General features: G+C 60.5%; 59 protein-coding genes and 2 tRNA genes (2 of these 61 cut by a window edge). 44 read left to right on the top strand and 17 right to left on the bottom strand.

What is annotated here, in order from left to right:
• Positions 1–2,165, bottom strand: partial view of a DNA mismatch repair protein MutS gene (gene mutS / locus PseuLF5_RS07740; RefSeq protein ID WP_267799722.1) — the 5' portion only. Its footprint begins 418 nt before the window's first position; 2,165 of the gene's 2,583 nt are visible here — the first part of the coding sequence; the start codon lies at positions 2,163–2,165; its stop codon lies beyond the left edge, outside the window.
• 208 nt (positions 2,166–2,373) lie between these two features.
• Between mutS and PseuLF5_RS07745 the strand changes: the two genes are divergently transcribed.
• The 37 genes from PseuLF5_RS07745 to recX all read left to right on the top strand — a co-directional run bounded on the left by PseuLF5_RS07745 (position 2,374) and on the right by recX (position 32,707).
• On the top strand, positions 2,374–3,108 hold the full coding sequence (locus tag PseuLF5_RS07745) for a LexA family transcriptional regulator (RefSeq protein ID WP_047291917.1): 735 nt from the start codon (positions 2,374–2,376) through the stop codon (positions 3,106–3,108).
• A 517-nt stretch (positions 3,109–3,625) separates the two neighbouring features.
• Entirely contained in the window at positions 3,626–4,042 is a 417-nt protein-coding gene (locus PseuLF5_RS07750) for a tail fiber assembly protein (RefSeq protein ID WP_340133311.1), read from the top strand.
• 150 nt (positions 4,043–4,192) lie between these two features.
• Positions 4,193–4,633 carry a tail fiber assembly protein gene (locus tag PseuLF5_RS07755; protein ID WP_340133312.1) on the top strand — a complete coding sequence of 147 codons (441 nt, stop codon included), beginning with the start codon at positions 4,193–4,195 and terminating at the stop codon, positions 4,631–4,633.
• Positions 4,634–4,777: 144 nt separating this feature from the next.
• Positions 4,778–5,116 carry a phage holin family protein gene (locus PseuLF5_RS07760; RefSeq protein WP_011332709.1) on the top strand — a complete coding sequence of 113 codons (339 nt, stop codon included), beginning with the start codon at positions 4,778–4,780 and terminating at the stop codon, positions 5,114–5,116.
• 70 nt (positions 5,117–5,186) lie between these two features.
• On the top strand, positions 5,187–5,708 hold the full coding sequence (locus PseuLF5_RS07765; protein WP_340133313.1) for a hypothetical protein: 522 nt from the start codon (positions 5,187–5,189) through the stop codon (positions 5,706–5,708).
• A 1-nt stretch (position 5,709) separates the two neighbouring features.
• Positions 5,710–6,318 (top strand): phage baseplate assembly protein V, encoded by a 609-nt coding sequence (locus tag PseuLF5_RS07770; RefSeq protein ID WP_123465130.1) that lies wholly within the window; start codon positions 5,710–5,712, stop codon positions 6,316–6,318.
• A gap of 15 nt (positions 6,319–6,333) precedes the next feature.
• Positions 6,334–6,666, top strand: coding sequence for a phage baseplate protein (locus PseuLF5_RS07775; RefSeq protein ID WP_123465132.1), 333 nt, complete (start codon positions 6,334–6,336; stop codon positions 6,664–6,666).
• Positions 6,663–7,658 (top strand): baseplate J/gp47 family protein, encoded by a 996-nt coding sequence (locus PseuLF5_RS07780; RefSeq protein ID WP_128614651.1) that lies wholly within the window; start codon positions 6,663–6,665, stop codon positions 7,656–7,658. The genes PseuLF5_RS07775 and PseuLF5_RS07780 overlap by 4 nt, the downstream gene beginning before the upstream one ends.
• On the top strand, positions 7,655–8,290 hold the full coding sequence (locus PseuLF5_RS07785; RefSeq protein ID WP_123465136.1) for a phage tail protein I: 636 nt from the start codon (positions 7,655–7,657) through the stop codon (positions 8,288–8,290). The genes PseuLF5_RS07780 and PseuLF5_RS07785 overlap by 4 nt, the downstream gene beginning before the upstream one ends.
• Positions 8,291–10,969, top strand: coding sequence for a phage tail-collar fiber domain-containing protein (locus PseuLF5_RS07790; protein WP_340133314.1), 2,679 nt, complete (start codon positions 8,291–8,293; stop codon positions 10,967–10,969).
• Positions 10,969–11,523 (top strand): DUF4376 domain-containing protein, encoded by a 555-nt coding sequence (locus PseuLF5_RS07795; protein ID WP_340133315.1) that lies wholly within the window; start codon positions 10,969–10,971, stop codon positions 11,521–11,523. Before PseuLF5_RS07790 ends, PseuLF5_RS07795 begins: the two co-directional genes overlap by 1 nt.
• 93 nt (positions 11,524–11,616) lie before the next feature.
• A complete protein-coding gene (locus PseuLF5_RS07800; RefSeq protein ID WP_007964321.1) occupies positions 11,617–11,802 on the top strand; it encodes a hypothetical protein in 186 nt (61 codons plus the stop codon).
• 2 nt (positions 11,803–11,804) lie between these two features.
• Positions 11,805–12,971, top strand: coding sequence for a phage tail protein (locus tag PseuLF5_RS07805; protein ID WP_128614952.1), 1,167 nt, complete (start codon positions 11,805–11,807; stop codon positions 12,969–12,971).
• A complete protein-coding gene (locus tag PseuLF5_RS07810) occupies positions 12,971–13,477 on the top strand; it encodes a phage major tail tube protein (protein ID WP_222833555.1) in 507 nt (168 codons plus the stop codon). The genes PseuLF5_RS07805 and PseuLF5_RS07810 overlap by 1 nt, the downstream gene beginning before the upstream one ends.
• A 151-nt stretch (positions 13,478–13,628) precedes the next feature.
• Positions 13,629–14,210 carry a phage tail assembly protein gene (locus PseuLF5_RS07820; RefSeq protein WP_128614953.1) on the top strand — a complete coding sequence of 194 codons (582 nt, stop codon included), beginning with the start codon at positions 13,629–13,631 and terminating at the stop codon, positions 14,208–14,210.
• 128 nt (positions 14,211–14,338) lie between these two features.
• Positions 14,339–16,804 (top strand): phage tail tape measure protein, encoded by a 2,466-nt coding sequence (locus tag PseuLF5_RS07825; RefSeq protein WP_340133316.1) that lies wholly within the window; start codon positions 14,339–14,341, stop codon positions 16,802–16,804.
• Positions 16,801–17,184, top strand: coding sequence for a phage tail protein (locus PseuLF5_RS07830; protein WP_186745179.1), 384 nt, complete (start codon positions 16,801–16,803; stop codon positions 17,182–17,184). Before PseuLF5_RS07825 ends, PseuLF5_RS07830 begins: the two co-directional genes overlap by 4 nt.
• Positions 17,177–17,389: a tail protein X gene (locus tag PseuLF5_RS07835; RefSeq protein ID WP_007964330.1), complete on the top strand. Its 213-nt coding sequence runs from the start codon at positions 17,177–17,179 to the stop codon at positions 17,387–17,389. The genes PseuLF5_RS07830 and PseuLF5_RS07835 overlap by 8 nt, the downstream gene beginning before the upstream one ends.
• A 9-nt stretch (positions 17,390–17,398) precedes the next feature.
• Positions 17,399–18,427, top strand: a complete 1,029-nt coding sequence (locus tag PseuLF5_RS07840; RefSeq protein ID WP_123465150.1) for a phage late control D family protein — start codon at positions 17,399–17,401, stop codon at positions 18,425–18,427.
• Positions 18,428–18,581: 154 nt separating this feature from the next.
• Positions 18,582–19,166, top strand: coding sequence for a phage tail terminator protein (locus PseuLF5_RS07845; RefSeq protein WP_340133317.1), 585 nt, complete (start codon positions 18,582–18,584; stop codon positions 19,164–19,166).
• Positions 19,163–19,345, top strand: a complete 183-nt coding sequence (locus PseuLF5_RS07850) for a DUF2635 domain-containing protein (protein WP_123465154.1) — start codon at positions 19,163–19,165, stop codon at positions 19,343–19,345. The genes PseuLF5_RS07845 and PseuLF5_RS07850 overlap by 4 nt, the downstream gene beginning before the upstream one ends.
• Positions 19,345–20,841: a phage tail sheath subtilisin-like domain-containing protein gene (locus PseuLF5_RS07855; protein WP_340133318.1), complete on the top strand. Its 1,497-nt coding sequence runs from the start codon at positions 19,345–19,347 to the stop codon at positions 20,839–20,841. Before PseuLF5_RS07850 ends, PseuLF5_RS07855 begins: the two co-directional genes overlap by 1 nt.
• Before the next feature lie 67 nt (positions 20,842–20,908).
• Complete coding sequence (locus tag PseuLF5_RS07860) at positions 20,909–21,256, top strand: phage tail tube protein (RefSeq protein WP_007964335.1); 348 nt, start codon at positions 20,909–20,911, stop codon at positions 21,254–21,256.
• Positions 21,253–21,549, top strand: a complete 297-nt coding sequence (locus PseuLF5_RS07865) for a phage tail assembly protein (RefSeq protein ID WP_007908778.1) — start codon at positions 21,253–21,255, stop codon at positions 21,547–21,549. The genes PseuLF5_RS07860 and PseuLF5_RS07865 overlap by 4 nt, the downstream gene beginning before the upstream one ends.
• A 130-nt stretch (positions 21,550–21,679) precedes the next feature.
• Complete coding sequence (locus PseuLF5_RS07870; RefSeq protein ID WP_340133319.1) at positions 21,680–23,260, top strand: phage tail protein; 1,581 nt, start codon at positions 21,680–21,682, stop codon at positions 23,258–23,260.
• A complete protein-coding gene (locus PseuLF5_RS07875) occupies positions 23,247–24,485 on the top strand; it encodes a DNA circularization protein (protein WP_123465160.1) in 1,239 nt (412 codons plus the stop codon). Before PseuLF5_RS07870 ends, PseuLF5_RS07875 begins: the two co-directional genes overlap by 14 nt.
• Before the next feature lie 3 nt (positions 24,486–24,488).
• Entirely contained in the window at positions 24,489–25,532 is a 1,044-nt protein-coding gene (locus PseuLF5_RS07880) for a phage baseplate assembly protein (RefSeq protein ID WP_186745193.1), read from the top strand.
• 158 nt (positions 25,533–25,690) lie between these two features.
• On the top strand, positions 25,691–26,200 hold the full coding sequence (locus tag PseuLF5_RS07885) for a phage baseplate assembly protein V (RefSeq protein WP_123465164.1): 510 nt from the start codon (positions 25,691–25,693) through the stop codon (positions 26,198–26,200).
• Positions 26,200–26,598 (top strand): phage GP46 family protein, encoded by a 399-nt coding sequence (locus PseuLF5_RS07890; protein WP_123465166.1) that lies wholly within the window; start codon positions 26,200–26,202, stop codon positions 26,596–26,598. The genes PseuLF5_RS07885 and PseuLF5_RS07890 overlap by 1 nt, the downstream gene beginning before the upstream one ends.
• On the top strand, positions 26,588–27,631 hold the full coding sequence (locus PseuLF5_RS07895) for a baseplate J/gp47 family protein (RefSeq protein ID WP_340133320.1): 1,044 nt from the start codon (positions 26,588–26,590) through the stop codon (positions 27,629–27,631). Before PseuLF5_RS07890 ends, PseuLF5_RS07895 begins: the two co-directional genes overlap by 11 nt.
• On the top strand, positions 27,619–28,218 hold the full coding sequence (locus tag PseuLF5_RS07900) for a YmfQ family protein (RefSeq protein WP_340133321.1): 600 nt from the start codon (positions 27,619–27,621) through the stop codon (positions 28,216–28,218). Before PseuLF5_RS07895 ends, PseuLF5_RS07900 begins: the two co-directional genes overlap by 13 nt.
• Before the next feature lie 10 nt (positions 28,219–28,228).
• Positions 28,229–29,377, top strand: coding sequence for a phage tail protein (locus PseuLF5_RS07905; RefSeq protein WP_128615425.1), 1,149 nt, complete (start codon positions 28,229–28,231; stop codon positions 29,375–29,377).
• A gap of 76 nt (positions 29,378–29,453) precedes the next feature.
• A complete protein-coding gene (locus tag PseuLF5_RS07910; RefSeq protein WP_123465174.1) occupies positions 29,454–30,020 on the top strand; it encodes a glycoside hydrolase family 19 protein in 567 nt (188 codons plus the stop codon).
• Complete coding sequence (locus tag PseuLF5_RS07915; protein WP_340133322.1) at positions 29,999–30,517, top strand: lysis system i-spanin subunit Rz; 519 nt, start codon at positions 29,999–30,001, stop codon at positions 30,515–30,517. The genes PseuLF5_RS07910 and PseuLF5_RS07915 overlap by 22 nt, the downstream gene beginning before the upstream one ends.
• A gap of 68 nt (positions 30,518–30,585) precedes the next feature.
• Positions 30,586–31,086: a CinA family protein gene (locus PseuLF5_RS07920; RefSeq protein WP_123465177.1), complete on the top strand. Its 501-nt coding sequence runs from the start codon at positions 30,586–30,588 to the stop codon at positions 31,084–31,086.
• Between the two features lie 83 nt (positions 31,087–31,169).
• Positions 31,170–32,228 carry a recombinase RecA gene (recA, locus tag PseuLF5_RS07925; RefSeq protein ID WP_003222269.1) on the top strand — a complete coding sequence of 353 codons (1,059 nt, stop codon included), beginning with the start codon at positions 31,170–31,172 and terminating at the stop codon, positions 32,226–32,228.
• A gap of 8 nt (positions 32,229–32,236) precedes the next feature.
• A complete protein-coding gene (gene recX / locus PseuLF5_RS07930; RefSeq protein ID WP_123465179.1) occupies positions 32,237–32,707 on the top strand; it encodes a recombination regulator RecX in 471 nt (156 codons plus the stop codon).
• Between the two features lie 57 nt (positions 32,708–32,764).
• Here the strand turns inward: recX and PseuLF5_RS07935 are convergent, their stop codons facing one another.
• Positions 32,765–33,883 (bottom strand): LOG family protein, encoded by a 1,119-nt coding sequence (locus PseuLF5_RS07935; RefSeq protein ID WP_123465181.1) that lies wholly within the window; start codon positions 33,881–33,883, stop codon positions 32,765–32,767.
• A gap of 352 nt (positions 33,884–34,235) precedes the next feature.
• Between PseuLF5_RS07935 and PseuLF5_RS07940 the strand changes: the two genes are divergently transcribed.
• Complete coding sequence (locus PseuLF5_RS07940) at positions 34,236–34,430, top strand: hypothetical protein (protein WP_123465183.1); 195 nt, start codon at positions 34,236–34,238, stop codon at positions 34,428–34,430.
• Here the strand turns inward: PseuLF5_RS07940 and PseuLF5_RS07945 are convergent, their stop codons facing one another.
• Complete coding sequence (locus PseuLF5_RS07945) at positions 34,431–34,856, bottom strand: PA3611 family quorum-sensing-regulated virulence factor (RefSeq protein ID WP_123465185.1); 426 nt, start codon at positions 34,854–34,856, stop codon at positions 34,431–34,433. It abuts the gene before it with no gap.
• A gap of 189 nt (positions 34,857–35,045) precedes the next feature.
• On the opposite strand from PseuLF5_RS07945, the gene PseuLF5_RS07950 reads away from it, so the two are divergent.
• The 3 genes from PseuLF5_RS07950 (at position 35,046) to PseuLF5_RS07960 (ending at position 37,102) form a co-directional block, all read left to right on the top strand.
• Complete coding sequence (locus PseuLF5_RS07950) at positions 35,046–35,792, top strand: tRNA-uridine aminocarboxypropyltransferase (protein WP_340133323.1); 747 nt, start codon at positions 35,046–35,048, stop codon at positions 35,790–35,792.
• Between the two features lie 223 nt (positions 35,793–36,015).
• Complete coding sequence (gene erdR / locus PseuLF5_RS07955; RefSeq protein WP_123465189.1) at positions 36,016–36,663, top strand: response regulator transcription factor ErdR; 648 nt, start codon at positions 36,016–36,018, stop codon at positions 36,661–36,663.
• A gap of 76 nt (positions 36,664–36,739) precedes the next feature.
• A complete protein-coding gene (locus PseuLF5_RS07960; RefSeq protein ID WP_042607041.1) occupies positions 36,740–37,102 on the top strand; it encodes a diacylglycerol kinase in 363 nt (120 codons plus the stop codon).
• Here PseuLF5_RS07960 and PseuLF5_RS07965 read toward each other — a convergent pair.
• Positions 37,099–38,025 carry a LysR family transcriptional regulator gene (locus PseuLF5_RS07965; protein ID WP_186745204.1) on the bottom strand — a complete coding sequence of 309 codons (927 nt, stop codon included), beginning with the start codon at positions 38,023–38,025 and terminating at the stop codon, positions 37,099–37,101. The genes PseuLF5_RS07960 and PseuLF5_RS07965 overlap by 4 nt on opposite strands.
• A 135-nt stretch (positions 38,026–38,160) precedes the next feature.
• Between PseuLF5_RS07965 and fpr the strand changes: the two genes are divergently transcribed.
• Entirely contained in the window at positions 38,161–38,940 is a 780-nt protein-coding gene (fpr, locus tag PseuLF5_RS07970; RefSeq protein WP_003222277.1) for a ferredoxin-NADP reductase, read from the top strand.
• An 87-nt stretch (positions 38,941–39,027) separates the two neighbouring features.
• Here fpr and tsaA read toward each other — a convergent pair whose 3' ends face one another.
• The 6 genes from tsaA to rimO all read right to left on the bottom strand — a co-directional run bounded on the left by tsaA (position 39,028) and on the right by rimO (position 44,412).
• Positions 39,028–39,726 (bottom strand): tRNA (N6-threonylcarbamoyladenosine(37)-N6)-methyltransferase TrmO, encoded by a 699-nt coding sequence (gene tsaA, locus PseuLF5_RS07975; RefSeq protein WP_322373846.1) that lies wholly within the window; start codon positions 39,724–39,726, stop codon positions 39,028–39,030.
• Positions 39,727–39,894: 168 nt separating this feature from the next.
• Positions 39,895–40,665 (bottom strand): SDR family oxidoreductase, encoded by a 771-nt coding sequence (locus PseuLF5_RS07980; RefSeq protein WP_128613565.1) that lies wholly within the window; start codon positions 40,663–40,665, stop codon positions 39,895–39,897.
• Positions 40,666–40,833: 168 nt separating this feature from the next.
• A complete protein-coding gene (locus PseuLF5_RS07985; protein ID WP_123465197.1) occupies positions 40,834–41,301 on the bottom strand; it encodes a YehS family protein in 468 nt (155 codons plus the stop codon).
• A gap of 72 nt (positions 41,302–41,373) precedes the next feature.
• The gene (locus tag PseuLF5_RS07990) at positions 41,374–42,084 is read right to left on the bottom strand and encodes an rRNA pseudouridine synthase (RefSeq protein WP_128613564.1); all 711 of its coding nucleotides are present in this window, start codon (positions 42,082–42,084) and stop codon (positions 41,374–41,376) included.
• Between the two features lie 189 nt (positions 42,085–42,273).
• Positions 42,274–42,747 (bottom strand): GNAT family N-acetyltransferase, encoded by a 474-nt coding sequence (locus PseuLF5_RS07995; RefSeq protein ID WP_322373850.1) that lies wholly within the window; start codon positions 42,745–42,747, stop codon positions 42,274–42,276.
• 327 nt (positions 42,748–43,074) lie between these two features.
• On the bottom strand, positions 43,075–44,412 hold the full coding sequence (gene rimO / locus PseuLF5_RS08000; protein WP_340133324.1) for a 30S ribosomal protein S12 methylthiotransferase RimO: 1,338 nt from the start codon (positions 44,410–44,412) through the stop codon (positions 43,075–43,077).
• A gap of 350 nt (positions 44,413–44,762) precedes the next feature.
• Here rimO and PseuLF5_RS08005 point away from each other — a divergent pair, with 350 nt between their 5' ends.
• Positions 44,763–46,604, top strand: a complete 1,842-nt coding sequence (locus PseuLF5_RS08005) for a potassium transporter Kup (RefSeq protein ID WP_409202020.1) — start codon at positions 44,763–44,765, stop codon at positions 46,602–46,604.
• Between the two features lie 112 nt (positions 46,605–46,716).
• On the opposite strand, the gene PseuLF5_RS08010 is transcribed toward PseuLF5_RS08005, so the two are convergent.
• The 5 genes from PseuLF5_RS08010 to PseuLF5_RS08030 form a co-directional block, all read right to left on the bottom strand.
• Positions 46,717–47,040 (bottom strand): DUF3077 domain-containing protein, encoded by a 324-nt coding sequence (locus tag PseuLF5_RS08010; protein WP_123465205.1) that lies wholly within the window; start codon positions 47,038–47,040, stop codon positions 46,717–46,719.
• 523 nt (positions 47,041–47,563) lie between these two features.
• Positions 47,564–48,856 (bottom strand): virulence factor family protein, encoded by a 1,293-nt coding sequence (locus PseuLF5_RS08015; protein ID WP_007964390.1) that lies wholly within the window; start codon positions 48,854–48,856, stop codon positions 47,564–47,566.
• Positions 48,856–51,495: a bifunctional lysylphosphatidylglycerol flippase/synthetase MprF gene (gene mprF / locus PseuLF5_RS08020; RefSeq protein WP_123465207.1), complete on the bottom strand. Its 2,640-nt coding sequence runs from the start codon at positions 51,493–51,495 to the stop codon at positions 48,856–48,858. Before mprF ends, PseuLF5_RS08015 begins: the two co-directional genes overlap by 1 nt.
• 279 nt (positions 51,496–51,774) lie before the next feature.
• A tRNA-Met gene (locus PseuLF5_RS08025) sits at positions 51,775–51,851 on the bottom strand.
• Positions 51,852–52,070: 219 nt separating this feature from the next.
• Positions 52,071–52,147: transfer RNA gene (locus PseuLF5_RS08030), tRNA-Met, on the bottom strand.
• A 280-nt stretch (positions 52,148–52,427) separates the two neighbouring features.
• Between PseuLF5_RS08030 and dinB the strand changes: the two genes are divergently transcribed.
• On the top strand, positions 52,428–53,489 hold the full coding sequence (dinB, locus tag PseuLF5_RS08035; RefSeq protein ID WP_340133325.1) for a DNA polymerase IV: 1,062 nt from the start codon (positions 52,428–52,430) through the stop codon (positions 53,487–53,489).
• Positions 53,490–53,616: 127 nt separating this feature from the next.
• Here dinB and PseuLF5_RS08040 read toward each other — a convergent pair whose 3' ends face one another.
• Positions 53,617–54,570, bottom strand: coding sequence for a hypothetical protein (locus tag PseuLF5_RS08040; RefSeq protein ID WP_128615699.1), 954 nt, complete (start codon positions 54,568–54,570; stop codon positions 53,617–53,619).
• A 17-nt stretch (positions 54,571–54,587) separates the two neighbouring features.
• A protein-coding gene (locus tag PseuLF5_RS08045; RefSeq protein WP_123465212.1) for a proline--tRNA ligase crosses the window boundary here: on the bottom strand, positions 54,588–55,033 show its end. 1,270 nt of this gene lie beyond the right edge of the window; 446 of the gene's 1,716 nt are visible here — the last part of the coding sequence; the start codon falls outside the window, past its right edge; the stop codon is at positions 54,588–54,590.

The following is a 55,033-nucleotide window of genomic DNA, read 5'->3' on the forward strand; positions in this document are numbered from 1 at the left end:
CGCAGATGCGCCAGACGCTCGGCGGCGGCCCATGCCAGGGACAGACCATCGAAGGTGCTGGTGCCGCGACCGACTTCGTCCATCAGCACCAGGCTGCGTTCGGTGGCGTTGTGCAGGATATTGGCGGTTTCGCTCATCTCGACCATGAAGGTCGAGCGGCCACCGGCGAGGTCATCGCTGGAGCCGATCCGGGTGAAGATCCGGTCCACCAGCGACAACTCGCAACTGGCCGCCGGTACGAAGCTGCCGATGTGTGCCAGCAGCACGATCAACGCGGTTTGGCGCATGTAGGTGGATTTACCACCCATGTTCGGGCCGGTGATTACCAGCATCCGCGTGTTGTCATCCAGGCTCAGGTCGTTGGCCACGAACGGCGTGGTCAGCACTTGCTCGACCACCGGGTGACGGCCCTGGGTGATGCGCATGCACGGCTCGCTGACGAAGCGCGGGCAGTTCAGGTCAAGGTTCAGCGCACGCTCGGCGAGGTTGCTCAGCACGTCCAGCTCGGCCAGAGCGCCGGCAGTGTCCTGCAGCGGTGGCAACTGGCTGATCAGGTCTTCCAGCAAGGCCTCGTAGAGCATCTTCTCGCGGGCGAGGGCACGGCTCTTGGCGGACAGCGCCTTGTCTTCGAATTCTTTCAGTTCCGGCGTGATGAAGCGCTCGGCGCCCTTGAGGGTCTGGCGACGGATGTAGTCCGCCGGAGCGGATTCTGCCTGCTTGCTCGGGAGCTCGATGAAATAGCCGTGAATACGGTTGTAGCCGACTTTCAGGTTGGCCAGGCCGGTACGGGCCTTTTCCCGGGCTTCCAGGTCGATCAGGAACTGGCCGGCGTTCTCGCTCAGCGATTGCAGCTCGTCGAGTTCACTGTCGTAACCGGTTTTCAGCACGCCGCCGTCGCGGATCACCGCAGGCGGGTTGTCGATGATGGCTTTTTCCAGCAGCGCCGCCAGTTCCGGGTAGGTGCTGGTGGTGGTCGCCAGACGTTGCAGGTGTGGCGCTTCCAGATCGGTCATCGCCACTTGCAGCTGCGGCAACGCGCCGAGCGCATCGCGCAGACGGGCGAGGTCACGGGGACGGGCATTGCGCAGCCCGATCCGTGCGAGAATCCGCTCGATGTCGCCGATTTCCTTGAGCTGTGGTTGCAGCTTTTCGAAACGGTAGCCGTCGAGCAGACAAGTGATCGAGGTCTGTCGCGCCAGCAGCACGCTCAGATCGCGCAGCGGACGGTTCAGCCAACGGGTCAGCAGGCGGCTGCCCATCGCGGTCTGGCAGCGATCGACCACCGATTGCAGGGTGTTGTCGCGGCCACCGGCAAGGTTCGTGTCCAGCTCCAGATTGCGCCGGCTCGCGCCATCGAGCACGACGGTGTCATCAAGACGTTCGTGACGCAGGCTGCGCAAGTGGGGCAGGGCGGTGCGCTGGGTTTCCTTGGCGTAGGCCAGCAGGCAACCGGCGGCGCCGATGGCCAGCGTCAGGGTTTCGCAGCCGAAGCCTTTCAGATCCTGAGTGGAGAATTGCTGGCAGAGACTTTTCAGCGCCGAATCGCGCTCGAAATCCCACGGTGCACGACGCCGTACCCCACGGCGTTTTTCCGCCGGCAGGTCTTTCGGCCAGTCATCCGGGATCAACAGCTCCACTGGATTGACCCGCTCCAGCTCCGCCAGCAGGTTCTCCCAGCCCTTGATCTCCAGCACGGTGAAGTTGCCGCTGGTGATGTCCAGCACCGCCAGACCGAACAGGCGCTCGTCACCCAGCACGGCGGCGATCAGGTTATCGCGACGCTCATCCAGCAGCGCTTCATCGCTGACTGTGCCCGGCGTGATGATTCGCACTACCTGACGTTCCACCGGCCCTTTGCTGGTGGCCGGGTCGCCGACCTGCTCGCAGATCACCACCGACTCGCCGAGCTTGACCAGTTTCGCCAGGTAACCTTCCGCTGCGTGATAAGGAATCCCGCACATCGGAATCGCCTGTCCTGCCGACTGCCCACGGGCGGTCAGCGTGATGTCGAGCAGCTTGGCGGCCTTCTTCGCATCTTCATAGAAGATCTCGTAGAAGTCGCCCATGCGATAGAACATCAGCTGATCCGGGTGCTGGTTCTTCAGGCGCCAGTATTGCTGCATCATCGGGGTGTGGGAGGACAGGTCGGAGACGGCTTTATTCATCGGATTGTCGGGCAACTCGTTAAAAGATGTGGGGTAAAAGCGGGGCAAGGCCCAGGCTTTTCCGCGATGGGCGCAAGGTTACCATGGGCAGTCCGCTCGACGCAGGCATGACGGCTCACTGGCAGTTTTCTCAGGAAATTGAGAATTATGCATGATTTATGCAAATCAGCATTTGTCTTCGCGAAAAACTTCAAGCACTATGCGCGTTATGCAAAAACGCAACGTATCCTCCGTCTTAAGAGCACTGCTCGACCAGCACGGGATCTCCCCTACGGAGCTCCACCGTCGCACCGGCGTGCCTCAATCCACTCTCTCGCGGATTCTCAGCGGGAAGATCGTCGATCCCTCGGATAAACATATCTCGAAGATCGCCGAGTACTTCAATGTGAGCACCGATCAATTGCGCGGCCGCGCCGATGTCGCGACTGCGACCGGTGGTGCGCGTGATGACGTGCATGCGGAACTCAAGGACATAAGCCTGTGGGACGACGATACCCCTGTCGATGACGACGAGGTGTCGGTGCCCTTTCTTCGCGAGGTTGAATTGGCTGCTGGATCAGGAAGATTCGTCATCGAAGAGAGCGAACGCTCCAGCCTGCGCTTCGGCAAGCGCAGCCTGCGCCATAACGGTGTGCAGTTCGACCAGGCCAAATGCGTGACAGTCCGCGGCAACAGCATGTTGCCGGTGCTGCGTGACGGCGCCACCGTCGGTGTGAATGCCGGCAAGTGTGGCATCGGCGACATCATTGATGGCGACCTTTACGCGATCAACCACAACGGTCAGTTGCGCGTGAAGCAGCTCTACCGTCTGCCGACCGGTATCCGTCTGCGCAGCTTCAACCGTGACGAGCATCCGGACGAGGACTACAGCTTCCAGGATATGCAGGACGAGCAGATCGTCATCCTCGGTCACGTCTTCTGGTGGGGCATGTACGCCCGATAAAGCCACCCGCTCAGACAAAACCCGCCCATCGGCGGGTTTTTTTTCGCCTTCGAGAAAACCGTAGAAGCCTTGCCTGACGAGGGTTTCATGCGTCTGTGCATTTCTCGCGCATAAATAAATGCATTTACGCATTGACTGCATATGCATGAGTGCATATCCTTGCCACCAAGCCGCTCGACAAAGCGGCTGAGCAAGACAGCTCTTTAGTTCCACAAGAACAGGCAGCGATGAACCGGCCTCAACGGTTCAGAGGGTTGGCAACTGACCCGGGTGTGCAGCGTAAAGCACCAGAAGCAGTTATCCGGCGGGCAGGGACCGCGGTCGGAAAAACAATCTGAATGGACTCGTACCGCGCCAGTAGCGCCGAAAAGTCAGCTTCCTTCTCGAACACAGGATTTGAAGGAAGGCGAAGGAGCGCATTACTGAAAAGCCCGGCTTTGCTGCCGGGCTTTTTGGAATGCCTACCTGGGCAGAATCTGAAATGCCGCAATGCCGGCAATCAAAAAGGAAGATGAACATGAAGAAGTACGCACGTGTCGTTGCTGGCAAGGTCGACAACATTTTTGAAACCGCTAACCCGATCACCGATGAGTTTCCGGCGGATCAAGTCTGGGTGGATGTCAGCGCACTGCCGAAGATCGATTACTCCTGGAACGCGGTAAACACCGACGGCGTCTGGACATTTACCGACAGCGATATGTGGGGCCAGCCGTCCTTGCTGGCTATTCAATTGCGTAACGCAAGAACCAATCGTCTCGATAAAGCCAACACCACGCTGGCGACGTCGGCCTTGGTGCAAAAGGTTGAGCTGGGGCTGGCCACGCCGGCTGAGAAAGCTGCGCTACTGGAATATAAGCAGTTCTTCATTGATCTGAGCAACGTCAACAAACAGCCTGGTTATCCGCTGACGGTCAATTGGCCTGAAGTTCCATAAACAGCGCTTCTTGCACCGCAACATCACTATTTGAAATCCGCAGTGCGACGCTGAAGAGCCCGGTGCATAACCGGGCGATTCAACAGTGCCTGCGATGTTTACTCAGAGCCTCAAGCCAATCTTCGCAATGAGTGCCAGCAGGAGAAACAAATGAACCGCTATGCTTTTGTTCGCTTCAACTATTCCAAACCCTTCAACAAAGTTTTGGTGATTGTCGACGCTGTCGAGAAGCCTACGGCCATGCCAGTAGAAGCAAAGTTGTCGAATGGTTTTTGGGTGGATATCACAGCAAACCCGGCAGTCCAGGTGGGATGGAAGGGTACGACGACAAATTATGTTGATTGGGAGTTCAGTGAACCCACCTCTCAAGAGATGGAAAAAGATGTAGCGCAGGAAGCTCTGGAGCTTCTTTCTGCGGCAGCGCAGTGGTTGATGTTGAATTCCCTGCACTACAAGGTCGACCTTGGTGTTGCCACACCTGAAGAACAAGCGCTGTTGCTCGCTTACAAACAGTACTGCGTTGGTCTCAGCGACATGAACAAACAATCCGGCTATCCATCCACCGTCAACTGGCCGGTCGCTCCTTTCTGATTCGGTCATGACCGTCACACCCTCTATCGAGAGCGCATTACTGAAAAGCCCAGCCTCAGCGCCGGGCTTTTTGGAATGCCTGCCTCAAGAGAACGCGATTGATCCCAACACACACCACTCACCCAATACTTCCGGAGGCGTGACATGACAAACGAGCAACAAGCGTTGGCGGACATGCCGATCTGGCTGGTCATCCTCCTCGCCGTCGTCGGCGGGGTGTCCGGCGAAATGTGGCGCGCCGACAAGGAGGGCGCCCGTGGCTGGTCACTGCTGCGACGCCTTGCCTTGCGCTCTGGCGCCTGCATGATCTGCGGCGTCTCGGCAATCATGCTGCTGTACGCCGCCGGTCTTTCGATCTGGGCCGCCGGCGCATTCGGTTGCCTGACAGCGATGGCCGGCGCCGATGTCGCCATCGGGTTGTACGAACGCTGGGCCGCCAAGCGCATCGGCGTCTGCGAAGTTCCGCCTCGCGACCAACCTTAACTTTAGTACTTCTCCGTGCCGCCATTTTGGCGGCAGGGCTGCGCGTGGACGATTGAAAAGGAGGTCATGTATGCCCACACCGATCCAGCAGCCGTCGCAACTGTTCACAGCCATCGCGACGACACTGCGCAACACTGCCGGACTCAACCTCAACGTCGGCAATCACGATGATTTCACTGCGCCGGGCGATCAGGCCTGGGTGTTGATCAACTTCGAGCGGAATGGACCGGGAGAGCGCGCCGCGGACGGACGCATTGCTCATGTCATGACGGTGTCCCTGCGCGTCATCCCCGCCCTTGCCGTCAGCGCATTTGCAGCGTGCGATCTGATCGCGGTGCTGAAAAACCTGATCATCGACAACCGCTGGAGCTTGCCCGGCGATCAATGCGATCTGCCAATGAACATTGATGGCCTGCCGTCATTGCTCATCCGCGGCGATCAGCAATACAAAGCCTGGACGCTGTCGTTCAATCAGACCCTCTACCTCGGCCCTACCTTGCTCGACGATCCGCTCGGCACGCCGAAATTCGCCCGTACCTGGGAAGTCAGCAACATCGACGACCCCGACCAATACACCGCGCTGGAGGCCTGAGATGTTCGACGGACTATTGCGCATGCAACTCGGCCCGATCATCGAGCGGCTGGCCGAGATGGAAGCGGAGATCGACGACCTGCACCGACGCGCCGAAAGCTTCTGCCGCATCGGCATTTGCCAGACCGTCGATGCTGCGAGCAATACCTGCCAGGTCAGCCACGGTGGTTTGCTCACGCCGGCCATCAAATTCTTCAATCCGAGTGCCGGCGCCCAGAGCGAATCGCGGATTCCGAGCGTCGGCGAACAGTGTCTGTTGTTTAACTACGGCAGTGGTGAAAGCGGCGCGCAAAGTGTGGCGCTGTTCGGCCTGAACAGTGATCGGTTTCCGCCGACGGCAACGGTACCGACGCTGACGCGACGGGTGCATGTCGACGGCAGCGAAAGCGGTTACGACGACGCCAGTCACACCCTGCACTGGCAGAACGGGCCGGCGGCCTTCACTGGCTCTCGCCAGGCGCTGCAACTGAGCATCGGCCCGGCGCAACTGGCGATGACGCCGCAAGCGATCAGCCTGCAACTGGGCGCCGTCGGCCTGACCATCGACGCCTCGGGTGTGCACTTCAGCGGCCCGTTGGTCGATCACCAGGGCCGCGTCATCAGCCCCTGATTCAAGAGCCTGAACATGATCGGAATTGATAGAGACAACGGGGCCACGGTCGACGACTGGCTGCAGTTTGTGCAGCGCGCGACCCGGGCCCTGACCACGCCGCTGGGCACCCGGCAAAAAAGGCCCCTTTATGGCTCGCTGATCCCCACGCTGCTGGGGCAGAACCTCGGTGACGACGTTCTGCTTCTGGCCCAGAGCCACGCGGCTCAGGCGTTCTACAACACGCAGAACGGGATCAGCGATTTTCAGCCGCAAGTGATCGTCGCCACCCGCCAGGGCGCCGGCTTGCTGCTGCGCTTCGCCGGCACCTGGAAAAACCGTCAACAAACCTTCGAGGTCGTGACATGAGTATGTTGATCCCCGGCCAGAACCAGTTGGCCGAACCCGCGCTGATCACTGTCGAAGCGTTCGAAGAACTGCTCGCCGAGTTCAAGACCTTCGTCGTCGAATACGTCGGTGCGCGTTCGCCCGAGAGTGCCGCAAAGCTCAAGACCAGCCTGGAAAACGAGAGCGAATTGCTGACGATGGCGCTAGAAGCCTTCTGCGTTCGGCTGCAAACCCACGAACGCAAATACAACGCCCGCATCAAGCAGATGCTGGCGTGGTGGGCGACCGGCAGCAACCTCGATGCGCGGTTGGCGGACATGGGCCTGGAGCGACAATTGCTCGATCCGGGCGACCCGACAGCGTTCCCGCCGGTGCCCGCGATTTACGAAAGCGATGACGATGCACGCCTGCGTTATTACCTGGCGCCGCATGCCCCGGCGGCGGGTTCACGGATGCAGTATCGCCGTGAGGTATTCACCCTCGGCGAACGGCCGTCGGTGAAGGTCGAGTCCACCGATGCGGGTGTGGTCAACGTCACTTACACCTTCAACCCCGACGGCCTCGCTGCACAGGTCAAGGATGGTAATGGTCGTCGTACCGCGCCGGGGGAAGTGCAGGTCACCGTGCTGTCGCGAGACGGCGATGGCACGCCTTCCGCGGCGTTGCTGGAAGGCGTGCGTCAACACTTCGCCCGGCCGGATGTACGACCGGAAACCGACCTCGTCACCGTGAAGGCCGCCGACATTCAACGCTACAAGATCCGCGTCGTCGCCAAGATCAATTCGGGACCGGATTCAGGCCTGACCAAAGTCGCCGCGCAGCAGCAGTTGCAGGCCTACGCCGACAGTTGCCATCGCCTCGAAGGGCGGGTCGATCCGAGCTGGATCGACTACACGCTGCACAGCGCCGGCGCCGTGCAACTGCAGATTCTCGAACCGCTGGCGCCGGTCGTGACCACTGCGTTTCAGGCGCCTTACTGCACGGCGGTCGAGGTTGAGGTGCTGACGCTATGAGTGAGCCAACGCATCGCCGGACGCTGCTGCCGGCCAACAGCTCGGCACTCGAACGGGGGCTGGATCTGGGCTTCGGCACACTGCTTGATCGCATCGCGCCGCCGTTCCCTGAACTGATGAATCCAAGCGAAACGCCAGTGGCGTTCCTGCCGTATCTGGCGGCGGATCGCGGCGTCGCCGAATGGAGCACCCGCGCACCGGAAGCGGAAAAACGCCTGACCGTCGAACTGGCCTGGCCCACCGCGCGCCAGGCCGGCACTCGCAAGGCGCTGGAAAACGCGGCGAAGGGTTTACAACTGCGCCCCGAAGTCCGCGCCTGGTACGAACAATCGCCACCCGGCGTGCCTTACAGCTTCACCGTGCGCGCCTTCAGCGAGCAACCGTACAGCGCAGAAATCGACGCTCGTCTCGATCGCCGCCTGGCGGATGCCAAGAGCGAGCGGGACATTCTTTCGGTAACCGTTGGCTTGAGCGCGTTCGGCAGCCACTCCATCGCCGCTGCGACTTTCTGCGGCGAACTGACCACGGTTTATCCGGTGTTCATCGAAGGGCTTGAAACCTCTGGCGAGGCGTTCATGGCCGCTGCGTTGTACACCGTCGAAACATCCACAATTTATCCTCAGGGGGCCTGAATGGCTGACTATTACACCCTGCTCACCAACGCAGGGATTGCCTACGAAACGGCGTGCAAGGCCGCGGGCACACCGATCAAGCTGACGCAGATTTCCGTCGGCGACGGCGGCGGCGCGGTCTACAACCCGGCCGCGACCGCCACCGCGCTGAAACGCGAAGTCTGGCGCGGGCCACTCAACGCGCTGTTCCAGGACGAGAAGAATCCGAGCTGGCTGCTCGCTGAAGTGACCATTCCGCCGGACGTCGGCGGCTGGTATGTACGGGAAGCAGGGCTATGGACTGACACCGGCGTTCTGTACGCCATCGTCAAATACCCGGAGTCGTTCAAACCGGTGTTGGCCACGTCCGGTTCGGGTAAAGAGTTCTACATTCGCTCGATTTTCGAGACCAGCAATGCGTCGCTGGTGACGTTGCTGATCGACGACACCGTGGTAAAGGCCACTCGTGCCTGGGTCATGAGTTACCTCGCCGAAGAACTCGGCAAACTCGATGGCAAGCAATCTGTGCGCGTCGCGGCTTCGACCAACATCGTGTTGAACGGTGCGCAGCAGATCGACGGCGTGGCTGTGATTGCTGGCGACCGCGTGCTTGTTGCGAACCAGACCCTGGCCAAGGATAACGGCCTGTGGGTCGTCGCCAACGGCGACTGGGTGCGGGCGACCGATGCCAACATCAGCGCCAAGGTGACGCCGGGCCTGACGGTGATGGTGGAGGAGGGCGTGGCGAACGGTGATTCGCTGTGGCACCTGACGACCAATGCGCCGATCACCCTCGGCACGACTGCGCTGACGTTCAAGATGCTCGCCGGTCGAACCGGTATTGCGGCCGGGACTTACAAGAGTCTGACGGTTGATGAATATGGCCGGGCGACTGCCGGGGCAAATCCTGAGACGTTGGCCGGGTTTGGCATCAAGGACTCTTACACCAAGGCTGAAGTTGAAGCGCTGATCGCCAAGGCCTCGGCGTTGCCGGTAGGTTCGATTGTTGCCTTCCCGGTCGATACACCGCCGCCGGGCTTTCTGGAGCTGGACAACAGCGTCAAGAGCAGCGCGACTTACCCGGACTTGAGCGCTTATCTGGGCGGCAAGTTCAACAAGGGCGATGAGGGTGTCGGGAACTTCCGGTTGCCTGAAGCGCGCGGGGAGTTCTTGCGCGGTTGGGATCATGGACGTGGGGTAGATCTCAGTCGAGGGATCGGCGATTGGCAGCCTGATGAAGTCAAAGAGCATATGCACTACCTCATGGCCAAATACGGCGGAGGGACCGGTACATCTATAGCGGCAACGGTGCAGTTAGGACTTTCTGGGCAACCTGATACCAATAGTAAAACACAGGGGGTCGAAGCTCTTGATGGCTCGGCTATGGGGGGAGGTGAAACCCGCCCTCGCAACATCGCCGTCATGTGGTGCATCAAAGCCTGGAACGCACCGGTCAATCAGGGAACCATCGACGTAGCGGCGCTGGCCAAGGAAGTTGAACGTCTCAAGTCCGCCGTTCCGGTGGGTGCTGTTTTGGCATTCCCGACGGGGATCGTTGCGCCTGGTTATCTGGAGCTGGATGGCAGCGTGCAGAGCATTGCGACTTATCCGGATCTGGCCGCTTATCTCGGTACCAGTTACAACAAAGGCAACGAGGGCACGGGCAACTTCCGCTTGCCGGAGTCGCGTGGTGAGTTTTTACGCGGTTGGGATCATGGGCGTGGTGTAGACGGTGGACGTCCGATCGGCAGTTGGCAAAAAGGTAGCCTCCAGTCTTTCGACCCCTCCAATGTCAATCCGGCAGTTTCGGGCCTCTGGCATAACATGGCATCAGATGCCGGACTTCAGGACGCACATGGGCTTGACCCTCATAACACGACGGATTACAGCGTTTCCAATGCGGTATTCACCGCTGGCGCCACTCCGGTTAGTACTGGGGCATTGGGAGTTACGCGTCCACGCAACCTGGCGGTGATGTGGTGCATCAAAGCCTGGAACGCGGCGGTCAATCAAGGAAGCATCGACGTCGCCGCTCTCGCTGTTGAAGTTCGCAACACTTCTGGACGTTATCTGAGAACCCGGATTTTCAAGGCCAACGATCTTTATCAATCGGGTCCTGACACCAAAAAAATCAAATACAGACTGCAAGGTGGTGGCGGTGCCGGCGGAGGGGCTGCCTCGACCGCCAACACTCAACTGTCCGCTGGTTGCGGTGGTAGTGCTGGCGCTTACGCAGAAGGCTGGCTGACTCAAGGGTTCGATGGTCAGCAGATCACTATCGGTAAGGGTGGTGTGGGCGTTGTTGTAAATGTCGGTCTCAATGGGGGGACAACCTCTTTTGCCGGAATCGCTGCACCAGGAGGATACGGCGGAGGATTCTCGCTCAACGGTGTACCGCCTCTGCAACTTGGCCGAAGCCCAAACTCTGAGTTGGCATCAGGTGGATCGACCCTCAATGCAAATGGCCAGGGCGGTGGCGGAGTGAGCGGGCCGACACTGGCTCTTTGTACATCCGGTGAAGGAGGTCCGAGCAAATTTGGACCGGGTGGTAACGCTTCGGGCGGCGCCAGTCGTGAGGGGGAGGGGGCCGTAAATCCTGGTGCAGGTGGTGGAGGTGCTTTGGCCAAGCCGTCGTGCCCGTACAACTTTAAAGGCGGCAACGGTGCCGACGGCATCCTGATTATCGAGGAGTGGACCTGATGAGCGTCTATGTTCGTATTTATGCCGACAAGGTTGTCGAGCAAATCGAAACCAACGGTGATATTTCGACGATGTATCCGCCGACGCTGGTGTGGGTGTGCGTCGATCATCTCGATCCACTTCCCCGTCAAGGCTGGCTGGCGAAAGAGCAAGGCGGGGAGTGGTTGTTTTCGCCCGAGCTACCGATAACAGCCACGCCTGAAAGTCAAGCGGTCGCTATTGCCGCCGAACGCTTCATGCACGAAGCCGGTGGCGTCATTGTCGACGGATTAACCATCGAAACCACTCGTGACAGCCAGACGCTGATTGCTGGAATGGGCTTGTCGGCAATCGTCGATCCGGAATACCGATGCAACTTCAAGTCAGCCAATGGCTTCGTCGAAATTGATGCGCCGCGAATTCTCGAAATTGCCAAGGCTGTACGCACTCATGTCCAGGCTTGCTTTGACCGCGAGCGCGAGTTGCTGCTGGCAATCGACAGTGGAAATTATCGTCCCGAAATGCTGACTGAGGGCTGGCCAGATGTACCGCCAGTGCCTGAGCCCGGTTTGTGACGCTTCAATAAACGCCCCGCACCGTCGGGGCGTTTTCTTACCCGCCAAAGCCCCTCCCCACGAGGGGCTTTCCCGTTTATGGAGAAACGAAAAATGGCAACCCGCCAAACCTACACCGTGCTCGTCCCATTCCCCACCGGCGGTGGGCACTGGTCGAGCGTCGGTCAAGACCTTGATCTGCTCGACGTCGAGGCCAGTGCCTTGCACAGCGCCGGTCGACTGGAACTGAAAACCCCCTCCACCCAGGCCAAAAAGGCCGCTGCCAAGAAGGCTGACTAACTATGGCTGAGGTTCTGAACTTCGAGCACAACGGCATTACCGTCAATGCCACTGAATCCCCCGAGGCCATGGGTGGCCTGGGTGACAACGTCATCGGTCTGGTCGGCACCGCGCCGAAAGCCGATCCGCTGATTCCGCGTAACGCTCCGTTTCGCATCAACAGCTTTACCACCCATGCGCTGCTCGATCCGACCGGTTCGGAAGAGGGCACCCTGTACCACGCGGTTTACCAGATCCTCAAAGTGGTCAAGGTGCCGGTGTACGTGGTGATTGTCGAAGCGGGCGCGACCCCGGCTGACACCGTTAACGCGGTGATCGGCGGCGTCGATCCAGCCACCGGCCGCAAGCTCGGTCTGGCCGCGCTGGGCAGTGTCCCGGAAGACCTGACCATCATCGGCGCGCCGGGCTTCACCGGCACCAAAGCGGTGGCCAGCGAGTTCGCCTCGTTCGGCAAGCGCATCAAGGCCCGTGTGGTGCTGGATGGCAAGGATGCCTCGGTCGCCGATCAAGTGACCTACAGCCAGGAACTGGGCGGTGCGGATCTCGGTTTCGACCGTTGCCTGGTGGTGCACAACATGCCGGCGGTGTACTCGAAAGCAGCGAAGAAAAATGTCTTCCTCGCACCGTCCAGCCTGGCGATTGCCGCGCTGGCCAAGGTCAAGCAGTGGGAGAGCCCGGGCAACCAGGTGACCTACGCCGAAGACGTGTCGCGGGTCGTTGAATACAACATCCTCGACACCTCCACCGAAGGCGATCTGCTTAACCGCTACGGCGTCAGCTACTACGCCCGCACCGTGCTTGGCGGCTTCTCGCTGCTGGGTAACCGCTCGATCACCGGCAAGTTCATCAGCTACGTCGGCCTCGAAGATGCGATCAGCCGCAAGCTGGTCAAGGCCGGCCAGAAAGCCATGGCCAAGAACCTGACCAAGTCCTTCATGGATCAAGAGGTCAAGCGCATCAACGACTGGCTGCAAACCCTGGTCGCCGACGAAACCATTCCGGGCGGCAGCGTGTACCTGCACCCGGAACTCAACAGCGTCGAGAAGTACAAGAACGGCACCTGGTACGTGGTCATCGACTACGGCCGCTACGCGCCGAACGAACACATGGTTTATCAACTCAACGCCCGCGATGAAATCATCGAGCAGTTCCTGGAGGACGTTCTCTAATGTTTACCAACCGCAATCGCCAGGCCATCGCGGCCACCCTGCAAGGCCTGCCGTTGTCGGCGACCGTGGAGGAATTCACCCCGCCGAAAATCGAATTCGACATGGAAAACATGGCGGGCGGACGCTTCATTGTCGAAGAAATGGCCAAAAGCGCGAAGGCGCTTGGCGCCAAGTTGATCCTGCAGGGCGCTGGCCCGGAAATCATGCTCGCCCTGGGTGTGAAGCTCGGCGATGACATTCTGTTGAACGTGCGTGAAGCCGGTCAGGATCAGGACGGCAACACCTGGTTCACCTACCACACCGTCGGCGGCAAGCTGAAGATCCTCGATGAGGGCGTGATCAAAATGGGTGAGAAACCCAAGACCACCCTGGAATTGTCCTGCCGCACCTACACCCGCCTGGAAAACGGCATCCCGGTGATCGACATCGACGTGCGCACCCAGAAGTTCGTGCTCAACGGCGTCGACATCCTCGGTGATGCCCGTCGTGCGGTGCTGATGCCGTAAGCCACGGCTGAAGGCAATCACCAAACCCTGTGGGAGCCAGCTTGCTCGCGAAGGCGTCAAGTCAGTCGACAGCAATGTTGCATGCCACTCCGCTTTCGCGAGCAAGCTCGCTCCCACAGTGGATCTTTACGAATCACCAAGGAATTCATACATGTCGTGGATGCCACCCCAGCATGACCTGCTGTCGCCGATCACCGGCGATGACGGCGCGCAGATCGAGCAGATCCAGCTCAAGCCACTGTTCTACGCCGCACAAAAAGAAGCACTGGAACGCGCCGGCGATGATGAAGACGATCAGTTCTTCGAACTGGCGTTGCTCGCCACTGGCCTGTCGGTCAAGGAACTCGATCAGCTCAAACGCCCGGATTACGTGAGCATTGCCCAGTACGTGCACGAGATGTCGACCCGTCCGGCGTCGTACTTTCTGGAGCAGGTCGAGGACGCGGAAAAGTCCGCCGATCCTGACCAGGTGCAACTGCTGCAACCGCTTGCCGTGACCGGCCGCACCGTGACCTCGCTGTCGCTGGAAATGCCCGCACTGCGCGCCACCAAAGTGATGAAAAAACTGAAAACGGCCAAGGAACGCGCCGAGTTCATCACCGCCCACTGCACCGGTCTGATGATCCCCGATCTGGCCCACTTGAGCGTCCCTGACTGGACGCAATTGCAGGTGCGCATCGACGATTTTTTAAACCAGCCGGCGGCCTACTTTCGGAACGCGACATCGAAGTAATCCTCGATATCGTCCCGCTCATTTACCCGGTAAGTGAAGCGGAGATTCTGGAATGGGACGCCGAAAAGGCGTTGCGCCGCTACGACATAGCGATCACTCGCCTTGGCGTGAAACAGGAGTAGAGCGGCATGGCAAACACATCGTTTTCGCTGATGTACGCCGCGCAAACGGGCGGCGCGGGTTCCGGTTTGTCGGCAGGGGGATCGGCCACAGACAGCCTGATCAAACCACTGTCCGAACTGAAAGAGGCGCTGCTCACGGCCAGCCTGGACATCCGCAGTCTGGTGCGTGAACAGATCAAACTCGGCGCCGTTGTCCTGGGGCTGAACACGGCTCTGGCATCGTTCAAGGTGCCAATGGTAACTGCCGCGCCGGCGGCTGGCGGCGAGAGCAAGTCAAAGCTCAAGGCTGAGATTGAACAACGCTCGCCTCCGGCCTACCTGCAATCGGCCATGGCCCTGGAAACCGCCATGGCCCAGATCAAGCAGGTTCAAGGCCTGACTGGCGACCTCGACACAATGTCGAAAGCCAACCTCAAACTGGCCACCGACAAACGAGTTGCCGGCAGTGGGGCGACGGTCGTGGATCTGGTGCAGGTCGAAGTCGCGGCTGGCCGATCCGGGATCGGCGCGGGTCTCAAGGGCGCCGACAAGGAACAGGTGCTGCTGGACTTTGCCCAGGATGCAGCGGTCAATGCGGCGGCGTTCGGCATCAGCCTGAAGTCGGCCGGTGAAATGCTGTCGGCCTGGCAAGTGTCGATGAAACTGGATCGCACTCAAGGTCAGCTGCTGGCCGATGCGACTCAGCATCTGGGCAACAGCGGACTGAATGCGACGGCTGCCGACATCGGCTCGGTCGTGCAGCAATCCGGCGAGTCGGCCGTTGCAGTGGGGATCCTGCCCGAGCAGTTGGCGGCGCTGTCAGCCGCGTTGCTCAACGCTGATGTCGACAAGGCCGGTGCCGGCGCGACGGTGAAAAGTATCAGCGCAGCCCTGGGCAAAGGTACTCAAGGCTCGGCGGCCGAGCAGTCGGCGTGGAAGGCGTTGGGCCTTGATCCCGGCAAGTTGACCGAAAACGTACCGGACAACCTTGTCAAAGCGTTGATGGCATTGAAGCAACAACCGGCAGAGCAGCAAGCAGCACTGATCAAGACACTTTTCAGTGGCGATGACGGTGTACGCAAACTGCTGGCGAAACCCGAAGACCTGCAAAAAGCGTTTTCGCTGGTCGCGCCGGCCACACTGGAAGGAACGTCGACGCTTGTGTCCTCGCAAGCGACCCGGAGCAGCCTCGTATCGCCATTCAAGGGTGAGGGGGGCGTGCTCCAGTGGATGGGCAAACCCGGCGAGGCACAGACGCCGCTTTCATTGCTCAAGCCCAATGATCCACTGACACCGGCTTACAGCGGCGCGATTGAACGCAGCGCCGAGCCTGCGGGCAAAGATCCTCAGCGAAGCTGGAATGCGTTCGATGCCAGCCTCAATCGTCTGATCACGGCGTTAGCGCCGGATGCGACCGGCACGCTGGACTCGCTGACGAATATGACTAATGGCGTGGCCGATATGGCTGAAGCCCATCCCAAGACCTCGACGGCGTTGGCCCTTGCGGGCGTTGGACTGTCGGCCATCGTGGTGGCGGTGATGGCCAAGGCATTCGGCAATTTCACCGACAAACTGCTCAAGGGCGTCGCTTCAAAATTGCCGCTCGGTCTTGGCGGTTTGATTGCCGATATTGAAGACCCGAAAGCCAAGAAAACGTCTGCCGGAAATGGCGCGGGCCATGACTGCTGCTGCAAACCGCTGGGCGGCGGGACGGGTGACAGACTCAAGCCTCGCCGGTCAAGCATCAAGCCTCGAGTCCGACGTGAACAAACCGGTCAAGGTGCGAAAAGCCCCCGTACGGTGACCCCTCGGCCACCACGGATCAATGCACCATTGGCACCACCCGTTCTGCCCCGCATGTCCGGCACGTACTGGCCGGGAACCATGACGGCATTTGCAGGCTCATCAGCCGTCAGTCCTGCACCGGCCGCTTCACTGTCCGGTTCTTACGCCAGGGCAGGCAGACTGCTTGCCAAACGGGCACCGCCGCTGCGGTTGCTCAGTGCCGGATATGAAATGGTCACCGGCGTCATGAAGGGCGATAAGCGTGCCGTCGTGTCGTCCGGTGCCTCGTTGGCAGGGTCTTCTGCTGGGGCCGCCGTCGGTGCAGCACTTGGCACGTTGATTTTGCCCGGTGTGGGCACGGCAATTGGCGGGTGGCTCGGAAGCATGGCGGGGGGCGCGATCGGTGATTCCCTGGGCGACAAGCTAGGGACACAAGTCGATCGTCTCGGCTCACCTGCACAGGTCAGCAAAGACCTTATCGCGACCTCGGCGATTTCCACGATCCCCGGGGCATCTGCCACCACAGCCGCCAGCCAGCCGGTCACGTTCAACTCAACCATTAACATCAATGGTCAGGACCAGACCAGCGCCCAGGCACTGGCCAATCTGGTGGTGCAAACAACCATGGGGCAATTGGGCCAGATCATGCCGATCAATCCCCTCGCCACACGACGTGACGCAGCCCTGACCGATGGAGTCGCCACATGAAACAACAAATGGCCCTGGGCAGTTTCATCTTTGGCCTGTCACGCGGCTTTGCCTACAGCAGTTTTCTGCGCAAGTCCGACGGCGGCTGGACGGAACTGCAGATTCTCACCAGCAAACCCAAGTCCCATCAAATTGGCCAGAAACCCGAAACCCTGACCATCACCGGTAAATCAATGTACGCGGTGGCCATGGATCGGCTGGATGAGCTGCGGGCGCTGCAAGCCCTTCGTGTGCCGCTACCGCTGATTGATGGCATCGGCCGTAATTGGGGCCTGTGGCGAATCACCATGGTTCAGGAAACCCAGACCTGCGTCATCGATGATGGTACGGCGATGGTGGTCGACTGGACCCTTGAACTGGCGGAGTTCAACAATGCGTAAGGTACGAAGCATGGCCGGCGATTCGGTGAATCTGTTGCTGTACCGCGAAACCGGTCGCAGCGATGACAGCGCCGAAGAAGCCCTGTGGAAACTCAACCCGACCCTGGCCGAACGTGGTCCGATTCTCCCGGCAGGTGTATGGGTGACGCTGCCGGAACTCGACAGCAAACCCGCCGCGATCAAACCGGTTCTGGCCTGGGACTAAGGAGGTTGCATGACACAGGGATTTACCCCGGCGATCGAAATCTACGGGGCCAACAAGGACCTGCTGAACCAGCGTCTGATCAGTTGGGAGCACGTTGATGCTGCCGGGATGGAGTCCGATCAACTGACACTGGTGATCGACCTGGAAGGCCTCGAAGGCTTGCCGACCCTGGGCGGAACCATCGGCCTGCGGGTGGGTTATCTGGAGTCCGGGCTGGTCGAAAAGGGCCAGTTCAAGGTGACTAGACTGACACCAACGCTGTTCCCGCTGCGCCTGACGCTGGTCGCTACGGCCGCGCCTTTCAGCGGCAAGGACGAAACCGGATTCAAGGAACGGCGTACGGCCAGTCATGGCCCCACCACCCTTGGCGCACTGTTTCGCGAATTGGTCTCGCGGCACGGTTTTTCGCCGCGCGTCGATCCTGAACTGGCGCTGATCCGGATTGCTCATGTCGACCAGTCGAACGAGACCGACATGAGCTTTATCACGCGACTGGCAAAGAAGTACGACGCGGTGGCCAAACCGTTCAACGACCTCTACGTGCTGGCGAAACCGGCGCAGCTGAAAAACCTCTCGGGCCAGGTGATACCGGACGTCAGGCTATCGGTGACCAGCAACAATCGACCGGGTGATCACGCCTTTATCAGCGCCACACTGGAAGAGACTGCCCGCACCCAGAATCAGGGTTGCAAGACCAGCTTCTGGGACGGTGCTCTTGGCAAGCTGCAGGAGGTGATCACCGGTTCCGCACCCTACAAGGTCATTCGCCAGAAACAGGCGAGTGAAGAAGAAGCCAAAGCCATCGGTGAAGCCGAAGTGCGCAAGATGCTGCGCGAAAAATACACGCTGAAGGTCACCTGCCCGGGCGATCCGCTGCTGGCCGCCGAAGGCCTGTTGGTGCTCGATGACACCTGGCCGGACTTCATGCGCGGTCGCTGGTCGATCAAAAAGGTCACCGCCAGCGGCAAGCGCGAGGAAAGCTATCGCTGCGTGATTGATGCCAGCTGTCTCGATCCCAAGGCTGAAGCCAAGGACTGACCACACATAGCCCTGTGGGAGCGAGCTTGCTCGCGAATGCAATCTGACATTCAAAGAGCCATCGACTGAAACACCGCTTTCGCGAGCAAGCTCGCTCTCACAGGTTTTTGCAGTGTTCTGCAGACCGCATTTCACTCAACTCTGGAACACCCTCATGAAGATCACCCCGATCCTCACGCAGTTGCGTGCGCAATGCCCTGGCCTTGCCAACCACATTGTCGTTGGTGTCGATCTGGCCTTGCTGCAAGGCAACGCCGATCTGCCAACACCTTCGGCCCACGTGCTGCCAATCGCCGATGTGGCCAGCAACAGCACCGCGCAAAACCTCATCGCCCAACCAATCCGCGACCGCTTCGAAATCGTCCTCGCGCTTGACGCAACCGACGCTACAAAAGCGCTGGATCTGTTGCACGACCTGCGCGCCGAGCTGTGGCGCGCACTGGTCGGGTTCAAGCCGGGCGACGGCTACGGCGCCATCGTCTATGACGGCGGCGAAATGGTCTCGATCAACAGCAGTCGCGGGTTCTACCGGCTGCGCTTTTTTGCCGAGTTCCAGCTCGGCCGCAATCTGCCGAGTCAGCCTGCGGAGAGTTGGCACGAACGCGAACTGGACGGTTTGTCGTCCTTTACCGGGGCCACGGTTCGGGTCGATGCGATCGACCCGGCCGACCCCAACCTGAAACGCCCGGGCCCCGATGGGCGCGTGGAACTGACTTTCTCTGGAGACGTAACCCCATGAGCAAACGCATCACTGTGCTGCCGGTCATTGGCCGTGCCGTACCTGACCCGGAGGCGGGCGATCTGCTCCCGCTCGAAGGCCGTGAAGTGCTGGACAGCGCCTGGTGGCGCCGGCGTCTGGCCGACGGCGACATCACACTCAAAACCGCAAAAGCGGCTAAACCACAGGGAGCCAAATAATGGCGATCGGATTCAGCAACATCCCCGCGGACATTCGTGTACCGCTGTTCTACGCCGAGATGGACAACTCGGCCGCCAATACCGCGAGCTCGAGCATGCGTCGTTTGATCGTGGCTCAGGTCAACGACAATATCGCGCCGGCCGATGCCGGCAAACTGGTGCTGGTTTCCAGCGTGGCGCTGGCCAAAAGCATCGGTGGACAGGGCTCGATGCTCGCCTCGATGTACGAGACCTTCCGCAAGTCCGATCCGGTCGGTGAAATCTGGTGCCTGCCGCTGCACAACAGCGAAGGCAGCATCGCCAAAGGCGTACTGACCCTGACCGGTGCCGCTACGCAGGCAGGGGTGCTCAATCTGTACGTGGGCGGCGTGCGCGTTCAGAGTAGCGTCGTCACCGGCGCGACTGCCGCACAGGCCGCCACCGCGCTGGCGCTCAAAGTCAATGCCACGGCGGATTTGCCAGTGAGTGCCGTGGCCGCCGAAGGCGTGGTGACCCTGAGCGCCAAATGGACCGGCGATAGCGGTAACGACATCAGCCTGCAATTCAACCGTCTGGGCAAGAGCAATGGCGAAGAAACGCCGGCGGGTCTGGTCACGGCCATTACCCCGATGACCGGTGGCGTTGGCGTGCCGGATCAAATCGCTGCCGTGGCGGCACTGGGCGACGAGCCGTTCGAGTTCATCGCACTGCCGTGGTCCGATCTGTCGACCCTCAACACCTGGCAAGCGGTCATGGATGACAGTACCGGTCGCTGGTCCTGGGCCAAGCAATTGTTCGGTCACGTCTACAGCGCCAAACGCGGCACTGTGGGGACCCTGGTCGCTGCAGGCCAGGCACGCAACGATCAGCACATGACCATTCAGGCGCTGGAGCCAGGCGTGCCGCAACCGGTCTGGGTACAGGCCGCCGCACTGGCTGCCCGCACCGCCGTGTTCATCTCTGCCGACGCCAGCCGTCCGACGCAAAGCGGCAGCCTGCCGGGCGTTGACCCTGCACCGGCGAGTGAGCGTTTCACCCTGACCGAGCGTCAGTCGCTGCTCAACTACGGCATCGCCACGGCCTACTACGAAGGCGGTTACGTGCGCATCCAGCGCTCGATCACCACCTACCAGAAGAACGCTTACGGCCAGGCCGACAACTCCTATCTGGACAGCGAAACCATGCACCAGTCGGCGTTCATCGTGCGTCGTCTGCAAAGCGTGATCACCAGCAAATACGGTCGCCACAAACTGGCTTCCGACGGCACCCGTTTCGGCGCCGGCCAGCCGATCGTGACGCCAGCGACCATTCGCGGCGAGCTGATCGCCCAGTACGCCAAGCTGGAACTGGAAGGCCACGTGGAGAACGCTGAGCTGTTCGCCGAGCACCTGATCGTCGAGCGCGACGTGCAGGATCCGAGCCGCGTGAACGTGCTGTTCCCGCCGGACTACATCAACGGTCTGCGCGTGTTCGCACTGCTCAACCAGTTCCGTCTGCAATACGACGACGCGGCCTGATCGCCGCGTTTGACCGTAAGCATTCAGCCCACCTTGCGTGGGCTTTTTATTTGAAGGGAGTAACACCATGGGTCAAGTGATTGCAGGCACCTGCTACGTCAAAGTGGACGGTGCACAACTGACTATCAACGGCGGCTGCGAAGCCCCGCTGATGGCCGTCAAACGCGAAACCGTCGTACCGGGTTTCTACAAGGAAACCGACGTCGCGCCGTCGTTCAAAGTGACCGCGCTGCACACCGCCGACTTCCCGCTGAAGAAGCTGATCGAAGGCACCGACATCACCGTCACCTGCGAATTCAGCAACGGCAAAGTCTACGTGCTGGCCGGTGCCTATCTGGTCGAAGAGCCGGTTTCCAAGGGCGATGACGCCACCATCGAACTGAAATTCGAAGGCATCAAGGGGACCTGGCAATGAGCGGCGCCGTGAAGCTTCAGGTTGCGATCGAAGCTCACGGCGAGCCCCTGACCGAACTCGTCCTGCGCCGTCCGACGGTGCAGGAAGTGCGAGCGATCAAGGCGCTGCCGTACAAGATCGACAAGAGCGAAGAAGTCAGCCTCGACATGGACGTGGCGGCCAAGTACATCGCGGTGTGCGCCGGTATTCCACCGTCGTCGGTCAACCAGCTCGATCTGGCTGACCTCAACGCGTTGAGCTGGGCCGTCGCGAGTTTTTTCATGAGTGCGGCGTCGGCGCCATCACCGACCTGATCGCAGTCGCCTATGACCTGGCCTGGTTCTGGAAGGTTGACCCCGAACAGATGATGGCCAGGCCACTGGATGTGCTCCGCGAATCGCTGGAGCACGCGCAACGGATCAATGCGATGCAGCAGGTGCAGTGATGGCAGACGAAGACAAGAAAGTGAAAACGCCGGTGCTGATCACGGGCATTGATGAGCTGTCGCCCAAACTCGGCGCCCTCCGGGCCAGGGTCGAGAGTTTCAAGAAAAACCTCGAACAGACCGGCCTTGGCAAGCTGGATATCAGCGGGCTGTTCAAGGGCGGCAGCGTGATCACGCCGTTTGTGGACGGCATCAAATCGGCGGCAGCCTTTCAAGGCAAATTGACCGAGGTCAGCGAGACGGCGAAAACCGTCGACCTGCCCGCCGCGCCGAAAGTCGCTGCGCAGAACATGAACGTGTTCAGTGCGTCGATGGAAAAGGTGTCCACGGCAGTGAATGCCGCGCTGGTGCCGGCGGTGGGGGCGGTGGTGGTCGGGCTAGAACCGTTGATGACCGGGGTGGGCAACTTGCTCAATGACAACCCTGAACTGGTGCAAGGCCTGGCGGCAGGCGCGATTGCCTTCTCGGCGATGCAAACCGCCGTGACCGGTGCGACCCAGGTGCTCGACGTGATGAGCCTGGTGATGAAAGCCAATCCGGTCATGCTGATCGCTACCGGTATTGCCCTGGCGGCCGGTCTGATCGTGGCTTACTGGAAACCGCTCTCGACGTTTTTCATCGGGCTCTGGCAGACCATCGCGCCGGTGGTGGTGCCGATGGCCGAGTTCTTCAGAACGATGTTCAGCTACACGCCGTTGGGGCTATTGATCAGCAACTGGGGGCCGGTCATGGCGTTTTTCTCGGCGTTGTGGGACGGCCTCAAAGCGATTGCGGCGCCGGTGATCGAGTTCTACAAGACCGTGTTCAACTATTCGCCACAAGGGCTGATTCTGAACAACTGGGGACCGATCGTCAGTCTGTTCTCTTCGATCTGGGATTTGCTCAGGGCGGTGTCGGTCCCCGTGCAGGCGTTTCTCAAGAGCTTCTTCGACTGGTCGCCGCTTGAAGTGATTCAGGCAATCTGGGGCGGTGTGGTCAGCGTGTTCACGGCGATCTGGGATTACATCAAGCTGCCGTTCCTCGCGACCTACGCGATTATTCGTGAGCAACTGGGCTGGTCGCCGCTGGAAAAGATCATCGAGAACTGGGCCCCCGTCACGGCCTGGATTGAAAAGTGGGCGCAGAAGTTTCAGGACGCCATCGCCCCGATCAAGGCGTTTTTCAACGGTGGTTTCGGTGAACTGATTGCCGACGCCAAGGCCCGGGTGGATGTCTTCACTCAGGCTCAGCTGAAAACCAATGCTGAAGGCAAAGGCGAGCTGGCGCCGGTGTTTTTCAAGGGCAACAGCGAATCGCCCTCGATCGAATTGTCGCCTGCGGGCAGCCTGCCGGCCGCAGTGCCGGTGCCAGAGAAGCCGGTGTTGCAGGGCGGCTCACTGGTGCAAACCTCAAACACCCTGATCCAGCAAAGCGCCGCCAACAACCGGACGCAACTCGAAGGCGGCCTGACCGTGCGCTTCGAAAATGCACCGGTCGGGCTGCGCACCGATCAACCGCACACCAATCAACCGGGCCTGGCGCTGTCGTCGCGCATCGGTTATCGCTCGCTGTCCGTGGGAGGTTCCAATGAACTGGCGTGACCGTTTGTTGCCGGCATCCTTTCGCGGTGTCGGGTTCTGGATCGATCAGGCGAAAACCCCGGTCGGTCGCAAAGGTCAGTTGCACGAATATCCGCAACGCGACCTGCCGTTTTTCGAGGATCTCGGCCAGCAGGCCAAGACCCACGATCTGACGGCCTTCATCGTCGGCGCCGATTGCCTGGAGCAGCGCGACAAGCTGCTCAAGGCGCTGGAGCAGGGCAGTGGCGAACTGGTGCACCCGTGGCTGGGGCGCCTGCAGGTCAAGGTCGGCGAATGCGACATGACCCACACCCGCCAGGACGGTGGGCTGGTCACGTTCACGCTGAAGTTCTATCCCGACCAGCCGTTGCCGTTTCCGACCGCAAGCGTCAGCACCCAGAAAGTCCTGTTGGCCAAGGCCGACACGCTGTTGGGTTCGGCGGTGGCGCGCTTCGAACAGGCGATGACGCTGATCAAGGCAGCGCGGATCGGCATTGCCAATCTGCGTAACAGCCTGACCGGGGTCTACGAGGTGATCAAGGAACAACTCCAGCCACTGATCGACCAGTACAAAGAGATCACTGAACTGGTCAAGGCGGTCAAGGAGCTGCCCAAGGAAGTGGCGGCAGAGTTCAAGGGCCTGCTCGGCGATATCAAGGAGCTGAAAGCGTTCGCCAGGGAAGGCTACCGTGGCGTGATTGCCGACGTGTCGCAACAACTCGAAGCGATCCGCAAGGCCGATGCGCCGAAGCTCACCACCGGCAAGGACACCACGGCAGCGGCGCAAGCCATGGCCGATCTGGTGCAGGACACGATGTTGGTCAAGGTGGCGCAATGGGTAGCTTCCATGCCCGTGGCGTCGACACCGGTGAAGCTGTCATCGACACCGTCTCTGGATCATCAATCCAGGCAGCCGGTCAGCCGTCAGGAAGTACCGGTCACGGACGACATGCAGGCGTTGCGTGATGCGGTGGCAGTGGCGCTCGATCCGATGCTCGACAAGGCCGGGCCAGCGCATTTTCAAGCGATCAATGACGTGAAGGATGCCTTGAATGCGCACCTCAAGGCTGTCGCCTCGTCTGGTGTGCGACTGGTCAGCAAGTCCTTCCAGGAAAGCCTGCCGGCGTTGGTGGTGGCTTACAAACAATTCACCGACGCCACGCGTGTCACTGAAGTGATCCAGCGCAATGCGGCTGCCCATCCCGGGTTCCTGTCGCCCAATGACGTGAAAGTCTCCAGGGAGTGAGCCATGAGCGAGATGGATAATCGCGTCACGCTGACCGTAGGCGATATGGAATACGGCGGCTGGAAAAGTGTTGAAATCACTGCCGATCTCGAGCGCCAGTTTCGTACGTTCAAACTCGATATCACCTGGCAATGGCCGGGCCAGACCGTGGATCAGCGCATCGCCGCCGGCGATGCCTGCGAGGTGCGCATCGGCAAGGATCTGGTCTTGACCGGGTATGTGTTCAAGGCGCCGATCCGCTATGACGGGCGGCAGATCAGTCTGAGCATCGAAGGCAGTTCCTGTACCCAGGATCTGGTGGATTGCGCCGCGATCAATCGCCCGAACCAATGGAAAAACCAGCCGATGCTGAGCATCGTCGAAGCGCTGGCGTCTTCCTATAAGGTCAATGTGGTCAGCGAGATCGCGGAGACGGCGCGACTCGGCAGCTACACCATCGTGCCGGGCGAGACGGTGTTTCAATCCATCGACCGTTTGCTCTCGTTGTTTCGGGTGTTCTCCACCGATGACGCGCAAGGCCGGCTGTTGTTGGCCCGGCCTGGCAGCAGTGGCCGGGCCAGTGATGTACTGGAACTGGGCAAGAACATTTTGTCGGCCAGTGCAGCCATGGATTACAGCCAGGTGTTTTCCGAATATCGGGTGATTGGCCAACAAAAAGGCAACGATCAGAAGAGCGGGGCGGCGGTCAGCGAGATCGAGTCGATTGCTACCGATCTGGGGTACAAGCGCCGACGCGTGACGGTGATCAACGAAGGCCTGCAGATCAATCCTGACCTGTCGTTGCAACGTGCCCTCTGGGAAAGCGCCACCCGTGTCGGGCGAGCCCAGACCACGACTTATCAGGTGCAGGGCTGGCGCCAGTCCAATGGTGATTTATGGCGCCACAACACCTTGGTCCGGGTCAAGGATCCGGTACTGGGGTTTGATGGCGACATGCTGATTTCCAAAGTGACGTATTCGCTGTCGGCACAGGGTTCGGTGACCACGCTGCAAGTGGCGCCACCGCATACGTTCGATCCTGATCCAACCCCACCGAAACAGGCTTGAGCCTGAACTGTTGTAAACGCCGTTGGACCCTGTGGGAGCGGGCTTGCCCGCGAAAGCGACGGTCGCCGCAACACATCTTTGCCTGACTCACCGCCAACGCGGGCAAGCCCGCTCCCACTGGGTTTGTCTGCGCCTGGCCGAGCCTTGAGGACAACATCATGAGCCTACTGACACGCCTGCTGGCGCGCGGCACCGTCGTGCTCGCCAACTCGGCATCCAAGCTGCAATCGCTGCAAATGCGCCTCACCGCCGGTGAACTGAACGACGACGTCGAGCACTTCGAACCGTACGGGTTCACCAGTCGTCCATTGGCGGGTGCCGAAGGTGTCGTCACTTTTCTTGGCGGCGACCGTTCCCATGCCATCGCGCTGGTCATCGCCGATCGGCGTTATCGCCTGCAAGCACTGGCGGCCGGCGAAGTGGCGATCTACACCGACGAGGGCGACAAAATTCACTTCAAGCGCGGGCGGATCATCGACATCGAAACCGCCACGCTGAACATCCGCGCCACGACCGCTGTGAACGTCGATACGCCGGTGATCAACCAGACCGGCAAGATCGTCTCCACCGGCGACCAGCTCGCCGGTGGCATCAGCCAGATCAAACATGTGCACGTCGACGTGCAGCCCGGTAGCGGCAAGACCGGTGCGCCGGCAGGAGGCCAGTGATGTTTGTCAGCCAGAACCTCCACGCTGCACTGACCCGTGCCGTGCTCATCAGCCTGTTCACCTGGCGCCGTGCCGCCAATGACGACGCCCTCGACGACGATGAACGCTTCGGCTGGTGGGGCGACAGTTTTCCCACCGTTGCCGATGACCGTATCGGCTCGCGGCTGTGGCTGTTGCGCCGGGTCAAGCTGAGCCGACAGACCCAGATGGACGCCGAGTTCTATGCCCGCGAAGCCCTGCAATGGCTGATTGACGACGGGCATTGCCGTGCCATCGACATCATCAGCGAACGCCTCGACGCCCAGCGCCTGAACCTGCGCACGGTCCTGACCCTGGCCGACGGCGAACGTCTGGACATCAACCCCGATAACAGTTGGCAGGTGATCTATGCCGTTTGAAACCCCTTCGCTGCCGGTGCTGATCAAGCGCACCCAAAGCGACCTGGCCGGCGATTCGCTGCGCCAGTCCGATGCACAAGTGCTGGCCCGTACCCTCGGCGGCGCGGTTTATGGTCTGTACGGATATCTCGACTGGATTGCCCAACAGATCTTGCCCGACAAGGCCGATGAATCGACGCTGGAGCGCATCGCCACTTTACGTCTGAACCAGCCGCGCAAGCCTGCACAAGCGGCCACCGGCAGTGTGAGTTTTACTGCGTCTGCCGGAGCGGTGCTGGATGTCGATACATTGCTGCAATCGAACGATGGCCGCACCTATAAAGTCACCACGGCGCGCACCACTGGCAATGGCGTCAACGGCACGACCATTGCCGCACTCGAGGCCGGTAGTCAGGGCAACGCCGACGCGGGCCTGGTGCTGACCCTGGTGCAACCGGTCCAGGGGATCACCAGCAACAGTTTCGTGGTGCAAGAGCCCGGCATGACGGGCGGTGTCGCCCGGGAAAGCCTTGAGTCCCTGCGTTCGCGGGTCATTCGCTCCTATCGCCTGATCCCCCACGGCGGCTCGGCGCAAGACTACGAAACGTGGGCGCTGGAATGCCCGGGCGTCAGCCGCGCCTGGTGCCGAGGCAACTTTCTCGGCCCGGGCACCGTCGGCGTTTTCATCATGCGCGACGACGACCCGCAACCCATTCCCAATGAGGAGCAACTGGCTGAGGTTCAGGCCTACATCGAACCCTTGCGTCCGGTGACGGCGGATGTCCGAGTGTTGGCGCCGGTGCAGGTGCTGGTCAATTACCGACTGCGTATCACCCCCGACACCAGCGCGGTGCGCGCCGCCATCGAGAACCAGCTGCGGGATCTGCACAACCGCGAAGCAGGTCTGGGTGAAACCCTGTTGCTCAGTCATATCGCCGAGGCCATCAGCAGCGCAACCGGTGAAACGGATCACACGCTGGTCGCGCCGACGAAAAATGTCACGGCCGAGAACAATCAGTTGCTGACCTTCGGAGGTTGCGAATGGCTGTCTTGAGAGGTGTCGCGCAGTACCGCAATCAGCTACGCAGCCTGCTGCCCAGCGGCCCCGCCTGGGAGCTGGAGCGCCTGCCGGAGCTTGATCAAGTCTTGCAAGGCATCGCCGCGGAACTGGCGCGGCTGGACGCGCGCTCGGTCGATCTGCTCAACGAAATGGACCCGGCCGGCGTCAGCGAGTTGGTGCCGGATTGGGAGCGGGTGATGAACCTGCCCGATCCGTGCCTGGGCGCCACGCCGCTCTATGACGACCGACGTTTGGCCGTGCGCCGGCGCTTGTTGGCCGTGGGCGATCAGTCGGCGGCGTACTTCGTCGAGGTGGCGCGCAGTCAGGGTTATCCGGATGCGACCGTCACCGAACTGCGGGTCCCGCGGATGGGCCGCTCACGCTTCGGTAAAGCGCACTTCGGTACCTGGAAGGCGCAGTTCATGTGGATTCTCAACACCGGTGGGCGCCTGTCGCTGGGGCGCCGGTTTGGCGCCAGTTACTGGGGCGAACGTTTTGGCATGAACCCGGGTTCCGCCCTCGAGTGCCTGATTCACCGTAGCGCACCGGCTCATACCCAGGTGTACATCAATTATGACTAAGGAATGAATAATGGATTATCCAAAGAGTGTGCCCAGCGTCGGGCTGGTCAATGGCAAGTTTGTCGATGAAAACCCGGTAGCGGGAACGCCGGGTTCGCTGATTCCGGCAGTCTGGGGCAATTCGGTCACCGAAGAGCTGTTGGGCGTGATCAAGGGCGCAGGCCTGACGCCCGATGAAGTCGAGCTCGGCCAGTTGTTTCTGGCTGTGCGCAAGATCAGTCAGACCGGGTTGGTGGATTACGCCATGGATACCGGTACGGCCAACGCTTACCGCGCCACCTATGCGCCGGTGGTACCGAGCCTGGTGGACGGGTTGGTCTTGCGGTTCAAGGCCCTTAACACCAACACCGGTGCCAGTACCTTCTCGGCAAACGGTCTGGCGGCCAAACCCATTGTGGGCGTTGACCACAACGCTGTGCAGGAAGGCGAAATCACTGCCGCCGGTGATGTCTGGGTACAGTGGAACAGCTCGATTGCCGGTGGCGTCTGGGTGATGATTGCCAGCACCGGGATGGTCAAGCAGACCGGCAGTGACATCGGCGACATCAAGACTGTGGCCACGGCGGACGCCCCCAAGGGCTGGCTGAAATGTAACGGCGCTGTGGTTTCCCGTACGCAATATGCGGGACTGTTCGCTGCGATCGGCACGCGCTTCGGTGTGGGTGATGGCAGCACGACGTTTGCCCTCCCGGATCTGCGTGGCGAGTTCGTTCGCGGCTGGGACGATGGCCGCAAGGTCGACAATGCCCGGGCGCTGGGCAGCACCCAGGCCGGGCAGAACGCTTCCCACACCCACGCGGCTTCTGCCGCCGCGGCAGGCAGCCACACTCACGGGGCCTCTGCCGCCGTTGCCGGTAACCATAGCCACGGCGGTTTCACCAACGAGTTCGGGGAACACCAGCACGGCATTCTGGCGTCCGGTAACAACACGTCCTACGGCCGCCAGGGTACAGGCAGCGGTCCTGGCGACTATGCAGCCGTTACTTCAGTGGCCGGCAATCACGCGCACGGTCTCTATATCATTGCGGCCGGCGATCACGCCCATACGATCACGGTGAACGCCGTGGGCGACCACACTCACGCCGTATCAGTGGCTGCGGACGGCGGCAACGAGGCGCGGCCTCGTAACGTCGCCTTGTTGTACGTCATCAAGTACTGAGACCCGGCCCCGCAAATGTGCCCGTGCATGCCTGCGGGGCGCGGTTTTTTTCTTTTCACATTGACCGGAGCGAGTGATGGATTTGACCGATCAACAACTGCTCAAGATATTCCCCAACGCCCGCAGCCAAGCGGGCGTTTTTGTTTCAGCGCTCAACGCCGCCATGGCCCGGCGTCACATCGACAGCCCCAAACGCATCGCCGCGTTCCTCGCGCAGGTCGGCCATGAATCGGGGCAATTGCAGTACGTGCGCGAGTTGGGCAACAACCAATACCTGAGCAAATATGACACCGGCACGCTGGCCTTGCGTCTGGGCAACACCCCCGAAGCTGACGGCGATGGGCAAAGGTACCGTGGTCGCGGACTGATCCAGATCACCGGGCGCAGCAACTACCGCCAATGCAGCCTCGGACTGTTCGGCGATGAGCGCTTGCTGTCGTTGCCCGAATTGCTCGAGCAACCGCAATGGGCAGCCGAATCCGCGGCGTGGTTCTGGGAACTGAACGGCCTGAACGAACTGGCCGATCGCGATCAGTTCAACAGCATCACTCGCCGAATCAACGGCGGGTTGAATGGCCTGCAGGATCGCCTCGACATCTGGGCGCGGGCGAGGGCGGTGCTATGCCAATCCCCTGGCGAATGATCGGCGCTCTGTTGCTGGGGGCTGGCGCGTTTGCTGCGGCCTGGCAATTTCAGGACTGGCGTTACGGGCGACAATTGGCCGAGCAGGCGCGATTAAACACTGAGACCCTCAATCAACTGACGTTGACGGCTGCCACCGCGCAGCAGGCCGAGCAGGATAAACGTCTGGCCCTCGAGCAACGCCTCGCGGCCAGTGAACAAACCCACTATCGAGCACTCAGCGATGCCCAACGTGATCAGGATCGCCTGCGCGATCGTCTTGCCACTGCTGATGTGCGCCTGTCAGTCCTCATCGACGCCGGCGACGCTGCCCATGGCTGCGGGGTGCCAGCCACCGCCGGCACCGGCGGCGTGGATCATGCAACCGTACGCGCCCGACTTGACCCGGCGCATGCTCAACGAATTATCGCCATCACCGACACCGGCGACCGTGGACTGATTGCCTTGCAGGCGTGTCAGGCCTATGTCAGAGCGCTGGCGCCCGCACATTTTGAATGAGTCTGTGTATTGAAAGCGCAACCGGCTCGTGTACGGTGGTAGGCATTCCACCCGATCCGGAGCGCGCCGTGAAAGACCTCACTCAACTGGCTGCCGAACTTGGCCGACGCCTGCAATTGCTCAACGCCCACGTCACCACCGCCGAGTCCTGCACCGGCGGCGGTATTGCCGAAGCGATCACCCGCATTCCGGGGAGTTCGGCATGGTTCGAGGCCGGCTACGTGACGTACTCCAACCGACAGAAAACCCAGCAACTGAATGTGCCCGCCGAATTGTTCGGTACGGTGGGCGCGGTCAGTCGCGAAGTAGTCGAGGCGATGGTGCGCGGCGCACAGAAACACAGCCGGGCGCGGTTTGCCGTGGCGGTCAGCGGGATTGCCGGCCCGGACGGCGGCTCGCCGAACAAACCGGTGGGTACCGTATGGCTGGCCTTTGGTGTCGGCGATGCGCTGAGCAGTGAAGTTCAGCACTTCCCCGGCAACCGCGACGAGGTCCGCCGACAAACGGTGAAGGCCGCGCTAGAGGGGCTCCTGCGACTAGCGGCACGAGAAATCGAAAATCAGGGGTAGGCGATCCGCGAACGCTGTGGAATAATACTGGCTACTTATACAGGTGTTGGCCGTCAGGCCTTATTGATTACGTGAGGACTTTAATGGACGACAACAAGAAGAAAGCCTTGGCTGCGGCCCTGGGTCAGATCGAACGTCAATTCGGCAAGGGTGCCGTAATGCGTATGGGCGATCAGGACCGTCAGGCGATCCCGGCCATTTCCACTGGCTCTCTGGGTCTGGACATCGCACTCGGCATCGGCGGTCTGCCAAAAGGCCGTATCGTTGAAATCTACGGTCCTGAATCTTCCGGTAAAACCACACTGACGCTGTCCGTGATCGCCCAGGCGCAAAAAGCCGGCGCGACCTGCGCATTCGTCGACGCCGAACACGCCCTCGACCCTGAGTACGCCGGCAAGCTGGGCGTCAATGTCGACGACCTGCTGGTGTCCCAGCCGGACACCGGCGAACAGGCCCTGGAAATCACCGACATGCTGGTGCGCTCCAACGCCGTTGACGTGATCATCGTCGACTCCGTGGCAGCCCTGGTACCGAAGGCTGAAATCGAAGGCGAAATGGGCGACATGCACGTGGGCCTGCAAGCCCGCCTGATGTCCCAGGCGCTGCGTAAAATCACCGGTAACATCAAGAACGCCAACTGCCTGGTGATCTTCATCAACCAGATCCGCATGAAGATCGGCGTGATGTTCGGCAGCCCGGAAACCACTACCGGTGGTAACGCGCTGAAGTTCTATGCCTCGGTTCGTCTCGACATCCGCCGTACCGGCGCGGTGAAGGAAGGCGACGAAGTGGTCGGCAGCGAAACCCGCGTCAAGGTTGTGAAGAACAAGGTCGCTTCGCCGTTCCGTCAGGCCGAGTTCCAGATTCTCTACGGCAAGGGCATCTACCTCAACGGCGAGATGATCGACCTGGGTGTGCTGCACGGTTTCGTCGAGAAGTCCGGTGCATGGTATGCGTATGAAGGCACCAAGATCGGTCAGGGCAAGGCCAACTCGGCCAAGTTCCTGGCGGACAACCCGGAAGTCGCCGCCAAGCTCGAGAAGCAACTGCGTGACAAACTGCTGTCGCCAGCCGTGATCGCCGATTCCAAGGCCTCTGCAGTCAAAGAGACTGAAGACGACCTGGCTGACGCTGATATCTGATTGCAGCGATGACCACCGCCGTACTTGATACCCTCGTCGCGGTGCGGCGAACCGCCATGGACCTGCTCGCACGTCGCGAGCATGGTCGAGTCGAGTTGACGCGCAAACTGCGCCAGCGCGGCGCTGAGGCGCAGATGATCGAAACAGCCCTCGACCGTTTGACGGAAGAGGGACTGCTGTCCGAAGCCCGTTACCTTGAAAGCTTTGTTTCCTACCGTGCCCGTTCCGGCTATGGCCCTCTGCGAATTCGTGAAGAGTTGAGCCAGCGTGGCTTGCAACGTGCCGATATCGAAGTCGCCCTGCGCGAGAGCGGTATCAGTTGGCAGGAGCAACTTCAGGAAACGTGGCAGCGAAAGTTCTCCGGGCAGCTACCCAACGATGCCAAGGAACGGGCCAGACAGGGCCGTTTTCTCGCTTATCGGGGGTTCTCGATGGAGATGATCAACCGCTTGTTCAGCGGCAGGCACATGGACGATTAACACGGTTAAATAAAAAGCGGCCCGCTATGGAAATAGCGGGCCGCTTTTTTTTTGCCTTCAAATAACCTTCGACGGTTCGCGACTGCGTTGCGCGATTTGTGGTGCGGACTGTGCCCAGTTTTCCGGCAGGTTGATGTAGTCCACCAATGCCCGCAAACGTCCGTGATTGCGGGCATTGAAGGCGAAGGCAAGCCGCACCAGATGACTGAACTGTGCTTCATCGTGCTCTTCGCCGCTGTAGGCGTGTTGATGAAACTGGTCGCTCAGGCACAAATCGGCGAAGGCTGACTGCATGTGCTCAAGCGCCTGATCGCTGAGCTTGTGATTCATGCGAATCACGAACTGACGCTTGAGCCAGCGGCTGGAGTGGAAGTTGCTGTAAAACTGATTGATCTCTTCTACTGCTTCTTCGACGCTGTAGACCAGACGCATCAGCTTCATGTCGGTGGGCAGGATGTAGTGGTTGTCCTCCAGTTGCTGGCGGATAAAGTCCATCGCGCCCTGCCAGAACGTGCCGCCCGGTGTGTCCAGCAAGACCACCGGGACCAGCGGGCTCTTGCCTGTCTGGATCAGTGTCAGTACTTCCAGTGCTTCATCCAGCGTGCCGAAGCCACCCGGGCACAGCACCAGCGCGTCGGCTTCCTTGACGAAAAACAGCTTGCGGGTGAAGAAAAAGTGGAACGGCAGCAGATTGTCGGTGCCGTTGACGGTCGGGTTGGCATGCTGCTCGAAGGGCAGGGTGATGTTGAAACCGAGGCTGTGATCACGGCCGGCCCCTTCATGCGCGGCCGCCATGATGCCACCCCCGGCCCCGGTGATGACCATCATGTTCGAGCGAACCAGGGCGGCGCCGAGTTCTCGTGCCATGGCGTACAGGGGATGTTCGACTGGCGTGCGCGCCGAGCCGAACACCGTGACTTTGCGTCGTCCCTTGAACTGTTCCATCACCCGAAACGCCTGCTCCAGTTCACGCAGGGCTTGCAGGGTGATTTTGGCGTTCCAGCGGTTGTGGTCTTCCTGGGCCATGCGCAGCACGGTCAGGATCATGTCGCGGTAGATGGGAATGTTCGGGCTGTTGGGGGAAACACGGTTGAGTTGTTCTTCGACCTTGCTGATGAGGTCGGGGCCGTTTTCCTGAAAATGACGACTGAGCAGGTCATTCGGTTGGTAAGGCATTCAACGTCTCCTTATGCACAGAGCGAGTGGCCCTGACATGCGGCGTCAGTGCCGCGCTGCAATAACACTTCCGATCGGCAGGTCCTTGGCCGCCGTTTGCACGTGATCGGGAATACTCTGAATCTAGACCCTTGCGAGCATTTGCGCTGACTTGATCATTGCGCCGCAACGTTGTGCCTGGCAACCGCAAATGGAGGTAGGGGCCGATCTCGTCACCGCTCGTCCGAACGTACGCCGGCGGCCAAACGCTCTGATTAACTAACTTAAAGGCGCCGTACGACAACTTTGCGTCACGACCGTACGCAAGGTGCACGCTATTCAAGGATTAGCGGTTGGCAAGGAGGCGGGACACATGGCCAGAGTGATTCTGGAGATTGATGCGCAGTTGTATCGGATGTTGAAGGCATCGGCCGAGGCCAATCAAATCAGTCTCGAAGAGGAGTGCTGCCGCAGACTGGCAGGCGGGGAGCGTCGTTCACGCTATTTACAGGCCTTGCTGGCCGAACTGCGCGCCGAGGATGAACAGCGGCGCGCCAATTCACGATGATTACTTCTTCTTCGCCGGGGCCGCTTTCGGGCAATCCGATTCCTGATAGCTCGCGGAGCCGATCGCCTTGTTGGTTTTCACTTCCGTGAAGTCGTAACGCATGATCGCGCCCTTGGCCATCAGTTTGCGGTACGACGGGTTGTTGCACACCGAGGCGCCCAACTGGAAATACACGGCTTTGGGGTCGGCGCGCATTTTGTCGGCGTGGCTTTGTTGCACGCTCAGGTGGTTGATCAGTTGCGTGCCTTCGACGGTGTAGCCTTGATCGAGAATGTCTTCATTGATGGCCCGTGGCGTGCCGACGCTGCTTTGGGCGGCGACGTTGCGCAGCTCTCTGTTCAGATTCTGCTCACTCAAGGATGCCGCTTGAGCGGTGAAGGACGACGCCAGCAGAATGGCAGCGGTGGGAACGATTAGGCGCAGCATGAAACTCTCCTGATTCGGTGACTGGTGGTTCGACCAGCCAAGGGGCTGTGCGTTCAGTGGCGGCGAATTATAGGGGAGCCGGTCTGGACGGTACAGGCTTGTGCCCGTCGCTCTGGTAAACTGCCGGCCTTTATTGCCTTGCCGAGTGCTGTTCGTGTCGAGTTTTCCTGTCTGTCGGGGTTGCCTGCGATGAATCACGCCCCCAACGCCGTAGCCCGCCTGCGCGATCAGCGCGAGGATGAGGGCATCAAACCGATTCAGGCCCGTGGCTTTCGTTCCGAACGTTGCCGCGATTGTCGGGTGATCAGCAGCCATTGCCTGTGTGCCTGGCGGCCAAGTGTAGAAACGCGCTCTGGCGTGTGCCTGATCATGACCGGCAAGGAAGTGTTCAAACCGAGCAACACCGGTTGGCTGATTGCCGATGTGGTGCGGGACAACCATGCATTCATCTGGTCGCGCACCGAGCCCGACCCGCAGATGCTGGCGCTGCTCAACGACCCGCAATGGCAGCCGTATCTGGTGTTCCCCGGCGAGTACGTCGAACCGTCGCGGGTGACCAACGCCGTTGTCGCCGATAGTCATAAGCGCCCGCTGTTCATCTTGCTCGACGCAACGTGGACCGAAGCGCGCAAGATGTTTCGCAAGAGCCCGTATTTCGACCGTTTGCCGATCCTGAGCCTGCTGCCCGACAAACTGTCGCGCTACCGCTTGCGCCGTTCGACCCGCAGCGAGCATCTGTGCACCGCCGAAGTGGCAGCGTTGTGCCTGGAACTGGCGGGCGACAGCGACGCCGCCTCGGCGCTGGATGCCTATTTCGACGTGTTCAGCCAGCATTATCTGGGCGCCAAACAGCAACGGGACGTCAACGAGTCGACGCCGGCCCATGCCGAGTTGCGACCCTTTATACGAAAGCCGCAAGCGGTGTTGGCCCAATAGTGGCCCATACTGTACAGCGCAGGGGCGGTGCTGCTTGACCACCCGGTTAACGCTGGGCATGCTTGGCGCCGTTTAGGGTGCGGCCAAGGTTTGAAACGCCGTGTTTGCTGGTTATTGGCGTTGAACGTGCCCCTGTGGATACCGCTTTCAAGCGGCATCTTGAGTTGCTTGGGTCAGGCCGGAATGCACCGCGTCTGCCATCAAAAACAGGATCATTTGAAAAATGGCCACATACGACATCCTGATTGCCGATGATCACCCCCTGTTTCGTAGCGCACTGCATCAAGCGGTGACGCTGGGCCTCGGCCCGGATGTACGGCTGGTGGAAGTGGCGAGCATCGCCGAGCTGGAAGCGCGTCTGACCGAAAAGGCCGACTGGGATCTGGTCCTGCTGGACCTGAACATGCCCGGCGCCTACGGTTTCTCCGGCCTGGTGCTGCTGCGCGGGCAATACCCGCAGATTCCGGTGGTGATGGTGTCGGCGCAGGAAGAAGCCTCGGTCATGGTCAAGTCCCGCGAGTTCGGCGCCAGCGGCTTTATTCCCAAGTCCAGCGACCTGAGCGTGATTCAGGAAGCGGTGCGCAAAGTGCTCGACGGCGATGTGTTCTGGCCACCGCAGGCCTTCGAGGCGGTCAGCGTGTCCGACGAAGCCAAGGCCGCCAGCGATGGCCTCGCCAGCCTGACGCCGCAACAGTTCCGCGTGCTGACGATGGTCTGCGAAGGGTTGTTGAACAAGCAGATTGCCTACGAGCTGAGTGTGTCGGAAGCGACCATCAAGGCCCACGTGACAGCGATCTTTCGCAAGTTGAATGTGCGCACCCGGACTCAGGCGGCCTTGCTTCTGCAACAACTTGAGTCAATTTCGAGCTGATAAAGCGCGCGACTTCACGCTTTTTTGACTTTTGTTGAACTAGCTTTCCCACTCCTTTTTGGTTGGTTTTCACTTTATGTCACCTTTCAAGGGCCAGACTGGCCTGAAACGCATCCTCAACGCTTCCGGTTATTCGCTGGACGGTCTGCGCGCAGCCTTCACCGGTGAAGCGGCATTCCGCCAGTTGGTGCTGCTCAATGTGGTGTTGATCCCACTGACGTTTTTCCTGAATGTCAGCCGTGTCGAGCAGGCGGTGTTGATCGCTGTCTGCCTGCTGGCGCTGATCGTCGAGTTGCTGAACTCGGCAGTGGAAGCGGCCATCGACCGCATCTCGCTGGAATTGCACCCGCTGTCGAAGAACGCCAAGGACATGGGCAGCGCCGCGCAATTCGTGGCACTGAGCATGATTGCCCTGGTGTGGGCAGTGATTCTGCTTTAAGCGATATTTGGCAAGACGATCTCGTCGCTGCGCTGCACCCCGGCGGTGAAAGCGCGGCACAGTTCGAGAAACTCGCGCATGGCGGAAGTCTGGTATTTCTGCTTGTGCCAGATGAAGTAGAACTGCCGGGCCAGGTCCAGGTCCGGTGTCTCCACCGGCACCAGACTGCCGCGCCGAAATGCATCGCGCAGTGCCAGCCGCGAGATGCAGCCAATCCCCAGCCCCGATTCCACGGCGCGTTTGATCGCTTCGGTGTGTTCCAGCTCCAGCCGGATATTCAGCGCGCTGCGATGATGACGCATGGCCTGATCGAAGGTCAGCCGCGTGCCGGAACCCTGTTCCCGCAGAATCCACGCCTCGTGGGTCAATTCTTCCATGGTTGCACTGCCGCGTTTGGCCAGCGGGTGTTGCGGCGCGCAGAACACCACCAGCTCATCCTCGACCCAACTCTGCACTTCGATGTCCGGGTGGCTGCAATCGCCTTCGATTAGACCCAGATCAATTTCGTAATGGGCGACTTGTTGCACGATATTGGCAGTGTTCTGTACGTGCAGCTTCACCTGGCTTTCCGGGTGGCGCTGCATGAAACCGCCGATCAGCAGGGTTGCCAGGTAATTGCCGATGGTCAGCGTCGCCCCCACCGACAGCGAACCGAACCCGGATTTGCCGTTGAGCAGGTCTTCGATTTCCTTGGCCTGATCGAGCAGGGCCACCGCTTGCGGCAACAGTTGTTTGCCAAGGGCGTTGAGGCTCAGGCGTTTACCCGCGCGATCGAACAGTTGGCAGCTGGACTGGCGCTCCAGTTCGGTGATCGAGGTGCTGGCAGCCGATTGCGAGAGGTTGAGCAGACCCGCAGCACGGGATACGCTTTCCTGCTGGGCGACGGCGACGAAGACTTGCAGTTGACGGAGAGTAAATCGCATATCTATATAACCGATAACCCTTATCTTAATAATCCAGTTAACAGATATTGTCGTCGCTATTAGAATGCGATGCAATTGCGCACCGTCGGCCGTTTCCAGGCAAGCGCAGACCCAATATCCAGGAGTCCCACGTACATGAGCAACATGAACCACGAGCGTGTCCTCAGTGTTCATCACTGGAACGACACTCTGTTCAGCTTCAAGTGCACCCGCGATCCGGGCCTGCGCTTCGAGAACGGTCAGTTCGTGATGATCGGCCTGCAACAGCCCAACGGCCGCCCGCTTATGCGCGCTTACTCGATTGCCAGCCCGAACTGGGAAGAGCATCTCGAGTTCTTCAGCATCAAAGTGCCTGACGGTCCGCTGACTTCGCAACTGCAGCACCTGAAGGAAGGCGACGAGATCATCATCTCGAAAAAGCCTACCGGCACCCTGGTACTGGACGACCTGAATCCGGGCAAGCACCTGTATCTGCTGAGCACCGGTACCGGTCTGGCGCCGTTCATGAGCGTGATCCAGGACCCGGAAACCTACGAACGCTTTGAAAAAGTGATCCTGGTGCACGGTGTGCGTTACGTCAACGAAGTCGCCTACCGCGAATTCATCACCGAGCACCTGCCGCAGAACGAGTTCTTCGGCGAGGCGCTGCGTGACAAGCTGATCTACTACCCGACCGTGACCCGCGAGCCGTTCGAGAACCAGGGCCGTCTGACCGACCTGATGCGCAGCGGCAAGCTGTTCAGCGACATCGGTCTGCCACCGATCAACCCGCAGGACGACCGCGCGATGATCTGCGGCAGCCCGAGCATGCTCGACGAGACCAGCGAAGTGCTCGACAGCTTCGGCCTGAAGATCTCGGCGCGGATGCGCGAGCCGGGTGATTACCTGATCGAGCGTGCATTCGTCGAGAAGTAAGCCCCGCGCCCACAATTGGTTTTGTGGTGACACAGTAAAAGCCCGCGTTGCCTGAGAAGGCAGCGCGGGCTTTTTCGTTTCCGGGGATTACGCCCCGGCGGGGATCACTTCGAGCACGCGGATCTGCTCCGGTGTCGGGTAATGCCAGCGCACGTCCAGATCCCAGAATTGTGCGCCGTACTCGCGCTCGGGCAGCGGGGTTTGATACGCCGGGCGCGGATCCTGAGCCAGACACTGTTCAATCAGCTCAACCAACGGCTCGTCGAGGCGCTGAGCGTGCGTGTGCGCCTGTTGCAGCGCCGAATCCGTCCACTGCACGTCAATCAGCTGTGGCGCGGCGCTGGCGATGCTGTTGGCGGCTTCGGGGATGATATCGGCGTATGGCACGTAGGGTTTGATGTCGAGAACCGGCGTGCCATCAAGCAAGTCGATCCCGGAGATGAACAGGCGATTGGCTTCGACCTTGTCCAGTTTCACCACTGATTGGCCGATGCCGTTCGGTCGGTGCGTGGCGCGGGTGGCGAATACGCCCATGGATTTGTTGCCACCCAAGCGTGGCGGGCGCACTTTCAGGCGAGGTTTTTCTTCCAGTGCTTGATGAAACAGGAACAGCAGCCACACATGGCTGACCTGCTCCAGACCCTGCACGGCATCTCCCTGATCGAACGGCGCCACCAGTTCCAGCACACCACGGGCAGCGGGGGCCAGTTGTGGCTGGCGGGGGATGGCGAACTTCTCCTTGAAGCAGGAGCGCACGTAGCCGATGGGAGAGACGCTGTAAGTCATGGTTTGAATTCGAGGCGGGGCAGGGTGGGCATGATAACCCGTCCAACCTCAAGTCTGGTGGTGGCAGGGCTGGCCTATTCGCGAGCAAGCTCGCTCCCACAGGGATCTTGTGCACGCCATAGATCCAATGTGGGAGCGAGCTTGCTCGCGAAGGCCGCACCGCCGATGTCAGAGGCTGAACCCACCGTCCAGCGGAATGATATTCCCGGTCATATAAGCGCCGGCCGTACTCGCCAGACTGATCGCCAGCGCCGCCATCTCTTCTTCACGCCCCCAACGCTTCATCGGAATCAGCGCCGTGTCCTCAGCTAATGCCTGCTCATCGTTGCCGATATGCCGGGTCATCTTGCTCGGAAACCGTCCCGGTGCAATCACGTTGACGTTGATGTGCTGGCTCACCAGCTCCCGAGCCAGAATCCGCGATAACTGATGCAGGGCAGCCTTGCTCGGCCCGTAGGCATAAGCCTGCTCGCCAAAGGAAGAAATCCCCGCCACCGAGCCGATGTTGATGATCCGCGCCGGATTCGCTGCCGAACCGGCCTTGCGCAACAACGGCAGAAACTGCTGGATGCAACTGAACACTGATGTCACGTTGAGCTGCATGACCTTTTCCCAGCCCTTGACCGGGTAACTCTCCAGTGGCGCGCCCCAAGTGGTGCCGGCGTTGTTGACCAGAATATCCAGGTGAGTGATCTGCTCGCCCAGGCGCGCGGCGAGTGCGTGCACGCCGTCTTCGCTGGCCAGATTCGCCGCCACGCCGTGACAAGTGCCCAAGGCACCGAGTTCTTCAGCGGTTTGATGGCAGGCTTCGGCGTCGCGGGAGCAGACGTAAACACGGGCGCCGGCCTCGACAAAAGCCTTGGCGATCATTTTGCCGATGCCACGGGTGCCGCCGGTCACCAGAGCGGTGCGGCCTTGCAGGGAGAAGTACGGATGCATGGCTAGTCCTGAGGATTAGGGATCAGTACACCCTAGTCGTCAGCCACGAAAAGCGGAGCCACTATTTTTGCAGGGAATGGGGGGCCATGCGGCCAGCTTCGAGTTGCAAGCTGCAAGCGGCAAGTAAAAGCAGGGTGGCCACTTGCAGCTTGCAGCTTGGGGCTGCTTTTAAGCTCTCACGCGCAGCGTGAGCCCTTTGAGGAAATTGCGCAGCAACTGGTCGCCGCACGGACGGTAGTTGGTGTGGCCGACCTTGCGGAACAGCGCGCTCAGCTCAGGCTTGGACACCGGGAACTCGGCGGCCTTGAGGATCGCGTGCATGTCGTCTTCTTTCAGCTCGAAGGCCACACGCAGCTTTTTCAGGATGATGTTGTTGGTGACCGGGACTTCGATCGGCTGCGGCGGACGGCTTTCGTCCTTGCCACGCTTGAAGATCACCAGACCGTCGAGGAAGTGCGCGATGACCTCGTCCGGGCAACGCACGAAACCTTCTTCGTCTTCTTCTTTCTTGTCGAGCCAGGTCACCACGTCGGCAAGGGTGACGTCCATGCCGCCGAGTTTGATGATCTCGACCACTTTCTTGTCGCTGATGTCGAGCATGTAGCGCACGCTGCGCAGTACGTCGTTATGAACCATGTCGGTATTCCTGATAAGCGTTGTGGGCAGCACGCGGGCGTACTGCCGGAATGTGTGGCGGCAGCGGAAGCCTTAGAACTTCTCTTTGCCGGACAGATAGCGCCACTGGCCGACCGGGACTTTGCCGATCGAGACGCCGCCAATGCGGATGCGGCGGATGCCGATGACCTTCAGGCCCACCGCTTCGCAGAACTGGGCAATGATCCCCGGCTGCGGATTCTTCATGGCGAAGCGCAGGCGGTTTTCGTTCTGCCAGCTGGCCTTGACCGGCGGCAGCTCCTTGCCCTTGTGAGTCAGTCCGTGCTGCAAGCGGTTTAGGCCGTGGGCGACCATGTCACCTTCGACTTCGACCACGTATTCCTGCTCGATCTTGGCCGCATCGGCAGTGAGTTTGCGCAGGATCTTCCAGTCCTGGGTGAACACCAGCAGGCCGCTGGCCTTGGGCTGCAGGTCGGCGCTGGCGGTCAGGCGCAGGAAATGTCCGCGCAACGGGCGTTTGCCATAGCGGTGCTCCTCGCTGAGGGTCTCGGCGCTCAGCGATTGCATGGCGGTGTCGACATCCATGCCCGCCGGCACGTTCAGCAGAATCGTCACCGGCTCCGGCGCGGTGGCCTTGGCGTCCTTGTCGAGCTCGACTTTCTGGTCGCCCACCTTGAATTGCGGCTCGTCGATGACTTCGCCGTCCACGGTGACCCAGCCGCCCTCGATGAACAGCTCGGCCTCACGGCGGGAGCAACCCACCAGTTCGATGAGGCGTTTGGAGAGGCGAATCGGGTCAGTCATGACAGGGCCGTAACAAAAAAGGGGTGGGCATTGTACCTGTGTGGTGCCGGTTAAGTCCGGTTCCATTTTCACTGTGTCCGTATTCCCTGTGGGAGCTGGCTTGCCAGCGATGGCATCACCTCGGTGCATCTGTCAGACCGAGGCGTCTGCATCGCTGGCAAGCCAGCTCCCACAGGGGGCCATGGTGTGTCAGCCGTTACTGGAGCGCTGCTGGTTCTGCCGTAAACGCATGTGCAGCAGCGGATACGGCTGGCCCATGCCATCGACTTCCGAGCGGCCGATCACTTCGAAGCCCTGCTTGAAGTAAAAGCCCAGCGCCTGCGGGTTCTGTTCGTTGACGTCGAGTTCATCGGCGTTCAGGTGTTGCATGGCGTAGGTGAGCAGTTTTTTGCCCAGGCCCTGGCCCCGATGGGCGGGATCAATGAACAGCATTTCGATCTTGCCCGCGGCGACTCCGGCGAACCCGGTGATGCGATGCTGAGCGTCCTTGGTGCAGATCAGCATCACCGCATCGAGGTAGCGGGTCAGCACCAGATTGCGCAACAGCTCGATGTAGCTGTCTGGCAGAAAATCATGGGTTGCGCGGACCGAGGCCTCCCAGACCCGGGTCAGTTCCTGATAATCGCTGAGTTTCGGCGTATGGATGACCGAATGCTGACGCATGCCCGTCTGCCTCTTCTAATGTGGATAAGCGGGAGTCCTTCCCCCAGCAAACGATAGCCGTAAAAAAGCCCCGCATCTCGTAAAAAAGAGCGGGGCTTTGTGTATTTGTTGCGGTGTCTGGCTGGATATTTCTGTGGCCAGCAAGATCTCTCCCCCTCACCCCAACCCTCTCCCCCAGAGGGGCGAGGGGGAAGGGAGCTGATCTTCATGCTGTTCAAAACCTGAGTTCGACTCGAGCGTTCAGGTCGGTGCAGCTCGCAAGAACACCTCAATCAGTCCCCTCTCCCTCTGGGAGAGGGCTAGGGTGAGGGGCTTTTGACGTTCAGATCAGATCTGCTCAGCCCACAAATCGTATTCGTCAGCGTCAGTCACTTTGCACCAGACCTTGTCGCCCGGCTTGAGGTTGCTGCCGTTGTCGATGAACACGTTGCCGTCGATTTCCGGGGCGTCGAAGAAGCAGCGGCCCACTGCGCCTTGCTCGTCCACTTCGTCCACCAGCACTTCGATTTCGCGGCCGATGCGCATCTGCAGGCGTGCCGAGCTGATCGCTTGCTGGTGCGCCATGAAGCGCTCCCAACGATCCTGCTTGACGTCGTCCGGGACCACTTCCAGGTCCAGATCGTTGGCGGGTGCGCCGTCTACCGGCGAGTACTGGAAGCAGCCGACACGGTCGAGCAGGGCTTCGGTCAGCCAGTTCAACAGGTACTGGAAGTCTTCTTCGGTTTCGCCCGGGAAGCCGACGATGAAGGTCGAACGGATAATCAGGTCCGGGCAGATTTCGCGCCAGTTCTTGATCCGCGCCAGAGTCTTGTCTTCGAACGCCGGGCGTTTCATTGCCTTCAGCACTTTCGGGCTGGCGTGCTGGAACGGGATGTCCAGGTACGGCAGGATCTTGCCGGCGGCCATCAGCGGGATCAGCTCGTCAACGTGCGGGTACGGGTAAACGTAGTGCAGACGCACCCAGACGCCGAGGGTGCTCAGCGCTTCGCAGAGTTCGGTCATGCGGGTTTTCACCGGCGCGCCGTTCCAGAAACCGGTGCGGTATTTCACATCAACGCCGTAGGCGCTGGTGTCTTGCGAGATCACCAGCAGCTCTTTGACGCCGGACTTGACCAGGCGCTGGGCTTCGTCGAGCACGTCGCCGACCGGACGGCTGACCAGTTTGCCGCGCATCGACGGGATGATGCAGAAGCTGCAGCTGTGGTTGCAGCCTTCGGAAATTTTCAGGTAGGCGTAGTGGCGCGGCGTCAGCTTGATGCCTTGCGGCGGCACCAGGTCGATCAGCGGGTTGTGATCCTGACGCGGCGGCACGACTTCGTGCACGGCATTGACCACTTGCTCGTATTGCTGCGGACCGGTCACGGCCAGCACGCTCGGGTGTACGTCGCGGATATTGCCTTCTTCCACGCCCATGCAACCGGTGACGATCACCTTGCCGTTTTCCTTGATCGCTTCACCGATCACTTCCAGCGATTCAGCCTTGGCCGAGTCGATGAAGCCGCAAGTGTTGACCACCACGACATCGGCGTCCTGATAGGTGGACACCACGTCATAGCCTTCCATGCGCAGCTGGGTCAGGATGCGCTCGGAGTCGACCAGTGCTTTCGGGCAACCCAGAGATACGAAGCCAACCTTGGGATTGGCCGGCGCAGGAGTGGTGGACATGTCTAACCTCGGTGTTTTGTGACGTCGCTTGCCTGGTGTGGAAGCCGACGGATGGGCGCTTGAACGGCGCCTCTGATCAAAAAGTGCGCAATTCTAGCGGTGAGCAACGCACTTGACCAGCTTTATGCAGGGAAATACGACGAGTGCTGCGCTATGCTTCGCGCCGTTGAGCTTTACCAATTTTTTACAGTCAACAAAACGTCTGTAACAACGGGTAAAACAGCGCATGCTGCACCACAAAGCATAGTGCTTCATTCAAAGAAGCCGGTTCTGAGAAGTAGGAGTGTTGGATGGGTCAGGCAAGTAGTCAGGCGGCGGGCGCCGAGCATTCGGCTGCAAAACCGCTGAGCATGCTGGTCGCGGCAGTCGGGGTGGTTTACGGCGACATCGGCACAAGCCCGTTGTACACCCTCAAAGAGGTGTTCGCCGGTCATTATGGGGTGCCGGTCAATCACGACGGAGTCTTCGGGATTCTAGCGTTGATTTTCTGGTCGCTGATCTGGGTAGTTACGATCAAGTACGTGTTGTTCGTACTGCGCGCCGACAACCAGGGTGAAGGCGGGATCATGGCGCTGACTGCCCTGGCGCGACGTGCATCGAGCCGCTACCCGAAATTGCAGGCGGTGCTGGTGATTCTGGGGTTGATCGGTGCCGCGCTGTTTTACGGCGACAGCATGATTACCCCGGCCATTTCCGTGTTGTCGGCGGTCGAGGGTCTGGAATTGGCGTTTGATGGTCTGGAGCGCTGGGTGGTGCCGATGGCACTGGTGGTGCTGGTCGGGTTGTTTCTGATCCAGAAGCATGGCACCGATCGCATCGGCAAGCTGTTTGGCCCGGTGATGGTGGCGTGGTTTCTGGTGCTGGGCGGTCTGGGTGTCAGCGGGATCGTCAGACACCCTGAAGTGCTGAATGCGCTGAACCCGATCTGGGGTGTGCGGTTCTTCATAGTGCATCCGGGCATGGGGGTGGCGATTCTCGGCGCGGTGGTGCTGGCATTGACCGGCGCCGAAGCGTTGTACGCCGACATGGGCCACTTCGGTCGCAAGCCGATTGCCCGCGCCTGGCTGGCGCTGGTGTTGCCGGCGCTGGTGCTGAACTACTTCGGCCAGGGCGCCTTGCTGCTGGAGAACCCGGAAGCGGCGCGTAACCCGTTCTACCTGCTGGCGCCGAACTGGGCGCTGGTGCCGTTGGTGGTGCTGGCCACCCTGGCCACGGTGATCGCTTCGCAAGCGGTGATTTCCGGTGCGTTCTCGCTGACCCGCCAGGCGATTCAACTCGGCTACATCCCGCGCATGCACATTCAGCACACCTCCAGTGCCGAACAAGGGCAGATCTACATCGGTGCGGTGAACTGGGCGCTGATGGTCGGCGTGATCCTGCTGGTGATCGGTTTCGAATCCTCCGGCGCACTGGCGTCTGCCTACGGAGTGGCGGTGACCGGCACCATGCTGATCACCAGCATTCTGGTGGCGGCGGTGATCCTGCTGCTGTGGAAATGGCCACCGCTGCTGGCCGTGCCGATTCTGCTCGGCTTCCTGCTGGTCGATGGCATGTTCTTCGCGGCCAACGTGCCGAAGATCATTCAGGGCGGTGCGTTCCCGGTACTCGCGGGGATCGTGCTGTTCGTCCTGATGACCACCTGGAAACGCGGCAAGGAGCTGCTGGTCGATCGTCTCGACGAAGGCGCGCTGCCGCTGCCGATCTTCATCAGCAGCATCCGCGTGCAACCGCCGCACCGCGTGCAGGGCACTGCGGTGTTCCTCACCGCACGCTCCGACGCCGTGCCGCACGCGCTGTTGCACAACCTGCTGCATAACCAGGTGCTGCACGAGCAAGTGGTGCTGTTGACGGTGGTCTACGAAGACATCCCGCGTGTGCCGCCATCGCGCCGCTTCGAAGTCGAGGCCCACGGCGAAGGCTTCTTCCGGGTGATCCTGCACTTCGGCTTCACCGATGAGCCGGACGTGCCGCTGGCACTGAAGTTGTGCCATCTGGATGACCTGGACTTCAGCCCGATGCGCACCACCTATTTCCTCAGCCGCGAAACGGTGATCGCCTCGAAACTCGAAGGCATGGCCCGTTGGCGTGAAGCGCTGTTTGCGTTCATGTTGAAGAATGCCAATGGCAACTTGCGCTTCTTCAATCTGCCGTTGAACCGGGTGATTGAACTGGGGACGCAGGTCGAGATGTAGCTCGGCATCTACTGATAGCCCCCGTCAGCCTTGTGGCTGGCGGGGGCTTTTTTGTGGCTTTGTATAAACCCCACATTCACCGCAGACCCCGCTCTCACAAAGGGCCGTGGTGTTACCTGCGATCAGGCATGTCTTCAGATTCGGCATTGGCCCGCACAGATCGTGGCATCAGTGTCTGAATCACATCATCCAGCAAAGCCTTGCCCATCACCGTCAGGTAATGCGCAGCCCAGGCATGGCGGTCGGTGTCTTTGATGAAGGCCGCGTCCTCGGCGAAGGATTTGGCGAGGTATAGCAAGTCGGAGGATTGGGACAAGGCATCAATGATCGGGATGCCGGAGCGGACGTTGAAAAACGCTTGATCCGAGTGGTAGAGGAAGGGGGTGAAGCCGATGGTTTTAAGGTGTGCGAGTCCGTACAGATCAGTTTCGGTCATCGTGTTACTCCTTGGTTCGAAGTGCCGCGACTTTCGTTACCTCGCGAAAGGGAGGCAGCTGTACGCAGGGTGATAAACCGGGAACCGAGGAAAGGGGCACGCCCGCAGGCGTCCCACGCGCAGCTGCCATGACTTGATGGACGCGCTGTCGCGCTGGTTGCTCCGGGTTACCACACCTGATCGCTGAATGAGCCAGCGACGTCCGCAGAGTATCCCGTCGAAAAACAGCCCAATAGTGCAGCTAGCCGTTCAAATATGAGATTCGGAGTTTGCCTACAAGGTCTGTGGGCGCCATCCGATATTGCGAGGCCAGGTGCAAGCGAATCTAAACGTCAGGCACGAAATGAACCCAGTGGGGGCGGGCTTGCTCGCGAAGGCGCAATGTCAGATTTACGAATCTGCCGGTTGATCCACCTCATTCGTGAGCAAGCCCGCTCCCACATTGGTTTTTGGGTGTTCGGCGGCATGTAAAAAGCCCCCGCAACCGTAAGGCTGCGGGGGCTTTTCGTGTCGCCGGCTCAAATCACTCTGCCGGCTGATCCTTGCTCTGACGCTTCTCGATCAAGTCCACCAGACGCTTGGCCAGCGCCGGGTAGTTCTCGTCGAAGTGGTGGCCGCCGGGCAATTTCACCGCTTCGCCGACGGCAGTCTTGTCGGTGCAGCCGCTTTCATCGGTTTCTTCGGCGCCATAGATGCACACCACTTTGGCGGCCGGCAGCTTGGCCATTTCCGGGCCGGTGGCGGCTTCCTTGCCGGCGTTGCCGAGCCAGCCTTCGACTTCGATTTCGAAGCTGCCGGTGCGGGCGAAGGCCAGCAGGATGATTGCGTCGACGCGCTGTTGCTCGGTGTCCGGCAGGCGGTTGTAGATCGCCGGCAGGACGTCGGCACCGAACGAGTAACCGGTCAGGATGAAGCGCTTGGTGCCCCATTTCTGCCGGTAGTGCTGCATCAGTTCGGTCAGGTCCAGCGCGCTTTGCTCCGGGCTCTTGTGCTGCCAGTAGTAGCGCAGGGTGTCGATGCCGACCACCGGGTAGCCGATCTTGGCCATCTCGCCGGCCACATCGCGGTCGAGGTCGCGCCAGCCGCCGTCACCGGAGAGGAACAGGGTCACGGTGTCTTTCGCCTGGCCTGCCGGCACTTCCACCACCGGAATCGCCAGACCGCCGTTGGCCTTGTCGCCGCCGACGAGGATCTTGCGCAGTTCGTTGTTCAGCACTTGCGGCAGGTTGATGTCGTAGTCGCTGATGCTGGTTTCGGCGTTTGGTTGATCGCGCACGAAACCGGCGCTGGTGTCGTCCGGGTTGTCGTTCCACGCCACCAGCCAGTGGCCGTGAGCCGCAGATTTTGGCAGCAGGTGGGTGCAGCCGGGTTTTTCCAGCGCCAGGTCAACCGAGATGGCCTGGGCCTTGTCGTCCTTCTGCTCGGACAACCAGCGCCACGCCAGCACGGCGCCAGGGCCGATACCGCTGACCAGCGTAGCGGGGCCGTTCAGTTCGCGCAGGCCGGTCTGCAGGGCGCGGCTCTGTTGCAGGCAGTCCTTGGGCAGAATCACCTGAACGATCTGCGCCGAGGCGCTGCGGCTCAGGGTGCTCAGTTGGTTGTCGGTCAGCTTCTGGTCGTCATTGACCGCTACCAGCACCTGCGCCTTGGGCTGGGTGCCCGGGATCACGCGGGTCATGACGGTGCCGTCGGCGGCCGTCAGCGGTTGCAGGGTCGGTTGGGGGGCCGGACGTTTGAGGTACCAGTAACCGCCGCCGGCAATCACGGCCAGCACAATCAATGCGGCCAGGATGTACTTCAGGGAGCGTTGAATCATCAGCGTTTCACCAATCCAGTCAAGCCGCCCGCGATCAGGGCAGCAGTGTCGGCCAGCGCCACCAGCGGATCAAGTCCCGCGGGCACGGCCATATAACGGGGTTCCCAGTCAGGCTGGAACTTGTCTTTGAAGCGGCGCAAGCCTTGGAAGTTGTACAGCTGCTCACCACGGCGGAAAACCATCGAGCCCAGACGCTGGGTCAGCGGTGCACCGCGCCGGGGTTGCAACCCTGACAACGGCACCATGCCCAGGCTGAAGCGCGCGTATCCGTGACTCTTATAGTGTTGAATCAGGCCGACCATCATGAATTCCATGGTCAGCTTCGGGGCATCCGGGTGCGCGCGCATCAGGTCGAGGCTGGCCAGGTCGTGGCTGTAAGTCTCGAGCAAGTTGGCGAACGCCACCGGACGGCCTTCGAAGCGAATCACCGCAATGCGGAAATGCTTCAGGTAATCGTCGCTGAAACGGCCGAGGGAGAAACCTTTCTCACGCACGTTCTTGCCGGTCAGCCACGCATCGGAAATCACTTTCAGCTCGTCCATCGGCGCCTGACCCGGCTCATGGATTTCCAGCGACAGGCCATCGCGGGTGCCACGGTTCCAGGTGTAGCGCAGATCCTTCATTTCCTTGCCCTTGGCTTCCAGGTCAAAGCGCTGCAGATTGACGCGGGCCTCTTCGCCGAGCTTGATCGCGGTCAGGCCGATGTCCATGTAGTAGGGCAGGTTTTCTGCGCGCACCTGATAGAACACCGGCCGTGTGTGATGGATGTCGCACAGGTCACGGAACTGCCAGATCATTTCAGCGCGTTGCTGACCAGGACCGATCGGGTCGTATAGCGCCACCAGGCTGCGGCCACGACGCGCGTACATCAGGAACGCCTCGTCGTTGGGGTGGAACAGCAGCGCCTTGTCACCGGTCAGCGCGAGGCCGCCGTCAGGTTGCGCCGAAGCCATGAGGATCTTTGCTGCACGATCGAGTTCGTCCGGTGTCGGCAGATGAATGACCGGGCGTGCGGTGCGCAACAGCCAGGTCAGGGAAATCACCAGCAACAGCACGGCGGCACCGAGCAGCGAACGCAGACCCCGTGGGGCGTCAGCGTCGAGGGTGAATTGCCACCACAGCTGATGGCTGTACGGCACGTCCTGATAGGCGAACAGCAGCAGCCAGGTCGAGGCGCCCAGCACGCAGAGGCTGGACACCAGATACAGCGGCGAGAAGGGCAGTTCGGTCAGGCGGCTCGGACGATAGAAGGAGCGACGGAACACCCCGAGCAGGGCCGCCGTCAGCGTCATCAGCGTCGCTTCTTCCCAGTCGAAGCCTTTGAGCAGCGAGAGCAGGGCGCCCACCAGCAACAGAATGGTGGTCAGCATCCACGCGGCCGACAGGCGCCGACGCAGGCCCTGGGCGAGCAACAGGCAGAGCACGCCGATCAGGCTGGCGCCGAAGTGCGAGGCGTCGACCAGGCGATGCGGGATCAGGAAACCGATGTGTTCAAGGCGAGTGTCGATTTCCGGTGTGGCGCCGGAGAACAGCAGCACGACGCCGGACAGGAACACCAGTACCGCCAGAATCGGCGCGGCCAGGCCAGACGCGGCGCGCATGGTCTGGGTCTGGAACAGGCGCTGACCTTCGTTGATCAGCAGCAGAACGCAGGCCACCAGCAGCGGCAGCACCACGTAGATCAGCCGATACAGCAGCAGCGCAGCAGCCAGAGGCGCGGCGCCGAGTTTATCGGCGAAGGCGGCGAGCAGAATCGCTTCGAACACCCCCACGCCACCCGGGACATGGCTGAGTACACCCGCCGCCAGGGCCAGCAGGTACACCAGCAGGAAAGCGCCAAACGGCGGTGCTTCCGGCAGCAACAGATACAGAACGGTGGCAGCGGCAGCCACGTCGAGCGCGGTGATGACCAGTTGCAGGAACGTCAGGCGACGGCCTGGCAGGCGCAGAGTGCGGCGGCCAGCCTTGACCAACAGATTGTCGCGGTAGGGTTGTTCCGGCAGGCGCCGACGATAGATGCCGATTGCGAGAATGGCGCCAGCCAGCAACACGGTCACCGCGACGGTGCCGAGCAGGCCTTGCGACAATCCCAGCGCCTGGGACGCGGCGGGCAGGTCGCTCAGCGTGGCGAGCGCAGCCAGCGGCGGCAACGCGCAGCCCAGCGACAGGCTGGCAAACAGAGTCATGTGCGCGACTTCCGACGCCCCCAGTCCCAGTCGTGCGTATAAACGGTAGCGCACCGAGCCGCCGGACAGCAGCGACAGGCCGATGGCATTGCCGATCGCAAACGCGGTGAAGCCGCCCAGCGCCAGTGTGCGCGGTGGCAAGGTGACCCCGGCGTAGCGGCTGGCCGACCATTCGTAGCCCAGCAGAATGATGAAACCGACGACGGTGGCACCGAATGCACCGAGCAGGGCCGGTTTCGGCACGTCGAGAATCGAGTCGTGCAGCGCGTCGAGATCGAGTTCGACGAGCAGATGACGACAGGCAATCAGCGCAATCGTAAACAGCAGCAGCGTGACCACCAGACCGATGGGTTGACGGTATTTGCTCAGCCGATCCAGCAAGCGCAAACGCTCGGGTTTGATCGGATTTTCCGCTGTGACGGTGTCTTGTGGATCAGACGAGTTGGCGCGCATCAATCACCTCTTGGATTGTGCGCGACAGGATGGGGGTATCCAGCCAAGTTACCAATCCCTGTAGAAAAAAATAATCACAAAATACTACGCCTCTCACCGGGTATCGGCGAGGGCAGTCATGGATTGCAGACTGCTTGCCCGCGACGCAAAGCATAGTCGCAAGTGGGCGGGTCTGATGATCCTGGACGATTCACTGCACAGTGACAGATCATTGTTGCGAAAGGACTTTTTCAACAGATACAAAAAAGGCCACTCTTTCGAGTAGCCTTTTTTGATGTTTGGTTGCGGGAGCCGGATTTGAACCGACGACCTTCGGGTTATGAGCCCGACGAGCTACCAGACTGCTCCATCCCGCGTCTGTGTGGCGGCATTCTACAGGCGAACGGCTGAGTGTCAACCGCTAATCCCGAAAAGGGTCAAATAAGCGTGAAATCGCGGCAAACGGTCGCAGGTCATGGGTTAAGTTTCGGAAATACAACGAATTCCTGTTTGCCTGCAGCATTGTGGGCAGGTCGATCTGCAAAAACATACGCGCACAAAAAAGGCCACTCTTTCGAGTAGCCTTTTTTGATGTTTGGTTGCGGGAGCCGGATTTGAACCGACGACCTTCGGGTTATGAGCCCGACGAGCTACCAGACTGCTCCATCCCGCGTCTGTGTGTCGGCATTCTACAGAGGATCGCCGGAGTGTCAACCTTGATTTGGATAAAATCTCTTGAGGTTCAATCGGTTAGCGTTCCTTTACAGGTGTCTTGTCCTGCCGTAGGGCAGGTGGGGCAAGGCTTTCAGCTCTATTGGGTACTCAGTTTCAATTGAGAAAACAAATTCAAAGGACTTTTCCTACCGCTGGGAAAGAACATTCAAACCACTGGTGCTATATACAGGTCTCAGTGAGATACTGCTGATCCGGTTCGCCACGTTCCCTTTTCTGACATGACTCAGCGAAAAATCATCCACATCGACTGTGACTGTTTCTACGCCGCCATCGAGATGCGCGATGACCCGCGGCTGGCGGGCAAGCCATTGGCAGTGGGAGGGTCGGCGGACCGGCGCGGGGTGATTGCCACCTGTAACTATGAGGCGCGGGCGTACGGCGTGCGCTCGGCCATGGCCTCCGGGCATGCCTTGAAGCTGTGCCCGGACCTGACCATCGTCAAGCCGCGCATGGATGCGTACCGGGAAGCATCGAAGGAAATTCACACGATCTTTGCCGACTACACCGACCTCATCGAGCCACTGTCGCTGGATGAGGCTTACCTCGACGTGTCTGACAGCGCGCATTTCGGCGGCAGCGCCACGCGCATTGCCCAGGACATCCGCCGACGCGTCTCCAATCAGTTGCACATCACCGTTTCCGCCGGCGTGGCGCCAAACAAGTTTCTGGCAAAGATCGCCAGCGACTGGAAAAAGCCCAACGGCTTGTTCGTGATCACCCCGGACCAGGTCGAGGACTTTGTCAGCGGTTTGCCAGTGAGCAAGTTGCACGGCGTCGGCAAGGTCACCGCCGACCGGCTGGGCAAGCTTGGTATCGTCGACTGCCTGCAGTTGCGTGAGTGGGGCAAACTGGCGCTGGTGCGCGAATTCGGCAGTTTTGGCGAGCGACTCTGGAGCCTGGCCCGCGGGATTGATGACCGGCAAGTGCACAATGACAGTCGGCGTCAGTCGATCAGCGTCGAAAACACCTACGACGTTGACCTGCCGGATCTGCGCAGTTGCCTGGATAAATTGCCCGAACTGCTGGAAACCCTGAAAACCCGCATGACGCGCATCGACGGCAGTTATCGACCGGGCAAGCCATTCGTCAAAGTGAAATTCCATGACTTTACCCAGACCACGCTGGAGCAGGCCGGGGCAGGGCGCGATCTGGGCAGTTATCAGTTGATGCTGACGCAGGCGTTCAATCGCGGCGGGAAACCGGTGCGGTTGCTCGGGGTCGGGGTAAGGCTGGAGGATTTGCGCGGCGGGTTTGAGCAGATGGAGTTGTTTGAGCGGTAGTTTTGCGACAAATTTCGGATGGTCATCGCGGGCAAGCCCGCTCCCACAGGGATTTTTGGAGTTCACACAATGTGTGTTTCACCATTAAACACTGTGGGAGCGGGCTTGCCCGCGATGCTTTTAGCTTTTAATTCGGTCCCGGATCCGCCACCAGGCGCCCGGCATCCTTGGTCAGCGACTTGAGAAACTCGGTCTGCAACTCAGGATCGTTACGGGTCAGTTCGATCAGGCTTTGTTCCAGCTCGCTGGCTTCTTCTTCCAGCCCCAGTTCCGACAGACGTTTGACCCGGTGGACCCACTGACTCACTTCGTCGTCTTCCAGATCGTCGTAAATCAGCCCGTGCGCTTCCAGCAACTTGCTGCGCAGGTGGCTGCTGATGGTCAGGGACGAGTCGCTGTGCACGTCATCCTTGCCGTCCTCGACGCTGATCTGCAGTTTGCCGACATGATTGAGGTCATTTTCGGCGAACGGACTGTCCAGCAGGTTCAGGCGCAGCACGCCGTTGCGGTCGGTGGTCATGTCGAAGGTCTGCTTGCCGGCCTTGACCTGCACCGGCCGCTCGCTCCACGGCAGGCTCGAATACTCCATGCGCTTGTCGCGCTGGACTTCATCTATGCCGGCCAGGTTCTGTTGCGCACGCCCATGGGACTGCACGTTCATGAACGGGTTGACCCCGGCAATGCCGTAGTTCAGCCAATCCTTGGTCACGCTGTCCGGCAGGTTACCCAGAGCGAAGACATTGACCACGTTCGCGCCGATACCGGCCACCACGGCCACCGCGCCGAGCGGAATCTCGTAGACCTCCCGCCAGGGTTGGTAAGGCGTGTAACGGTCGTAACGACGGGTGACTTCGAACTCGGTGACTTCGAAGGTCTTCTGTTCGTTGATTTTCACGCGTCGCTGCGGCAGCTCAAGCTCCTTGGGCTCACCGACATCGATCTGCAGGCTGTGGTCGAGCAGTTTGCGCTCGACCCGCTCTTCGTGCTCGCTGCGCTGTGACATGTGATTGGCACAGCCGCTGACCAGCAGGGCACCGCACAGGGCGGTGCCACCGAGGCCCAAGGTGTTTCGCTTGAACATGAGGTCTCTATCTGGAATCAGCGGCGGATACGGGCCTGAAGGAAGGGCACTACATCGGCGACCGGCAGCGCTTGCGCTTCGGCCTCGGTACGGCTCTTGTATTCCAGGTTGCCTTCGGCAAGACCGCGGTCGCTGACCACGATCCGGTGCGGAATGCCGATCAGCTCCATGTCCGCGAACTTGATGCCCGGGCTGGTTTTCTTGTCGCGATCGTCCAGCAGCACTTCGAAGCCGGCAGCGGTCAGTTCCGCGTACAGCTTGTCGGTGGCTTCGCGCACCTGCTCGGTTTCATAGCGCAGCGGTACCAGAGCGATCTGGAACGGCGCCAGGGTGTCGCTCCAGATGATGCCGTTTTCGTCGTTGTTCTGCTCGATGGCGGCGGCAACCACGCGGGACACGCCGATGCCGTAGCAACCCATTTCCAGGGTGACAGGCTTGCCGTTCTCGCCCAGCACTTCGCACT

The organism is Pseudomonas sp. LF-5, assembly GCF_037626295.1.
Lineage (GTDB): Bacteria > Pseudomonadota > Gammaproteobacteria > Pseudomonadales > Pseudomonadaceae > Aquipseudomonas > Aquipseudomonas monsensis.

What these genes read in the sequence shown, in the direction of transcription:
- PseuLF5_RS07745 (WP_047291917.1), top strand. Translation starts at nt 2,374, where the DNA reads ATGCAAAAACGCAACGTATCCTCCGTCTTAAGAGCACTGCTCGACCAG.
- PseuLF5_RS07750 (WP_340133311.1), top strand. Translation starts at nt 3,626, where the DNA reads ATGAAGAAGTACGCACGTGTCGTTGCTGGCAAGGTCGACAACATTTTT.
- PseuLF5_RS07755 (WP_340133312.1), top strand. Translation starts at nt 4,193, where the DNA reads ATGAACCGCTATGCTTTTGTTCGCTTCAACTATTCCAAACCCTTCAAC.
- PseuLF5_RS07760 (WP_011332709.1), top strand. Translation starts at nt 4,778, where the DNA reads ATGACAAACGAGCAACAAGCGTTGGCGGACATGCCGATCTGGCTGGTC.
- PseuLF5_RS07765 (WP_340133313.1), top strand. Translation starts at nt 5,187, where the DNA reads ATGCCCACACCGATCCAGCAGCCGTCGCAACTGTTCACAGCCATCGCG.
- PseuLF5_RS07770 (WP_123465130.1), top strand. Translation starts at nt 5,710, where the DNA reads ATGTTCGACGGACTATTGCGCATGCAACTCGGCCCGATCATCGAGCGG.
- PseuLF5_RS07775 (WP_123465132.1), top strand. Translation starts at nt 6,334, where the DNA reads ATGATCGGAATTGATAGAGACAACGGGGCCACGGTCGACGACTGGCTG.
- PseuLF5_RS07780 (WP_128614651.1), top strand. Translation starts at nt 6,663, where the DNA reads ATGAGTATGTTGATCCCCGGCCAGAACCAGTTGGCCGAACCCGCGCTG.
- PseuLF5_RS07785 (WP_123465136.1), top strand. Translation starts at nt 7,655, where the DNA reads ATGAGTGAGCCAACGCATCGCCGGACGCTGCTGCCGGCCAACAGCTCG.
- PseuLF5_RS07790 (WP_340133314.1), top strand. Translation starts at nt 8,291, where the DNA reads ATGGCTGACTATTACACCCTGCTCACCAACGCAGGGATTGCCTACGAA.
- PseuLF5_RS07795 (WP_340133315.1), top strand. Translation starts at nt 10,969, where the DNA reads ATGAGCGTCTATGTTCGTATTTATGCCGACAAGGTTGTCGAGCAAATC.
- PseuLF5_RS07800 (WP_007964321.1), top strand. Translation starts at nt 11,617, where the DNA reads ATGGCAACCCGCCAAACCTACACCGTGCTCGTCCCATTCCCCACCGGC.
- PseuLF5_RS07805 (WP_128614952.1), top strand. Translation starts at nt 11,805, where the DNA reads ATGGCTGAGGTTCTGAACTTCGAGCACAACGGCATTACCGTCAATGCC.
- PseuLF5_RS07810 (WP_222833555.1), top strand. Translation starts at nt 12,971, where the DNA reads ATGTTTACCAACCGCAATCGCCAGGCCATCGCGGCCACCCTGCAAGGC.
- PseuLF5_RS07820 (WP_128614953.1), top strand. Translation starts at nt 13,629, where the DNA reads ATGTCGTGGATGCCACCCCAGCATGACCTGCTGTCGCCGATCACCGGC.
- PseuLF5_RS07825 (WP_340133316.1), top strand. Translation starts at nt 14,339, where the DNA reads ATGGCAAACACATCGTTTTCGCTGATGTACGCCGCGCAAACGGGCGGC.
- PseuLF5_RS07830 (WP_186745179.1), top strand. Translation starts at nt 16,801, where the DNA reads ATGAAACAACAAATGGCCCTGGGCAGTTTCATCTTTGGCCTGTCACGC.
- PseuLF5_RS07835 (WP_007964330.1), top strand. Translation starts at nt 17,177, where the DNA reads ATGCGTAAGGTACGAAGCATGGCCGGCGATTCGGTGAATCTGTTGCTG.
- PseuLF5_RS07840 (WP_123465150.1), top strand. Translation starts at nt 17,399, where the DNA reads ATGACACAGGGATTTACCCCGGCGATCGAAATCTACGGGGCCAACAAG.
- PseuLF5_RS07845 (WP_340133317.1), top strand. Translation starts at nt 18,582, where the DNA reads ATGAAGATCACCCCGATCCTCACGCAGTTGCGTGCGCAATGCCCTGGC.
- PseuLF5_RS07850 (WP_123465154.1), top strand. Translation starts at nt 19,163, where the DNA reads ATGAGCAAACGCATCACTGTGCTGCCGGTCATTGGCCGTGCCGTACCT.
- PseuLF5_RS07855 (WP_340133318.1), top strand. Translation starts at nt 19,345, where the DNA reads ATGGCGATCGGATTCAGCAACATCCCCGCGGACATTCGTGTACCGCTG.
- PseuLF5_RS07860 (WP_007964335.1), top strand. Translation starts at nt 20,909, where the DNA reads ATGGGTCAAGTGATTGCAGGCACCTGCTACGTCAAAGTGGACGGTGCA.
- PseuLF5_RS07865 (WP_007908778.1), top strand. Translation starts at nt 21,253, where the DNA reads ATGAGCGGCGCCGTGAAGCTTCAGGTTGCGATCGAAGCTCACGGCGAG.
- PseuLF5_RS07870 (WP_340133319.1), top strand. Translation starts at nt 21,680, where the DNA reads ATGGCAGACGAAGACAAGAAAGTGAAAACGCCGGTGCTGATCACGGGC.
- PseuLF5_RS07875 (WP_123465160.1), top strand. Translation starts at nt 23,247, where the DNA reads ATGAACTGGCGTGACCGTTTGTTGCCGGCATCCTTTCGCGGTGTCGGG.
- PseuLF5_RS07880 (WP_186745193.1), top strand. Translation starts at nt 24,489, where the DNA reads ATGAGCGAGATGGATAATCGCGTCACGCTGACCGTAGGCGATATGGAA.
- PseuLF5_RS07885 (WP_123465164.1), top strand. Translation starts at nt 25,691, where the DNA reads ATGAGCCTACTGACACGCCTGCTGGCGCGCGGCACCGTCGTGCTCGCC.
- PseuLF5_RS07890 (WP_123465166.1), top strand. Translation starts at nt 26,200, where the DNA reads ATGTTTGTCAGCCAGAACCTCCACGCTGCACTGACCCGTGCCGTGCTC.
- PseuLF5_RS07895 (WP_340133320.1), top strand. Translation starts at nt 26,588, where the DNA reads ATGCCGTTTGAAACCCCTTCGCTGCCGGTGCTGATCAAGCGCACCCAA.
- PseuLF5_RS07900 (WP_340133321.1), top strand. Translation starts at nt 27,619, where the DNA reads ATGGCTGTCTTGAGAGGTGTCGCGCAGTACCGCAATCAGCTACGCAGC.
- PseuLF5_RS07905 (WP_128615425.1), top strand. Translation starts at nt 28,229, where the DNA reads ATGGATTATCCAAAGAGTGTGCCCAGCGTCGGGCTGGTCAATGGCAAG.
- PseuLF5_RS07910 (WP_123465174.1), top strand. Translation starts at nt 29,454, where the DNA reads ATGGATTTGACCGATCAACAACTGCTCAAGATATTCCCCAACGCCCGC.
- PseuLF5_RS07915 (WP_340133322.1), top strand. Translation starts at nt 29,999, where the DNA reads ATGCCAATCCCCTGGCGAATGATCGGCGCTCTGTTGCTGGGGGCTGGC.
- recA (WP_003222269.1), top strand. Translation starts at nt 31,170, where the DNA reads ATGGACGACAACAAGAAGAAAGCCTTGGCTGCGGCCCTGGGTCAGATC.
- recX (WP_123465179.1), top strand. Translation starts at nt 32,237, where the DNA reads ATGACCACCGCCGTACTTGATACCCTCGTCGCGGTGCGGCGAACCGCC.
- PseuLF5_RS07935 (WP_123465181.1), bottom strand. Translation starts at nt 33,883, where the DNA reads ATGCCTTACCAACCGAATGACCTGCTCAGTCGTCATTTTCAGGAAAAC.
- PseuLF5_RS07940 (WP_123465183.1), top strand. Translation starts at nt 34,236, where the DNA reads ATGGCCAGAGTGATTCTGGAGATTGATGCGCAGTTGTATCGGATGTTG.
- PseuLF5_RS07945 (WP_123465185.1), bottom strand. Translation starts at nt 34,856, where the DNA reads ATGCTGCGCCTAATCGTTCCCACCGCTGCCATTCTGCTGGCGTCGTCC.
- PseuLF5_RS07950 (WP_340133323.1), top strand. Translation starts at nt 35,046, where the DNA reads ATGAATCACGCCCCCAACGCCGTAGCCCGCCTGCGCGATCAGCGCGAG.
- erdR (WP_123465189.1), top strand. Translation starts at nt 36,016, where the DNA reads ATGGCCACATACGACATCCTGATTGCCGATGATCACCCCCTGTTTCGT.
- PseuLF5_RS07960 (WP_042607041.1), top strand. Translation starts at nt 36,740, where the DNA reads ATGTCACCTTTCAAGGGCCAGACTGGCCTGAAACGCATCCTCAACGCT.
- PseuLF5_RS07965 (WP_186745204.1), bottom strand. Translation starts at nt 38,025, where the DNA reads ATGCGATTTACTCTCCGTCAACTGCAAGTCTTCGTCGCCGTCGCCCAG.
- fpr (WP_003222277.1), top strand. Translation starts at nt 38,161, where the DNA reads ATGAGCAACATGAACCACGAGCGTGTCCTCAGTGTTCATCACTGGAAC.
- tsaA (WP_322373846.1), bottom strand. Translation starts at nt 39,726, where the DNA reads ATGACTTACAGCGTCTCTCCCATCGGCTACGTGCGCTCCTGCTTCAAG.
- PseuLF5_RS07980 (WP_128613565.1), bottom strand. Translation starts at nt 40,665, where the DNA reads ATGCATCCGTACTTCTCCCTGCAAGGCCGCACCGCTCTGGTGACCGGC.
- PseuLF5_RS07985 (WP_123465197.1), bottom strand. Translation starts at nt 41,301, where the DNA reads ATGGTTCATAACGACGTACTGCGCAGCGTGCGCTACATGCTCGACATC.
- PseuLF5_RS07990 (WP_128613564.1), bottom strand. Translation starts at nt 42,084, where the DNA reads ATGACTGACCCGATTCGCCTCTCCAAACGCCTCATCGAACTGGTGGGT.
- PseuLF5_RS07995 (WP_322373850.1), bottom strand. Translation starts at nt 42,747, where the DNA reads ATGCGTCAGCATTCGGTCATCCATACGCCGAAACTCAGCGATTATCAG.
- rimO (WP_340133324.1), bottom strand. Translation starts at nt 44,412, where the DNA reads ATGTCCACCACTCCTGCGCCGGCCAATCCCAAGGTTGGCTTCGTATCT.
- PseuLF5_RS08005 (WP_409202020.1), top strand. Translation starts at nt 44,763, where the DNA reads ATGCTGGTCGCGGCAGTCGGGGTGGTTTACGGCGACATCGGCACAAGC.
- PseuLF5_RS08010 (WP_123465205.1), bottom strand. Translation starts at nt 47,040, where the DNA reads ATGACCGAAACTGATCTGTACGGACTCGCACACCTTAAAACCATCGGC.
- PseuLF5_RS08015 (WP_007964390.1), bottom strand. Translation starts at nt 48,856, where the DNA reads ATGATTCAACGCTCCCTGAAGTACATCCTGGCCGCATTGATTGTGCTG.
- mprF (WP_123465207.1), bottom strand. Translation starts at nt 51,495, where the DNA reads ATGCGCGCCAACTCGTCTGATCCACAAGACACCGTCACAGCGGAAAAT.
- dinB (WP_340133325.1), top strand. Translation starts at nt 52,428, where the DNA reads ATGACTCAGCGAAAAATCATCCACATCGACTGTGACTGTTTCTACGCC.
- PseuLF5_RS08040 (WP_128615699.1), bottom strand. Translation starts at nt 54,570, where the DNA reads ATGTTCAAGCGAAACACCTTGGGCCTCGGTGGCACCGCCCTGTGCGGT.